The sequence below is a fragment of the Sphingobium sp. UBA5915 genome (assembly GCF_002431195.1).
GTDB lineage: Bacteria > Pseudomonadota > Alphaproteobacteria > Sphingomonadales > Sphingomonadaceae > Sphingobium > Sphingobium soli.
Genome location: NZ_DJDV01000069.1, coordinates 1 through 44,468, shown reverse-complemented (window position 1 = coordinate 44,468; position 44,468 = coordinate 1). Strand labels below are relative to the sequence as shown.

Annotated in this window: 45 protein-coding genes and 1 pseudogene; 17 read left to right on the top strand and 29 right to left on the bottom strand. The window is 61.8% G+C overall.

Features of this window, described 5'->3' with window-relative positions:
* The first annotated feature begins 91 nt into the window (after positions 1-91).
* A complete protein-coding gene (locus B2V90_RS11365; RefSeq protein ID WP_037516069.1) occupies positions 92-307 on the top strand; it encodes a hypothetical protein in 216 nt (71 codons plus the stop codon).
* Between the two features lie 60 nt (positions 308-367).
* Here the strand turns inward: B2V90_RS11365 and B2V90_RS11360 are convergent, their stop codons facing one another.
* The 9 genes and pseudogenes from B2V90_RS11360 to B2V90_RS11320 all read right to left on the bottom strand — a co-directional run bounded on the left by B2V90_RS11360 (position 368) and on the right by B2V90_RS11320 (position 11,451).
* Complete coding sequence (locus B2V90_RS11360) at positions 368-793, bottom strand: hypothetical protein (RefSeq protein ID WP_037516071.1); 426 nt, start codon at positions 791-793, stop codon at positions 368-370.
* Between the two features lie 214 nt (positions 794-1,007).
* Positions 1,008-1,622 carry a hypothetical protein gene (locus B2V90_RS11355; RefSeq protein ID WP_037516072.1) on the bottom strand — a complete coding sequence of 205 codons (615 nt, stop codon included), beginning with the start codon at positions 1,620-1,622 and terminating at the stop codon, positions 1,008-1,010.
* A complete protein-coding gene (locus tag B2V90_RS11350) occupies positions 1,619-3,664 on the bottom strand; it encodes a site-specific integrase (protein ID WP_037516073.1) in 2,046 nt (681 codons plus the stop codon). Before B2V90_RS11350 ends, B2V90_RS11355 begins: the two co-directional genes overlap by 4 nt.
* Positions 3,661-6,042: a hypothetical protein gene (locus B2V90_RS11345; RefSeq protein ID WP_293921325.1), complete on the bottom strand. Its 2,382-nt coding sequence runs from the start codon at positions 6,040-6,042 to the stop codon at positions 3,661-3,663. The genes B2V90_RS11350 and B2V90_RS11345 overlap by 4 nt, the downstream gene beginning before the upstream one ends.
* 12 nt (positions 6,043-6,054) lie before the next feature.
* Complete coding sequence (locus B2V90_RS11340; protein ID WP_146037303.1) at positions 6,055-7,350, bottom strand: tyrosine-type recombinase/integrase; 1,296 nt, start codon at positions 7,348-7,350, stop codon at positions 6,055-6,057.
* Positions 7,351-7,553: 203 nt separating this feature from the next.
* Positions 7,554-7,829 (bottom strand): annotated as a pseudogene (locus B2V90_RS11335) (dUTP diphosphatase); the annotation flags it as partial.
* Positions 7,804-9,060 (bottom strand): bifunctional phosphopantothenoylcysteine decarboxylase/phosphopantothenate--cysteine ligase CoaBC, encoded by a 1,257-nt coding sequence (gene coaBC / locus B2V90_RS11330; RefSeq protein ID WP_228221839.1) that lies wholly within the window; start codon positions 9,058-9,060, stop codon positions 7,804-7,806. The gene coaBC and the pseudogene B2V90_RS11335, both read right to left, overlap by 26 nt.
* Before the next feature lie 110 nt (positions 9,061-9,170).
* Entirely contained in the window at positions 9,171-10,712 is a 1,542-nt protein-coding gene (gene ubiB / locus B2V90_RS11325; RefSeq protein WP_228221838.1) for a 2-polyprenylphenol 6-hydroxylase, read from the bottom strand.
* Positions 10,713-10,719: 7 nt separating this feature from the next.
* Positions 10,720-11,451: a class I SAM-dependent methyltransferase gene (locus tag B2V90_RS11320; protein ID WP_009820777.1), complete on the bottom strand. Its 732-nt coding sequence runs from the start codon at positions 11,449-11,451 to the stop codon at positions 10,720-10,722.
* Positions 11,452-11,569: 118 nt separating this feature from the next.
* Between B2V90_RS11320 and treF the strand changes: the two genes are divergently transcribed.
* The 5 genes from treF (at position 11,570) to B2V90_RS11295 (ending at position 16,806) form a co-directional block, all read left to right on the top strand.
* The gene (gene treF, locus B2V90_RS11315; RefSeq protein ID WP_228221837.1) at positions 11,570-13,135 is read left to right on the top strand and encodes an alpha,alpha-trehalase TreF; all 1,566 of its coding nucleotides are present in this window, start codon (positions 11,570-11,572) and stop codon (positions 13,133-13,135) included.
* A gap of 17 nt (positions 13,136-13,152) precedes the next feature.
* Entirely contained in the window at positions 13,153-13,965 is an 813-nt protein-coding gene (gene mutM / locus B2V90_RS11310; RefSeq protein WP_009820780.1) for a bifunctional DNA-formamidopyrimidine glycosylase/DNA-(apurinic or apyrimidinic site) lyase, read from the top strand.
* Between the two features lie 117 nt (positions 13,966-14,082).
* Entirely contained in the window at positions 14,083-14,346 is a 264-nt protein-coding gene (gene rpsT, locus B2V90_RS11305; RefSeq protein WP_009820781.1) for a 30S ribosomal protein S20, read from the top strand.
* 408 nt (positions 14,347-14,754) lie between these two features.
* Positions 14,755-16,155 carry a chromosomal replication initiator protein DnaA gene (dnaA, locus tag B2V90_RS11300; RefSeq protein ID WP_228221836.1) on the top strand — a complete coding sequence of 467 codons (1,401 nt, stop codon included), beginning with the start codon at positions 14,755-14,757 and terminating at the stop codon, positions 16,153-16,155.
* Positions 16,156-16,197: 42 nt separating this feature from the next.
* Complete coding sequence (locus B2V90_RS11295; RefSeq protein WP_228221835.1) at positions 16,198-16,806, top strand: peptidylprolyl isomerase; 609 nt, start codon at positions 16,198-16,200, stop codon at positions 16,804-16,806.
* Positions 16,807-16,816: 10 nt separating this feature from the next.
* Here the strand turns inward: B2V90_RS11295 and B2V90_RS11290 are convergent, their stop codons facing one another.
* Positions 16,817-18,043, bottom strand: a complete 1,227-nt coding sequence (locus tag B2V90_RS11290; RefSeq protein WP_228221834.1) for a dicarboxylate/amino acid:cation symporter — start codon at positions 18,041-18,043, stop codon at positions 16,817-16,819.
* 75 nt (positions 18,044-18,118) lie between these two features.
* The gene (locus tag B2V90_RS11285; RefSeq protein ID WP_414711599.1) at positions 18,119-19,324 is read right to left on the bottom strand and encodes a penicillin-binding protein activator; all 1,206 of its coding nucleotides are present in this window, start codon (positions 19,322-19,324) and stop codon (positions 18,119-18,121) included.
* 11 nt (positions 19,325-19,335) lie between these two features.
* Between B2V90_RS11285 and rsmI the strand changes: the two genes are divergently transcribed.
* From rsmI to B2V90_RS11265, 4 genes are all read left to right on the top strand, one after another.
* A complete protein-coding gene (gene rsmI, locus B2V90_RS11280; protein WP_293921317.1) occupies positions 19,336-20,178 on the top strand; it encodes a 16S rRNA (cytidine(1402)-2'-O)-methyltransferase in 843 nt (280 codons plus the stop codon).
* Positions 20,175-20,528: a YraN family protein gene (locus B2V90_RS11275; RefSeq protein ID WP_009820787.1), complete on the top strand. Its 354-nt coding sequence runs from the start codon at positions 20,175-20,177 to the stop codon at positions 20,526-20,528. Before rsmI ends, B2V90_RS11275 begins: the two co-directional genes overlap by 4 nt.
* A gap of 46 nt (positions 20,529-20,574) precedes the next feature.
* Complete coding sequence (gene gshB / locus B2V90_RS11270; protein WP_228221832.1) at positions 20,575-21,549, top strand: glutathione synthase; 975 nt, start codon at positions 20,575-20,577, stop codon at positions 21,547-21,549.
* A 61-nt stretch (positions 21,550-21,610) separates the two neighbouring features.
* Entirely contained in the window at positions 21,611-22,210 is a 600-nt protein-coding gene (locus tag B2V90_RS11265; RefSeq protein WP_293921313.1) for a DedA family protein, read from the top strand.
* Positions 22,211-22,215: 5 nt separating this feature from the next.
* Here the strand turns inward: B2V90_RS11265 and B2V90_RS11260 are convergent, their stop codons facing one another.
* The 3 genes from B2V90_RS11260 to rplJ all read right to left on the bottom strand — a co-directional run bounded on the left by B2V90_RS11260 (position 22,216) and on the right by rplJ (position 24,245).
* The gene (locus B2V90_RS11260; RefSeq protein WP_228221777.1) at positions 22,216-23,112 is read right to left on the bottom strand and encodes a tyrosine recombinase XerC; all 897 of its coding nucleotides are present in this window, start codon (positions 23,110-23,112) and stop codon (positions 22,216-22,218) included.
* Between the two features lie 170 nt (positions 23,113-23,282).
* A complete protein-coding gene (gene rplL / locus B2V90_RS11255) occupies positions 23,283-23,660 on the bottom strand; it encodes a 50S ribosomal protein L7/L12 (protein ID WP_009820791.1) in 378 nt (125 codons plus the stop codon).
* Positions 23,661-23,729: 69 nt separating this feature from the next.
* Positions 23,730-24,245 (bottom strand): 50S ribosomal protein L10, encoded by a 516-nt coding sequence (rplJ, locus tag B2V90_RS11250; RefSeq protein WP_037542042.1) that lies wholly within the window; start codon positions 24,243-24,245, stop codon positions 23,730-23,732.
* A gap of 728 nt (positions 24,246-24,973) precedes the next feature.
* On the opposite strand from rplJ, the gene B2V90_RS11245 reads away from it, so the two are divergent.
* Together B2V90_RS11245 and B2V90_RS11240 are read left to right on the top strand one after the other, a co-directional pair.
* Complete coding sequence (locus B2V90_RS11245) at positions 24,974-26,146, top strand: hypothetical protein (RefSeq protein ID WP_228221776.1); 1,173 nt, start codon at positions 24,974-24,976, stop codon at positions 26,144-26,146.
* A gap of 40 nt (positions 26,147-26,186) precedes the next feature.
* The gene (locus tag B2V90_RS11240; RefSeq protein ID WP_293921309.1) at positions 26,187-26,987 is read left to right on the top strand and encodes a restriction endonuclease; all 801 of its coding nucleotides are present in this window, start codon (positions 26,187-26,189) and stop codon (positions 26,985-26,987) included.
* Positions 26,988-27,090: 103 nt separating this feature from the next.
* Here B2V90_RS11240 and B2V90_RS11235 read toward each other — a convergent pair whose 3' ends face one another.
* Positions 27,091-29,196 (bottom strand): RelA/SpoT family protein, encoded by a 2,106-nt coding sequence (locus B2V90_RS11235; protein ID WP_009820794.1) that lies wholly within the window; start codon positions 29,194-29,196, stop codon positions 27,091-27,093.
* 110 nt (positions 29,197-29,306) lie between these two features.
* Here B2V90_RS11235 and B2V90_RS11230 point away from each other — a divergent pair, with 110 nt between their 5' ends.
* The 3 genes from B2V90_RS11230 to B2V90_RS11220 are packed head-to-tail and all read left to right on the top strand — an operon-like array spanning position 29,307 to position 31,739.
* Complete coding sequence (locus B2V90_RS11230) at positions 29,307-29,789, top strand: winged helix-turn-helix transcriptional regulator (RefSeq protein ID WP_009820795.1); 483 nt, start codon at positions 29,307-29,309, stop codon at positions 29,787-29,789.
* 43 nt (positions 29,790-29,832) lie between these two features.
* The gene (locus B2V90_RS11225) at positions 29,833-30,939 is read left to right on the top strand and encodes a sensor histidine kinase (RefSeq protein WP_009820796.1); all 1,107 of its coding nucleotides are present in this window, start codon (positions 29,833-29,835) and stop codon (positions 30,937-30,939) included.
* A complete protein-coding gene (locus B2V90_RS11220; RefSeq protein WP_009820797.1) occupies positions 30,936-31,739 on the top strand; it encodes a LytR/AlgR family response regulator transcription factor in 804 nt (267 codons plus the stop codon). The genes B2V90_RS11225 and B2V90_RS11220 overlap by 4 nt, the downstream gene beginning before the upstream one ends.
* Positions 31,740-32,078: 339 nt before the next feature.
* Here the strand turns inward: B2V90_RS11220 and B2V90_RS11215 are convergent, their stop codons facing one another.
* From B2V90_RS11215 to flgB, 14 genes are all read right to left on the bottom strand, one after another.
* Positions 32,079-32,633 (bottom strand): hypothetical protein, encoded by a 555-nt coding sequence (locus tag B2V90_RS11215; protein ID WP_228221774.1) that lies wholly within the window; start codon positions 32,631-32,633, stop codon positions 32,079-32,081.
* A 267-nt stretch (positions 32,634-32,900) separates the two neighbouring features.
* A complete protein-coding gene (locus tag B2V90_RS11210; protein WP_293921305.1) occupies positions 32,901-33,953 on the bottom strand; it encodes a flagellar motor protein MotB in 1,053 nt (350 codons plus the stop codon).
* A 3-nt stretch (positions 33,954-33,956) separates the two neighbouring features.
* Positions 33,957-34,820: a flagellar motor stator protein MotA gene (gene motA / locus B2V90_RS11205; RefSeq protein WP_009820801.1), complete on the bottom strand. Its 864-nt coding sequence runs from the start codon at positions 34,818-34,820 to the stop codon at positions 33,957-33,959.
* Positions 34,821-34,945: 125 nt separating this feature from the next.
* Positions 34,946-35,791 (bottom strand): flagellin, encoded by an 846-nt coding sequence (locus tag B2V90_RS11200; protein ID WP_228221772.1) that lies wholly within the window; start codon positions 35,789-35,791, stop codon positions 34,946-34,948.
* An 18-nt stretch (positions 35,792-35,809) separates the two neighbouring features.
* The gene (flgK, locus tag B2V90_RS11195) at positions 35,810-37,147 is read right to left on the bottom strand and encodes a flagellar hook-associated protein FlgK (RefSeq protein ID WP_228221771.1); all 1,338 of its coding nucleotides are present in this window, start codon (positions 37,145-37,147) and stop codon (positions 35,810-35,812) included.
* Complete coding sequence (locus B2V90_RS11190) at positions 37,144-37,476, bottom strand: rod-binding protein (RefSeq protein ID WP_228221770.1); 333 nt, start codon at positions 37,474-37,476, stop codon at positions 37,144-37,146. Before B2V90_RS11190 ends, flgK begins: the two co-directional genes overlap by 4 nt.
* Entirely contained in the window at positions 37,476-38,558 is a 1,083-nt protein-coding gene (locus B2V90_RS11185) for a flagellar basal body P-ring protein FlgI (protein WP_414711600.1), read from the bottom strand. The genes B2V90_RS11190 and B2V90_RS11185 overlap by 1 nt, the downstream gene beginning before the upstream one ends.
* Positions 38,559-38,596: 38 nt before the next feature.
* A complete protein-coding gene (locus B2V90_RS11180; protein WP_228221870.1) occupies positions 38,597-39,277 on the bottom strand; it encodes a flagellar basal body L-ring protein FlgH in 681 nt (226 codons plus the stop codon).
* Positions 39,278-39,286: 9 nt separating this feature from the next.
* Positions 39,287-40,075: a flagellar basal-body rod protein FlgG gene (gene flgG / locus B2V90_RS11175; RefSeq protein WP_228221768.1), complete on the bottom strand. Its 789-nt coding sequence runs from the start codon at positions 40,073-40,075 to the stop codon at positions 39,287-39,289.
* 116 nt (positions 40,076-40,191) lie between these two features.
* Positions 40,192-40,935 (bottom strand): flagellar basal body rod protein FlgF, encoded by a 744-nt coding sequence (locus B2V90_RS11170; RefSeq protein ID WP_009820808.1) that lies wholly within the window; start codon positions 40,933-40,935, stop codon positions 40,192-40,194.
* Positions 40,936-40,968: 33 nt separating this feature from the next.
* Positions 40,969-41,814 carry a flagellar hook-basal body complex protein gene (locus B2V90_RS11165; protein ID WP_009820809.1) on the bottom strand — a complete coding sequence of 282 codons (846 nt, stop codon included), beginning with the start codon at positions 41,812-41,814 and terminating at the stop codon, positions 40,969-40,971.
* A 37-nt stretch (positions 41,815-41,851) separates the two neighbouring features.
* The gene (locus tag B2V90_RS11160; protein WP_228221767.1) at positions 41,852-42,511 is read right to left on the bottom strand and encodes a flagellar hook assembly protein FlgD; all 660 of its coding nucleotides are present in this window, start codon (positions 42,509-42,511) and stop codon (positions 41,852-41,854) included.
* Complete coding sequence (gene flgC, locus B2V90_RS11155; RefSeq protein WP_021228793.1) at positions 42,508-42,918, bottom strand: flagellar basal body rod protein FlgC; 411 nt, start codon at positions 42,916-42,918, stop codon at positions 42,508-42,510. The genes B2V90_RS11160 and flgC overlap by 4 nt, the downstream gene beginning before the upstream one ends.
* Positions 42,919-42,920: 2 nt before the next feature.
* Positions 42,921-43,292, bottom strand: a complete 372-nt coding sequence (flgB, locus tag B2V90_RS11150; RefSeq protein ID WP_009820812.1) for a flagellar basal body rod protein FlgB — start codon at positions 43,290-43,292, stop codon at positions 42,921-42,923.
* A gap of 244 nt (positions 43,293-43,536) precedes the next feature.
* Between flgB and B2V90_RS11145 the strand changes: the two genes are divergently transcribed.
* Complete coding sequence (locus B2V90_RS11145; protein WP_228221766.1) at positions 43,537-44,205, top strand: MotA/TolQ/ExbB proton channel family protein; 669 nt, start codon at positions 43,537-43,539, stop codon at positions 44,203-44,205.
* The coding region (locus tag B2V90_RS11140; protein WP_293921293.1) for a flagellar motor protein MotB at positions 44,202-44,468 on the top strand (267 nt) is incomplete at its 3' end. The genes B2V90_RS11145 and B2V90_RS11140, both read left to right, overlap by 4 nt.

Below are 44,468 nucleotides of genomic sequence, written 5' to 3'. Positions count from 1 at the left end.
GTGGGCTGAGAACATCGCTTACACTGAATCACCTGCCGTGAGCGAAATGCGGTAAGCTTCTCAATGATGTAAAGTCGAAGAAAGGAGCAGAATGATTATCACCCTCTCCGACCTTCTGGCCGGCATTCGAGCCCGGAAGACCACGCTCGGTATCATCGACACGCCCGAACGCGCAAAACAGATGCGTAACACGGGTTTACGACGCACGCCCCGCAAACGCGCTATGCTGGACCGGATAGATGAGCGGACGCGCGCAGTTGGCGTAGAGCGATCAGCAGAACACGACATTAAATTGGGCGGAAAATGAAAGGACGACGGCTCTCGTCCGTCGTTCTTTTTACCAGGTTAGATCGCTCTGGCGTCTGCTTTAATGAACGCTATCCTCGAAATGGAAGAGAACAGACAGCTGATCTGTGCTCAAATCGTTGAACTCGGAAATGGAGAATATATTCGGCCGTAAGGCCAAAGTTATCATCGGGCCGGTAACAATTATGACTGGCGGATATCCTCCATACTCACGCGGATCAGAAGCGTCTCGACCCAATGCTCCGAGTAAGCTATCCCTTATATGCATCCGGTCCACAATATTCGGCGGAAGGATGAACACTTGAGTGGGATTGATGAGGTTGTCGCGAATTTGATCAAGCATCTCAGCTCCAGCATCCGCCACCATTGCTCGATCCTGGGCTTGCACGATTGTGGTTCTGAAACCCGCAGAATGCAAAGTCATCTCGATACTTCTGTTGAGGGCAGGATCATCAACCGCCGTAACAACTTGAATTAGATCAGTCATAGATATAAATCCCATTGCCGAAGAAGGGCCTATAAATGCCGAATCTGGCATCGACTGTCATTTAATTGACTGTCCTATAATGAGAAAAATGGGTTTTTCGGTGTTTTGAACTGATCTCGCATTTGCAACCAAAGGCACGTGGACAATACGGTCACTCGACGATCTCCCGGAGAAAAGCGAGAATGCACGGCGGCATCGGAACCTCCGAAATTCATTACTTATTCGCGCCCGAAGGGAAATCCACCACGTTATCCTGCTCGACTGGGCGCAGGCTGATGATGACCCGCTTGAGATCAATTACTTCATCGATCAAGCGCTGGTTCTTATCCCTCTCAGATTGCAGTTCGATCTGACAGATTCGGAGATCACGTTCGGCCTGAATGAGCTTATATTCATTCGCGGCAAATTTCTCCGCAATATCATCGCGCTCGGCAAATGCCCTTTTGGCAAATGAAAGTGGCTTCTCCTGTGCGGCCGTGGCTTCTCCCGTATCATCGTGAGCAACCGGGGCTGGTCTTGCACGATCTGCACACCTTTCTGCTGCCCATGAGACCAAGCGATCGACGGCGCGAAGGGATTTCTTGTGATACGGCCTGTTGAGAGTGTTTTTGTCTACGTCGGCGCGACGAAGTACCTCACGCCTAGATAGTTTGAACTGCTTCGGCCCATCACCTCGATCGACAATGTAGCGGCAGCGCCCTGTCAATGCGTCCGCCGTCCCTCTAATTTCGCGCCGAATCTGGACGATCGTCGCGGAGAGCTTCCGCCTAATTTTCTCGCGTTGCGCCGCCGCATTGGCCTGCTGCAAAGACAGTTCTGGTTCGCTCATGCGGCTTTGCTGATCAGGGCAAGGAAGCGATCATCATTGCGATAGTGATCCTTGATTTCAGGAAAAATTTCAACTTGATCGAGGATCTGAGCAGCGAAGAATTTCCGCGGCAAATCGAGTTTGTCCACGATGGCCTCGTGGTAGTGGTCGAACAGGTCCTCAATAGTCTCGTAGACCTCGTCGATCCGGAGCGACAGGTCCAAGCGAAAGCGGCACTTGGATTGGCATGCTGCGGGATCGATCTGGCGACCGCCAACTGCGCAAAGACCCGTCTGCTCCAATGCTCGAATGCAAACAACGCCAGGATAGATAATCTTAATGTCCATTGCGCCATCCAGCAGCTTCGCGGTCACGAACTGCATGAGGGTAACGCGTTGGGCCCGTTCGTTGAAAGGGATGTTCAGCTCGTCAAAGAAGCGGTCTCGTTGGGACCGGAGGGTGGCCGATGCAGGTCCGGCACTCCGGTCGAGATCCTCGACAATGTTGAGGGCGACTTCGACTCGACGCTCGCCGAGCATTTCACGCAAGTCCGCGAGAATACCCGGGTCCGCCAACAGATAGCGCATGGTCGTCATAATGTCGGAGTGACCGAACATTTCCATGACCAGCATAGGAGCGCCGGTGAGAGCCAGCAAGGCGAGTCGGGCTATCGTTTTTCGGTACCGATGCGGATGTGCTGTACCATCGTTAAGGTGGGCTAGGCCGTGTCGCTCTGCGAACTGGGTACAACGATAGTGGGGGCTGATGCGGGCCACGCCAGCACTCGTTCCGCTCATGCTCCACCAGAAACCGTCGCTGTCACGCGGCCCTAGCACTTCCGCCAATTTTGCCTGAGTTTTGAGCCAGCCGACGACCTGCGCGGGTATAGGCCAATTCCGTTTATCGCCGAGGGAGGTCCGAGACGGTTTCATCGTCCGGCCTTCGACGATGCCAAACTCGTCCACCGTGCCAGCTTCCCTTAAAACGACCGAGCGCTTGAGCGAAAGGACTTCGCTCTTCCGTCCTCCGGACAGCAATAGAAGAATGTGTAAAATTGAGTCAACGTGCCGGCTGATCAGACGTTCAAGCTCGTCCCATTTTGTCGGCGGGAACACTAGACAATCGCAAGTAAATGGTATTTCAGTGAGCGGCGACCCATCAGATTTAGTCCATTTGAAGTCCGCGAGCTTCTGTTTCCACGCCTCGGTGCGCGCTAATCGTACAGTCTGGGGTTTCGGCGCACCTTTTCGTCCGCGAGGAAACCATTCTGCGCGATTTTCTTCCATATCTGGATGATTTTCGAAAATGGTGGCGAGATTGGGACCGATTTCATTCAGGTAGAAGTAGCACCGACGACCCATTTCCGTGACGTATCTGTCAGATAAAGGGAGGTATGTTACATCACTGGGAGGAGCTTCGATTTCATTGGAGTAATTCTCGTGATCATCGAAGGCATCAGAAATATCATCGGCGATAAAGGCGTCGCCTCCACTATTGCCTGCCGATGGAAGAGACTGTCCAGGGTAGTCAGCAATGAAGCCTCGGCGCCCATATTCAGCGAGCCCTTGCAGGTGCGTCAATAGTCTAGTGGTATGCTTTTTACGCCCCTTCGACGCTGCATCGAGCAATTCATCCCAATCAGTGGCGCTGAGTGACGCAAAAGAAAACTTTCCACGAGCAATCATATCGCCAGCAAACTCGTTCAGAACGCTCTGTCTCGCTTTCAGTCCAGGCAAGCGAATAGGGTTCTTGATCGGCGCCACCATCGATAGCACAAGAAAGCGCTTGATCGTGTTTAGCAGTCCATCGCCTCCCAGCGCTCTCAGGTCGCAGGGTAGGCGATGACAAATGCTGCGTTGGGATGGTTGAAGATGTGGCATCAATTCTTCTGGCCACAGCCAATCATCGTCGCTCATTTTGCTGCCGGGGTGTGTAGCAGTCGGTAGGGTGATGATTGCGTTTTCTGGGATAGCCAGATTTGCGTCCGATAGTCTATCGAGCGCTAATGCCTCCTCCTGAAGGAATACCTCATGGCAATAGTCCAGAAAGAGGTCGATCTTCATGCTACGATCCCTCGATTAGCTAGCCTTCGGGCGCCTACGGAGGCGGTGCCAAACATTGGCCGAGGCGGGCGCGCCTTTACTGCCTTGATGGCATCAGCTTGCACCTTGGGCGCGTACTGCCTGAAAATTTCTTCGGCTGCCTCGAGCCGCTCCCCATAGTCGCTTTCAGTCCATGCAATGATATCAATCGAGGATTTGAGCTGCTCAAGCCGGGATATTTCTCGCGCCACATAGATTGCTGTATCAAATGTGGGGTAAGCCCGACTGCACCCATCATAGCAATTCTGCACAGTGCACATCTCTCCGTGTCGGTGGGATGGGTCGATATGGGCATCCGGCTTTGTTGGATCCGAGCACTGCATGCCTTGGGCGAATATGGAGGTGCCTGACGCCAGTGTGCCACCCTCTTCCTCCGTTAGGCGGCCGCTGGAAACCAAGCTTCGGATGATATCGGGAGCAGTCGACTGACCAGTCTGGAATTGCCGCAATAGTGCTCCGCCCAGATCGAGCCAGTCACGACGATGCCTAGACCGTCGCTTTTGATTGGCGATATAGGTGATCAAGGAGGCGAAATCGCTGTGGCCTAGCGCGATCTTCGTCAGGATGAGATTGGCCCCGGACTTCTCGTACGCGAAGATTGCCCAAGCCCGGCGGGTCATACCCTGACTTAGCTTTACCGGATCCCCGTTTGAGCGCTTGACGCCGGATGTGGCGAGAGCTGCGTTGAGAGTGGGCCAGTCGATTGCCAGTTCGGCGATCGAGCCATCATCTTGGACCACGAGCCAGGCCCTGTTCTGAAGGTCACGAAGCCGAGGCAGAGTTTGGCGAAGGGCCATGCGCTCCTGGGCGCTAAGTCCGCTAGACTTGTCCCGAATGGTCGCTTCGATAACGTGAATGCGCTTTCCGAGCATGAGCCGCAGAGGCTCCGTCCATGCGATGACACGGCGCATGATATCAAAAGCCGTGAAATCCTTGTTCGTGCTGCTTTGAGCTGTTTGGATTTTTCCCGCAGCGCGGTTCTTTACGGCGTAGATATCAACGTAAGTTCCATTCTCACCGTGAATAGGGTGAGGTCTATGCCAGTTGCCTGGCACGATCTCTAAAGCAGTTGATGCATTGAAGCCGGTTCTTAACAGAAAGAGTGCGAATGCACACTGCAGCTCTTGCTTTGTGGCAAGCGCCAAATGAAGTAATTTATGCTGCTCAGTCATGCTAAGCCGACCGCTTTTAAGCCCATCTAGAAAAATGTGGCATCTTTCTAGAGCTTCTTTAGTTCGATCGTTCGCGCAGTAATACTGATTCTTCCGATGATGATATATGTGGTCTATCCATCCTGCTTTCACCAGTGCCTTACCGTCCCTCGTCAGCGCCTGATGCGGTACGCCCGAAGCGTCGACACCGTCGTTACCCACTGCCAAGGGGCCCTGAAGTACGGCCGAGATGATCTTAGCACGATACTCCACTACTATCGGAAGATCCGTCCGGCCGCCTGGGGCAGGAGACAGAAAGTCGTCCTGAATGACTCTATTTGGGTATCTGTCGAAGAAGGCTGGCGGAGACACTCGAAGAACGGCAGTCTTTGCAAAGCGATGGCTAGAATCTAGTTCCCGCCACAAGTGGCCATACTCGATAACGCGCCGTTCACGAGACTCGTCCGTATCGGCATTTACGCCCCCTCCGACATGCTCGACTGCGGTCGGCACACCGTCTTTAGGAGGAGATGAGGCCTCGTCCGGTAGGAGATAGCGGCCTTCTGCAATCCGCGTGGTTGCGCTCTTCAGTGACGCGATAAGGGCCTCGCCTATGATCCTGTAGTCGTCGTCTTCTCCATCGATGTCGTCTGTACGATCCCAGTTGTTGCTTCCCTTGCTTTGGGGAAAGCGATTCGGAGCAAGGATAAAATTTCCGGGCAGTTCACCGAATTTTTCCTGCGCGGCGGAACGAGCGACGCGCGCGCATTGCGAATATACGCGGGAGAGAACATCGCCTTCGATCTGCTTGGGGAGCCAAGCTTCGAACAAGCCCCAAATGGCACCAGGCAGGTCCTCGACAGCGCCGTCGAACGAAATGGAGCTAACCGGATCTTGACCACTTCCACTAGTTGCTTCGAGCCAGTCAAGGAAGAGGAAGAGGTGGGTAAGATCGGATGCCAAGTTTTTAAACGTATCGTGCGTTATCCGCCTTTCTCTCGTGATCCGGCGGAGGCCAAGAATGAGGTCTAATCCGAGAACAGGGCGCGGCAGTATTTGACGCCCTAATCGTCCGGTCCGGCCAAGAACGAAGTGGCCGCAATCTTCTTCCCAGGCCATTGGTGGCCGAGTACTGCTGCCTTTGGATCGGCCGCGGACGAAATAATCGTGTTGGTTTGTCGTGATCATTCCAGTCAGTCCTCAAAGCCTGTCTTCGAACAGCTTGCTGAGGGAAACAGGAAAGAGGCGTTGGCTGAGTGTGACCAAGTACATTTCGGTGGTCGCAAGATGGTTATGTCCAAGATTCTGCTGGAGGCGGATCAATTCAGTTTGCAGTTCAACATTGAGATCAGGTGGTAATTCACCAGATGCATTCCGCCGGCATTCTGCAGCTTGCAGCAGAAAATTCACGGCATACCAATGCCGCCCCATGTGAGGGGAGATCGATCCAGATTTCCTGAATGCGCGATAGAAGGCCTTCGGAGGAAATGGTGAGCCATCTTCACGCAGCAGTAGAATATGACCGAAGGTCGATTTCTGCTGCAGTCGCAGGCTCCGTGTAAAATCCTGATAAGCAATGATCTGCTTGATGAGAAAAGGTTCAATTTCGACGAGGCGGGTCTTGTTGCCCTTTCCGGTAACCCTAAGGTATTTCTGGTTCCCAGAGCCCTGCTGCACCAGCGCGTCATTGCGAAGATTGATTACCTCGCTCAGCCTCAAGCCGCAGCCGTAGATAAGCAAGGCCCCGACTTGGGCCGCAGGGTCCAAGATAGCCGCAATGTGCCCACGGAGTTCATCCCCATCAGGAAGTCGTACTCGTCTGGGGTCTGGGCGACGTACTACAGCGAACTGCGGGCGTGAGATTGTCAGCGGCGCGCCCGAGAAGGAGGCCACGCGAACCTTCCGCTCCGTAGCGGAGACGATGAACTCTGGTGCCAATCCCTCGAACTTTGTCCAAAGGAGAAAATTCAGCGCATTGATTTGGCGATGATTGATTGTCGTGTTGGAGACAGGGATCCCGCTATTCGACCATTCCCCGGTGCCCATGTCATCACCATACGCCTCGAGAAGATCCTCTTGCGCTCTGAGCAGCCGCTCGTGAACATCTTCATCGGTGTCGTCGAGACTCAGCGATGCCTCCCACCATTCAACAAAATCATCGACGTGGCGCGCTATGACATTAATGCTCTGAGGGAGCGCTCGGCGCCCTTTCTGCTTCAACGCAGCGGCTTGGAAGTTGTCCAATTGTGTTGGTCGGGTGCTCCCAACCTCAGCAAGTTGGGCCCGCCCGATCGATGGCGTCCACGCTTTTGCCCAACGGGCTTGAATGTAGGCGTTGACGAGGCGGCCCGCTTCACCTCCACGGGTAACGTAGGGGCAGCCAACGAATTTACGTGGGATGCCCAAATTCAGCGCGGTCGGCTGGAAATGGAATATCCGCTTTGTCAGGGCTTGTGGTTTTAGAAGGTCCCCCGCTCTGATCTCTGCAACTGGCAAACAACTGTTCCCGAACTGTTCCCTCGTCAGCTAGGAATCAGTCCGGTCGGTGTCAACATAAGTAAAAATAGCGATGGGCAAGTGATCTGTCTCTGTCGCGCCTCAAACAGCCCATTCGAAACATTCCCGGAATTCAACTGTCTCGACCGCAACGCTCAGCCAGCGTTCGCCGTGTTCACCCATGAGAGAGGGGTGTCATGAATATCGGCATCGATCGTGCCCGGCGTGTTCGGCAGGCTGATGCCATGTTTCAGCGCCAGACCCGATCGCGGGCGCGCCTGTATCTCATAGCCTTCGGGTATCGCCATGGCAAAGCCGGTCGCGACGGCGTGGCGTCCGCCCGGCGGCAGTACCAGTTCCTCGGCCGATACCACGTCCATGCCGGCGGCCTGCGCGGTCGCGTAGGCGGGCAGGGGCAGCCCTCCACCATGGGGCAGGCGCTTGATCCTTATTTCAATCGGCGGAAAGGGTGAGGGCATGAGCGACCTTTTCGATAAGTTTGTCGGCGACGACTTGCTTGGGCAGGCACGGCCAGCTTTCGATGCCCTGCGCGCTGACGATCTGCACCGCATTGTCGTCGCCGCCCATCACGCTGTCGCCCGGCGTGCCGGACACGTCATTGGCGACGATCCAGTCCGCGCCTTTCTTTGCCAGTTTGGCCTGCGCATGGTCTGCAACCTTTTGCGTCTCGGCGGCAAAACCTACCAGCAGCTTGGGGCGCAGAGCATGACGCCCCAATGTCGCAAGAATGTCGGGATTTTCCACAAGGGCCAGCGGGGCCGGCTGACCTGAGCCATCCTTCTTGATCTTCTGCCCGGCGGCGTCGGCCGTGCGCCAGTCGGCAACGGCCGCGACCATGATGGCGGCGTCTGCCGGCAGCGACGCGTCGACCGCGGACAGCATCTCGCGCGCCGTTTCCACATCGATCCGGGCCACGCCTGCCGGCGTCGGCAACTGCACTGGCCCGGCGACCAGCGTGACGCGGGCACCCGCGCGCGCCGCGGCGGCGGCGATGGCGAAACCCTGTTTCCCTGAGGACCGGTTGGCGATGTAACGCACCGGGTCGATCGGCTCATGCGTCGGCCCGGCGGTGACCAGGATATGCTTTCCCGCCAGCGATCCCCTATTGCCCGTAAAATCGCACTGTCCGGCCAGCGGATCGGCCCGCAAAGGCAAGGCAAGCAGCCGCTCGACCTCCACCGCTATGGCCTCGGGCTCGGGCAGCCGCCCCTTGCCATATTCGCCGCACGCCATTTCGCCGTCGTCCGGTTCCATGACGTGCACGCCATCGGCCCGCAATTGCGCCAGATTGCGCTGCGTCGCCTTATGGTGCCACATGCGCACATTCATGGCGGGGACAGCCAGCACCGGCTTGTCGGTAGCCAGCAGCAGCGTCGTCGCCAAGTCGTCCGCAATGCCGGTCGCCATCTTCGCCAGGATATTGGCGGTGGCCGGCGCGACCACCACCAGGTCGGCCTGACGGCTGAGCTGGATATGCCCGATCTCGCGCTCGGCCTTCAGGTCGAACAGGTCGTCATACACCTGATCCTCGGTCAGCACGCCCAGCGACAGCGGCGTCACGAACTGTTCGGCGCTCTTGGTAAGCACCGCCCGCACAGCGATACCGCGCTTGCGCAAGGCACGGACAAGCTCCAGCGACTTGTAGGCGGCGATCCCGCCGGAAATGATAAGGAGGACGCGCCGGGTCATTCGGAAAGGCTATCCGAGTCCGCGCGGCATAGCGCCAGCAACTCGCCGATCCCATGCGCCGCCGTGCCAATGTGGAGCAGGCGAAATCCGGGCGCTGGCTTCCTCGCGTGTCATACTGACGAAGATAATAGCAAAGTCGCTCCCACGCCAGCCGCTGCTGCGACTATCGCCACCAGCGCGTAGCGCCACCCGCCGCCCACGCGGATCAGCCTGACTTCGTTCAGCGGGGGAGGGGGCGGGGCGCCGCCCTTTTCGGGAAAGGCGTCTTCTATCCGTTTAATGAGACCCGGCAGACGCTGGAGCGTGCGCCAATTCTCGATCAGAGTGTCGGCCGCCTTGGCCTCCGGCCCAAGTTCGTCGCGCAGCCAGCCCTTCACATAGGGGCCGCTCGTTTCCCACATATTGATGTCGGGGTCGAGCGAATGGGCCACGCCCTCTACCATCACCATGGTCTTTTGCAACAGCAGCAAATGCGGCTGGGTCTGCATGTCGAAATCGCGGGTGATGGCGAACAGGCCGTCCAGCATACCGCCCACCGACAGTTCGCTCGCCGCCTTGCCGCGCATCGGCTCGCCCACTGCACGCAGCGCCGTCGCGAACTCGGCGACATTATGATGGGCGGGGACATATTGCGCCTCGAAATGGATTTCGGCGACGCGCTTGTAGTTGCCGGTGATGAGGCCGTAGAGAATTTCCGCAAGCCACATGCGCGCGCGCCGGTCGATCCGGCCCATGATGCCGAAGTCGATCGCGACGATCTCGCCGCTTGCCGTCACGAACAAATTGCCCTGATGCATGTCCGCGTGGAAAAACCCTTCGGCGATCGCCTGCCGCAGGAAGGCGTTGACCAGGCGGGCGGCCAGATCCTTCATGTTGTGGCCTGCCGCGACCAGCGCGGCGCGATCGGCGATCTTGATGCCGTCGATCCACTCCATCGTCATGACCTTGCCACTCGTGCGGTCCCAGTCGATGGCGGGGATGCGATAGCCTGGCATCGCCTCCATCGCCTCGGCCAGTTCCGACGCCGACGCCGCTTCGCGTCGCAGGTCCAATTCGCGTGCGGTCCAGCGCTTAAGGTTGGCGATCACCAGGCGCGGGCGCAGTCGAGCGACTTCCCCGCCCAGCTGCTCGATATGGGCTGCGGCCCATTCATAGGTTTGGATGTCGCGGTTGAACTGATCAATGACGCCGGGGCGGATCACCTTGACCGCAACGTCCCGCCCATCGGTGGTGAGCGCGTGATGGACCTGCGCGATCGACGCCGCCCCCACCGGGGCTTCGTCGAACCGGCTGTACAATGCTTCCAGCGGCCGCCCGAAACTTTGCTCGATCTGGGCGCGGATCGTGTCGAACGGCACGGGGGGCAGGGCGTCCTGCAACCGCAGCAGGTCGTTGGCCGCTTCCTCACCGACCAGATCGGGCCGGGTCGCCAGTGTCTGGCCCAGCTTGATCGCTGCCGGGCCGATCGCCTGAAACGCGTCGGCATAGTGGGGCTGCTTGGGCACACGTGCGCCCAGCCGGGCGATCCGCACCAGCCGGCGCACGGGCGCGGGCGTCAGCGGATCGCGCTCGATCCCACGCAGCGCGCCATGCCGCGCCAAGATGCGCCCCCATTTCAGGAGCCGCCAGATATGGGTGATGTGGGACGTCATGCGCGGGTCAGATCTTCCACCCGCTATGGATCGCCACCAGCCCGCCCATGATCGGCTCGACTTTGGTGTTCACGAAACCCGCGTCCCGGATCATCGCTTCAAATTTGGGCATGGGCGGGAAGCGTCGGATCGATTCGATCAGATAGCGGTAGCTGTCGGCGTCATTGGCGAACAGTTTGCCGAGGTGCGGCACCAGCTTGTGCGAATAGACGTCATAGACGTCCGAAAAACCCGGCCAGGTCGTCGTGGAAAATTCCAGGCAGAAGAACCGGCCACCGAACTTGAGTACCCGGTGCGCCTCCTTGAGCGCCTTGTCGATATGGGTGACGTTGCGGATGCCAAAGGCGATCGTGTAGGCATCGAACGCGCGATCGCCAAAGGTCAGGTCTTCGGCATTCTGCTCCGACCAGATCAGGCCCTCATATCCCTTCTTCTGCGCGCGCTCGACCCCGACGGCCAGCATTTCGGGATTGATGTCCGACACAGTCACCTGCGCGCCATGGCGGTGCATACGGAACGCGATGTCGCCCGTTCCGCCGGCCATGTCGAGAATCTCCTCACCGGCCTGCGGCTTCACGCGGCGGACGAACTGGTCCTTCCATAGCCGATGCGCGCCGCCCGACATGGCGTCATTCATCAAGTCATATTTGGCTGCGACATTGGAAAAGACCGCGCGGACCATGCCCGCTTTTTCGGCGGCATCGACGTCGCGATAGCCGAAGGATGCTGTTTCGCTCATGCCTTTCGCTCTAGCCGCTGTTGTCGTCCCATGCCAGCGCGAAGGCAGCCGTGGCCGGAACGTTTCGCCTGCGTCATCCATTCCTCCGCCTGACCGACCGATATGGGGGAATGTCGATATGCGCCGACCTGTCCACTTCGCCGTCGCGCTCGCCGCGCTGCTCTGCCTGGCGCAAGCTGCGCCGCCACCCAGCCCGCAGCAAATCTACGGTCCCTTGTTCGAAGCGGTGCAGAGCGAGCGGGTCTTCGAGGATGGGAAGACCTTCGTCGACGCCGTACCAAAAGGCGACCCTGCCGCCATTGTGGAGGCCTATCGGCGGGAACAGCCAAAGGGCGCGGCCCTGCGCCAGTTCGTCCTGCGCCATTTCAGCGTGCCGGGCGAGCAGGACGAGCGGCCGGCCCAAACGCTCCGCGACCATATCCGCGCTCTCTGGCCGCAGCTCACCCGGCCGGCGCTCAATCCGCCTGCCGGCTCATCGGCCCTCTCCTTGCCTGCGCCCTATGTCGTGCCGGGCGGGCGATTTCGCGAAATCTATTATTGGGACAGCTATTTCACCATGCTCGGCCTCAAGGCGGATGGGCAGCAACCCCTGATCGATTCGATGCTCGCCGATTTTGAAAGCCTCATTGCCCGCTACGGCTTCATCCCCAACGGCACCCGCACATATTATCTGGGGCGGTCGCAGCCTCCCTTTCTTTCGCTGATGGTCGATCTGGCCAGCAACCCAACCGATCCCCGTCACCTGGCCGCCTTGCGCGCCGAACATGACTTCTGGATGCGCGGTCGCGATCGCGCATCCAAATCAGGGGCCGCCCTCCGCGTGGTGCGCATGCCCGATGGCGCGCTGCTCAACCGCTATTGGGATGATCGGCCCGGACCGCGCGATGAAAGCTGGGCCGAAGATGTCGCGACCGCGCGTCAAAGCAACAGGGCCAGGGGCGACGTCTATCGCGACCTGCGCGCCGGCGCGGAAAGCGGCTGGGACTTTTCCTCCCGCTGGCTGGCCGATCCCAAACGCCTGTCTACGATCCGCACCACGCATATCGTGCCCGTCGACCTCAACAGCCTGCTCTGGCGGCTGGAGCGCGCCATTGCCGAACGATGCGCGACAGCGGGCGATGCCGGTTGCGCGCGTCAGTTCCATCAATTCGCCGCGGCGCGCAAAGCCGCCATCGACCGCTGGCTCTGGCTACCGGATGCGGGACGCTATGCCGATTGGGACATGGATAGCCGACAAGCCACGCCCATCGTGTCGGCGGCCACGCTCTTCCCCCTGTTCGTCGGCCTGACCCCCAAAGCCCAGGCCGATGCCGTTGCCCGGCTCACGCGCGATCAGCTCGTCGGGGAGGGCGGCCTGCGTACGACCCGGCTTGCGACAGGGCAGCAATGGGACAGCCCCAATGGCTGGGCGCCCCTGCAATGGGTGGCGATCGACGGACTGGCGCGCGCGGGCCATCCGTCGCTTGCCAGAGACATAGCCCGCCGTTGGATATCGACGGTGGACGCGGCCTTCCGTGAAACCGGCAAGATGCTGGAAAAATATGATGTCGAAGACCGCAAGCCGGGCGGCGGGGGCGAATATCCGCTGCAGGACGGCTTCGGGTGGACCAATGGCGTGACCGCGGCCCTGATCGCCCGCTGGCCGGATCTTGCTCCGGACGCCTCTGTTGCGGCGGGACGCTAGCGCCTACATAACGGCTCATGCCTGAACTTCCCGAAGTAGAAACCACCGTGGCGGGCCTGCGCTCAGTCTTGCAGGGAAGCCGGCTCACGCGCGTCGAGCCGCGCCGCGCCGACCTGCGCTTTCCCATTCCGGTCGATTTGCGCCAACGCATGACGGGCGCCATCGTGACCGGCCTGTCGCGGCGCGCCAAATATGGCCTTATCGAAACCGACCGGGGTGACATGATGATCTTTCACCTCGGCATGTCGGGGCGTTGGCGGATCGATCCGGCGGAGATTGGCGCCCATGATCATCTGCTGGTCGAAACCGATCAGGGCCGGATTCTCTCGCTCAACGATCCTCGTCGGTTCGGATCGCTTGATCTGGTGCGCGCTGACGCCTGGACCGGCTATGCGCCTTTCACCCGCATGGGACCCGAGCCCCTGGGTGATGATTTTTCGCCGGCAATGCTGGCCACAGCGTTGAAAGGCAGGGCAACCTCGATCAAGGCGGCGCTGCTGGACCAGCGCATCGTGGCGGGTCTCGGCAACATCTATGTTTGTGAAGCGCTCAACATGGCCGGCATCGCCCCCACTCGCGCTGCAGGGCGAATCGGCGCGGCCCGTCTGGCGCTTTTGGTGGAGGCGATTCGTACCGTGCTGACCGCCGCCATTACGGCTGGCGGATCGACCTTGCGCGATTATGCGCGGCCTGACGGAGAACTGGGCTATTTTTCCAAGCAATGGCGCGTCTACGGCAGGGAAGGGGAACCCTGTCCATGCGGCGGCACGGTCCGGCGGCGCGTCGATGGCGGTCGGTCGACCTTTTATTGCCCCACATGCCAGAAATAGCCGTGTCCGAATCCGTTGACGCCTGCCCCGATACTCTGTAAGGGGCGCACCTTCACGAGGCATGTCGGCATTTTCGGCGGGCCTCTTCCCGAGATTTGACGAGAACCGAGGAATAGAATGGCCAATACGCCGCAAGCCAAGAAGCGCATCCGTCGCAACGAGCGTCGCGCCGCAATTAATGGCGCCCGCATCAGCCGGATCCGCACCCTGGTGAAAAAGGTGGAAGCCGCCATCGTTGCTGGCGACAAGGACGCCGCCACCACCGCGTTGCAGACCGTTCAGCCTGAACTGGCGCGTGGCGTTGCACGTGGCGTGCTGCACAAGAACACCGCCGCTCGCAAGTTCGGCCGCCTGACCAAGGCCGTTAGCGCGATCGCCTGACACCCCCCGCAAGGGAATAACGAACATCAGAGCCCGCTCCGGATGGCCGGAGCGGGCCTTTCGTTTTTACGTCACATTGTTGTCATTGGCTAGACACGCGCAAATCCTGCGATTCGACCGGATTCGGCAGGATTGTGACTAAATAAATAACTGAAATATCGTGATAAAATGCCAAGTTGGCCTTTTCTGCGGCTTTGCCGAGTCAACGGCTTTATTTCATTTTTTTGAAGTGTTCCGGCCTTGATCCGGCGAAGCGCGCCTGTCTATTTTGCTCCTCCGGCCGCCGCTCGAATCGTTTTTGAGGCGGTCGTCATTAGGTCAGACGATGCATGATGATCGGAAAAGCAATGGCTTTTCCGAATAGCTATTCTTGCGCCGTTCTGACTGATCTCGGGGGTCGCTTAGGGTATGAAAGTCGGGGCAGCTTTGGTGGAACGTCAGGCAACGGACAGTGAGATTGGCACCGGCCTGGATTCTGCCTGGAGCGTGATCCGGACCGGTCTGCGCCGTGACGTCGGCGCGCGCCTGTTCGACCAGTGGCTAAAGCCGGCACGTCTTGGCGACTATTGCCCCGAATCGCAGACTCTCGACCTGCTGGTCGCCACTGACTTCAGCGCGAATTTCGTGTCGGGCCAGTTTGGCGATCGCTTGCGCATGGCCTGGCGCAGCGCCGGGGTCGGGGTGCGCGAAGTGCGTGTGCGCCGCGCGCCGGACGCTTGTGGGCCTCGCCTGCTGGAGGTCGCGCCGTCCATCCAAACCGAACCCGTGATGGAAGAGGCGATCGTGGCGTCGAACTTCCAGCCGCGTCACAGGCTCGACGATTTTGTCGTAGGCGACACCAACCGCCTGGCCTGGTCCGCGGCGCAGGCGATGGCGGGCGAAGCGCAGCCGCGCTTTACGCCGCTGTTCATCCATGGCGGCACGGGGCAGGGCAAGACCCACTTGCTGCACGGCATCGCAGCGGCCTTCTCCGCGCATTCGCCCACGGCCCCGGTCCTCTATATGTCGGCCGAACGCTTCATGATGGAATTTGTGAACGCGATGCGCGCCAATGAAACGATGGCGTTCAAGGCGCGGCTGCGGGCCGCGCGCCTGTTGCTGATCGACGATATCCAGTTCATCGCGGGCAAAGGATCGACGCAGGAGGAATTTCTCCACACGATCAATGACCTGATCGACAGCGGCGCGCGCATCGTCGTCACCGCTGATCGCGCGCCGCAAATGCTTGAAGCGATTGACGCGCGCATCCTCTCGCGCCTGGCCGGTGGGCTGGTCGCGGACATTCGCGCCGCCGGCCTCGACCTTCGCCTCGCCATCCTTCAGTCAAAGCGCGCTCTGGCTGGCGATACGACCGTCCCCGACATGGTGATCGATTTCCTCGCCCGCTCGATCCGGTCGAACGTGCGCGAACTGGAAGGCGCCTTCAACAAGCTGGTGGCTTATGGCCAGTTGACCGGGCGCGCTATCGATCTGGACTTCGCCCAGCAGATGCTGGCCGATGCTGTGCGCGCCAATGCCCGCCGCATCACCGTGGATGAAATCCAGAAGGCCTGCGCCGCGCATTTCAAGATCGATCCGGCGGAAATGCGCTCCAAGCGCCGCGCCCGGGCCGTCGCCCGTCCGCGTCAGGTGGCCATGTATCTTGCCAAGAAAATGACGCCGCGTTCGTTGCCGGAAATCGGCCGTATCTTCGGTGGGCGGGATCACAGCACCGTGATCCACGCGGTGCGGACGATTGAAGCGCTCCGCGAAACCAGCCCGGACATGGATGCCGATGTCCGTGCATTGCAGCGTTTGCTGGAGGGCTAAAGCCCCTCTGGCGCGTCGCGCCTGATCGGCTAGGCTATCGGTATGATTCGCCAGCTTGCCCTGATCCTCGCCGCCCTCCTGTCCATCGCGCCTGCGTCTGCGCAGACATCAGCACCCCCAGCCGATCCCGCCGACGTGCGGGTAACGATGCTGACGGAGCAGGGGCCCGTTGTCATTGCAGTGCACAGTGGAAAGGCGCCTGTCACCGCAGCCAACTTCCTGAAATATGTCGATCAGAAGCGGCTTGATGGCACCGCCTTCTACCGCGGCGTTGGGGCTGCCGATTATGGCTTCGTGCAGGGCGGCGCGCAGAATGACCCCAAGCGCATATTGCCGCCGATTGCGCATGAATCCACCAGCCAGACGGGTCTGGTCCATGATGAAGGGGCGCTCTCAATGGCGCGTTATGCGCCGGGCAGCGCGACCGGCGACTTTTTCGTCGTGTTGGGGCGGATGCCGTCGATGGACGCTCATCCAGACGCGTCCGGCGACAATCAGGGATTTGCGGTCTTCGCCCATGTGGTGGAGGGGCTGGACGTAATAAAGGCGATCCTCATCGCGCCTAAATCGCCGACCAAAGGCGAAGGCGTCATGAAAGGCCAGATGCTCGAAACACCCGTCAAGATCCTCAGCGTGCGTCGCACGCCCTGACAAGTGCCCGTCAGTCGGCAGCGCGCTGGTCCAGGATGCGTGCAACGCCCATGTCGGCGGTGACATTGCCGACAGTGCGGAAGATGTCGGGCACCGTCTCGACCGCCAGCAAGAGAGGCAGTGCCTCGACGGGCACGCCCATGGCAAGGCAGATGGGGCCGGTGGTCGTGAAGAAGGTGATCTGGCTCGGCAAGCCAACCGCCGCCAGGCTGACCACTGCCGCCACCAGAACACCCAAGATCAATTGTGTCGCACCCAGGTCGATGCCATTCATGGCGGCGACATAGAGAGCGACACCCAGATTTGCGGGCGGGCTGGTGATACGAAACAGGGAAATCGCCAGCGGCAGGACGATGGACCGGCTCGTTTCCCGCACCGCCAGCGCGCCGTCGCTTGCCTGAATCATCGCGGGCAGGGACGCGATCGAGCTTTGCGTGGAAAAGGCGATGGCCTGGGCCGGGAAGACAGCGCGGGCGAAACGGCCGACGCCGATTCGGCCAAGCAGGACCGCGAGTGGATAGACGAGCAGCGTCACCAGCAGGCACAAGGCCACGATGAACAGGATATAGTGCAACAATGCTCCGGCGGTGGCGAGGCCCGATCGCGCGCCCGCGACCAGTGCCAGCGCGAACACGCCCAGCGGGGCGAGCCACAAGACCCAGTTCACCACCACGAGCAGCGCGTCGGCCAGTGCCTGGAAAAAGCCAGTCAGCTGCGCGCGCCGTTCCGCCGCGATCCGGGTCACCGCAAAGCCGAATATCAACGCGAACAACACGATCGCCACCACTTGCCCATCGGCTGCCGACTTGAGCGGATTGACGGGAATGAAGCCCAGCAGCCACTCGGCCGACGGCCGCACGTCCGGGACCTCGCTCACTGGTCCCGCGCCAACCAGCGCGCCGACCGCGCCTTCCGGGACTGGCCAGAGCGTCAGAAGAAGCGGCCCGGTCAGTGCTGCGACGCTTGCCGCCCCGACCAGCAGAATTGCAAACAGGCCGATCGCCCGCCCAGCGAGGCCATTGTTGCGCGCTGTGGTCGCTGCCTGCGCAATGCCTGTCACCAACAGAGCGAAGATGAGCGGGATGAGCGGCATCTGCAATCCGCCAAGCCACGCCTTGCCAATCGGTTGCGCCACGCCGACGATCGCGGCGTCCCAGGCGCCGCCCCATTCGGCGATGGCGATGCCACAGACCAGCCCAGCGACCAGGGCAATGAGGATGCGGACGGTCAGCGACATGGGGTCAACTCTTTCCGGTCAGGGCTGGCATATAGCCGGAAACGTATCGGAAGCGCGCAAGCCGCCAGCTGCAATTCACTCGCCAAAACTGCGCGGGGCCGGATCGATGACAGTGAAATTGCCCGCGCCGACTTCCGACACTTCCAGCGCCCGTTCGGCGACCCCCGTGCGGGTGAAGCGGAATGCGCCGTCGATACCGGAAAATCCTCCCGCGTCGCGCAGCCGGGCGGCGGGGAAGGGCGCGCCGGCGTTCCACTGCTGCGCAATTCGCACTGTCAGCAACACCGCATCATAGCCCAGCGACGACAGGCGGAACGGAGCTGATCCATAACGGGCGCGATATTTGGCGACGAGTTGGCGATAGAGGCCATCCGACACGCTGGCGAACCATGCACCGCGCAGCGCCGGATTGCTGGCGAGCGATGGCTCCGCATTCCACAATTCCGTGCCCAGCAATCGCGCGCTGCCGCCGCCATTCTTGCGCAGGATCGGCGCAACCTGCAACGCGACGCGCCCGGAATCGGCGATCAGCAGCGCGTCATAGCTGGAGGACGCCTGCAAAGCCTTGACCGCCGCGGCGATCGATCCCGCAGACCGGTCGAAAGTCTGCATCGACACGACCGTGCCGCCCGCCTGTTCGACCGCGCGCAGCATCGCGTTGCCGGCTCGCTCGCCATAGGTGCCGCGCGGCACCAGCGCGCCGAACTGACTGAGGCCCTTTGACTTGGCGAAGTCGACCACTCGCTCGATCGACTGGTTGGGGTTGTAGCCCATGATATAGACGCCATTGCCGGCGACGCTGCTGTCATTGGAAAAGCTGATGACCGGCACGTTGGCCCGCGCCGCGATCGGCCCGACGACCCGCGCGTCTTCCGCCAGCAACGGCCCCAGGATCAGGCGGTTGCCATCGGCCAGCGCCTTGTTCACCGCGGCCGCCGCGCCCAGCGCGGTGTCATAGGTGGTGATGCGCACTTTGTCGGTCTTGGTATCGAGCAACGCCAGCGTTGTAGCGTTGGCGATCGATTGCCCTACGCCTGCATTGGCGCCACTCATCGGCACGAGCAGCGCCACGCGGTGGCGGGCGGTGTCGGTGGGCAGGCCCTGGACGACTTCGGGCGTGGTCGGCCGCGTGGGCGCGGTGGGTGTGGTGGGGGCCGGTCCCTTGGGCACGATCGACTGACAGGCGGCCAGGAACAGGGCCGCGCCCATGAAGGCGACGCGCGCACCGCGCTTCATCGAAGCGAAGATGTTCGCTTGCCGGGGGGCATCCGTCTCTGTCATCTGGCGTCCTTATGGAAACTGAACTTTCTGGGCTGAAGCCCGGGCTTTACATCGTCGCGGGGCCGATCGGCAACCTTGGAGACCTGACCCCGCGCGCGGCCGAGATATTGCGGCGGGCTGACGTGGTCGCGGTCGAAGATACGCGGGTCAGCGCCCGCCTGCTGCGTCATGCCGGGTCCGACCGGCCGATGCTGCCCTATCACGACCACAGCGCCGACCATGTGCGCCAGCGTCTGATCGACCGGATGGCGAGCGAATCGGTGGCGCTGCTGTCGGATGCGGGGACCCCGCTCATTTCCGATCCGGGGTATAAGCTGGTGCGGGACGCGCGGGCGGCGGGACGCAAGGTGACGACGCTGCCCGGCCCCAGCGCGGTGATCGCGGCCCTCACCTTGTCGGGACTGCCGACCGATCGCTTTCTTTTCATGGGCTTCCTCCCGTCCAAGGCCAAGGCGCGCGGCGACGCGCTGGACGAAGTGGCGGCGCTCCGCGCGACGCTGGTCTTCTATGAAAGCGGGCCACGCCTGTCCGACAGCCTGTCGGCCATGGCCGCGCATCTGGGTGATCGGGATGCTGCCGTCAGTAGGGAAATCAGCAAGACATTCGAAGAAACGGCGACGGGCACGCTTACCGCCCTGTCCATGCGCTACGCCGACGCGCCGCCCAAGGGCGAAATCGTGGTCATCGTAGGTCCACCCGCAGATGCGCCGCCTGCCAGTGCCGAGGATGCCGACGCCGCCCTGCTGGAGGCAATGACGCGCCTGCCCGTGTCGAAAGCCGCTGGCGAGGTCGCGAAGAAGTTCGGGCTGGACCGCCGGACCCTCTATGATCGGGCGATGGACCTCAAGGGATGAGCCGCGCCCAGGCCGAACAGCGCGGGCGACAGGGGGAGCGCATCGCCGCCTGGTGGCTGCGGCTCAAAGGGTGGCAGATCGTCGGCCGCCGTATGCGGACGCGCGCGGGCGAAGTGGATCTGGTGGCGCGGCGCGGTGCGATGCTCGCCTTTGTCGAGGTGAAGGCGAGGGCGACCGCTGCGGAACTGGACATGGCGATTGACGAACGCCGCCTGGCACGGGTCGCGGCGGCGGCCGAAATCCTCTGGCACGACTTGGCGAAGCCGGGTGACGACATGCGAATAGACGTGATCCTTCTTGCGCCGGGCCGACCGCCACGCCATCTGGCCAATGTCTGGCATGGGGGGTGACGGCCGCCCGGCGCGTCCTGTTCTCCTGAGTGGAAGGTGTTCGGAAATGATTGAGTTTAATCCCCTGACCGTCGCGGTGCAGATGGACCCGATGGAGGGCATCAACATCGCCGGCGATTCGACCTTTCACATCATGCTGTCGGGGCAGGCGCGCGGGCACAAACTCTATCACTATCTCGCGCCCGACCTGACCTATCGCGACGGCCGGGTGCTTGCGAAGGCGCGTCCGGTGAAGGTGCAGAAGGTTGCCGGGGATCATTTCGCTTTGGGCGACTGGGAAACGCTGGATCTGGGCCGCGACGTCGATGTCGTGCTGATGCGGCAGGACCCGCCCTTTGACCTGAGCTACATCACCGCGACCCATTTGCTGGAGCGGGTGCAGGCCGAAACTCTGGTGGTCAATGATCCGGCCAGCGTGCGCGATGCGCCCGAAAAGCTGTTCGTGCTCGATTATGCGCGCTTCATGCCACCCACCATGATCACCCGGGACTTGGCAGAAGTAAAAAGCTTCCTGGCCGAACATGGGGAGATCGTGGTGAAGCCGCTTTACGGCAATGGCGGCGTGGCCGTATTCCATGTCGGCGCGAATGGCGCAAACCTGTCCTCGCTGGTCGAACTGTTCAAGGAAAAGTGGGTTGAACCCTTCATGGTGCAGGCCTTCATCCCAGGCGTCGCGCAAGGGGACAAGCGCATCGTGCTGGTCGATGGCGAGGTGATGGGCGCGGTCAACCGCATACCGGGCAAGGGCGAAATCCGGTCGAACCTGGCGGTTGGGGGATCGGCGGCCAAGACCGAACTCACGAACAAGGAGCGGGAAATCTGCGCGGCTCTTGGGCCGGAGCTCAAGGCGCGCGGGCTGCTGTTTGTGGGCATCGACGTGATCGGGGGCGAGTGGCTGACCGAAATCAACGTCACCTCGCCCACCGGCATCGTATCGATCGAGGCGTTCGACGGCACCGACACCGGCGGCATGATCTGGGATGCGATCGACGCGCGGCTGGCGGCGCGAGCGGCAGACTGAACGGACCAGCGGTTGGCGCGTTAAGCCGCCGTGATCCTTTCCCAAACAATGAGCCGCTGACATGACCGACTGGGTTCTGCGCCTGATCGATGCGGGCGGTTATTGGGGCATCGGTTTGCTAATGGTGCTGGAAAATGTCTTCCCGCCCATTCCGTCCGAACTCATCATGGGCATTGGCGGCATCCGCGTCGGGCAGGGGCGGATGGCGATGGAGTGGCTGCTGCTGGCCGGGACGATTGGCACGACGATCGGCAATTATTTCTGGTATCTGGTCGGGCATATGTTGGGGTTCGAGCGGTTGAAGCCGCTGGTCGATCGTTATGGCCGCTGGGCGACGCTGGAATGGCGCGATGTCGAGGCGCTGGATCGCCTGTTCGGCAAATATGGCCAGATCGTCGTCTTCGTCTTCCGCTTCCTGCCGGCGTTCCGCACGATGATATCCCTGCCCGCCGGCCTGTTTCGCATGGGCCATATCCGCTTCCTGTTGTGGACGGCGGGTGGGGCGCTGATCTGGAACATCATCCTAGCCTATGCCGGCTTTGCGCTGGGGCGGCATTTCCAGGATATCGACCGCTATCTGGGGCCGGCGGCGACGGTATGCGTGATCGGTGCCGTGATCTTCTATCTTTGGCGTCTGGCGACCTGGCGGCCGCGCGGCTGACGGGGTCAGGCGCGGGGATGGGCGTTGCGGTAGATGTCGAGCAGATGGGCGGCGTCGACCTGCGTATAGATCTGCGTGGACGACAAGCTGGCGTGGCCGAGCAGTTCCTGCAGGCTGCGCAAATCCGCGCCGCGACCCAGCAGATGCGTGGCGAAGCTGTGGCGCAGGGCGTGGGGCGTGGTGCGCTCTGACAGGGCGAGGCGTCCGCGCGCGCCTTGTACGGCGCGGCGGATCAATGCTGGGGAGAGCGGGCCGCCGCGCGCGCCGCGAAACAGCGGGGCGTCGCGCTCCAGCGGATACGGGCAGGCAGCGACGTAGCTTTCGATGGCGGCGCGCAGTTGCGGCAGCAGGGGGACGAGCCGGGTCTTGCCGCGCTTGCCGGTGACGCGCAGCGTATCGCCCAGCGGCCAGACGGCGCCAGTGAGGCCCATCGCCTCGCCAATCCGCAGCCCCGCGCCGTAGAGCAGCAGCAGCACCGCCCAGTCACGGGCGCCGATCCAGCCTTCGCGGGCGGTTTCGGCGATGTCGGCAGCGAGCGCCAGGGCTTCGTCGGGGGAAATGGGGCGGGGGAGGCCGCGCTTCACCCTTGGTCCCTTGAGCCGGGGCGGCCTGGCATCCTCACCGCCGACGAACCGAAGGAAACCGCGGACCGCCGAAAGCTCGCGGGCGGCGGAGAGGTTGCCGATGCCATCCATGCGCCGGCTGGTGAGGAAGGCGCGCAGATCGGCCTGCTCAAGGGTCGCCAGCATCGCCTGCGTCACCGCCTCGCCCCGATGCTGTTCCAGGAAGGCGACCAGCCTTTCGGCGGTGGCCTGATAGGCGCGGACGGTGTGGACCGAGCGGCGGCGGTCGAGGGCGAGATGGGCGCGCCAGCGGTCGATGAGGGCGGAGGAGGCGGACATGGGCCGCGCCAGGATAAGGGAGGCGGGGCGGGAAGGGAACATGCGAATCGCGCGCCCCATGACAGCGAAAAGGGCAGCGCCGTGATGGCGCCGCCCCTTTTTGCCCCAGCCAAAAAGGCCGGATCGGCGCGTCCGCAAGGAGGAATGCCCCCTCGCGAACGCCTGGCCGATTACTTCAGCTCGACGGTCGCGCCGGCTTCTTCCAGCTGCTTCTTGAGCTTTTCGGCTTCTTCCTTGTTCACGCCTTCCTTGACGGCCTTGGGCGCGCCTTCGACCAGCGCCTTGGCTTCGGTCAGGCCCAGGCCCGTGATGGCGCGGACTTCCTTGATGACGTTGATCTTTTTGCCACCGTCGCCGGTCAGGACGACGTCGAATTCGTCCTTCACTTCTTCAGCGGCAGCGGCCGGGGCGCCAGCGGCGGGGCCGGCAACGGCAACAGCGGCGGCGGCCGAAACGCCCCACTTTTCTTCCAGAGCCTTGGACAGCTCGGCGGCTTCGAGGACGGTGAGGGCCGAAAGCTGGTCGACCAGAGCGTTGATGTCTGCCATGTGTTCAGTTCCTTATTTGGGGCGATGCGCCCCGTCAGATTTGGGTCAAAAAATCGGAGGGCGAACGGCTTATGCCGCTTCCTTCTCCGCATAGGCGTTGAAGACACGCGCGAGCTGCGCGGCCGGCGCCTGGGTGACGGTTGCGAGCTTGGTAGCGGGCGCGACCAGAAGGCCGACCAGCTTTGCACGCAGTTCATCCAGCGACGGCATCGATGCGAGCGCCTTGACGCCCTCCGCATCGAGCAGCACTTCGCCCATCGCGCCGCCAACGATCTCAAGCTTGTCGTTGGTCTTGGCGAAATCGATCGCAACCTTGGCGGCGGCGACCGGATCGACCGAGGTGGCGAGGCCGACCGGACCGGTGAGCATGTCGCTCAGCGCGGTATAGGCGGTGCCATCAAGGGCGATGCGGGCGAGGCGGTTCTTCGTAACCTTGTAGGACGCACCGGCGTCGCGCATCTTCTGGCGCAGGACGGTCGACTGGGCGACGGTCATGCCGAGGTTGCGGGTCACGACGACCACGCCAACTTCTGCCAGCTCTGCGTTCAGCGCGGAAACGACCTCAGCTTTCTGATTACGATCCATGCCATTACTCCACTTCATGTCCCGCGCAGCGCCGGTGAAGGCCCGCGCCAGGACGGCTCAAAACCCGCACGCCGGGTGGGCGCACGGGGCACAAAGTCCGAAGGGGAGAGATCAACCGGCCTGGACCCCCAAAAGGAACAGGCAGACCCGAATCGGGCAAGCGCCCGTCCGGTAAAGAGCTTTTCCCCGTCTAGGCCGGGCATTAAGAAGGGCATATTCCCTTCACCGACTGTCTCGGACGGAAGGCCGACGGCATCGCTGCCATGGCCTGCGGGTGCGCCCTTAGCGAAAGCGGCCGGCAATGTCACGCCAAATCTGGCGCGGGGGCGGGTAGTGGGACGCGTGCGCCGAAAGGGGGCGGCGAAATTTTTCCTACGAAGTTCACAGTGTCGTCGGGCTTTGTCGACGCAAAACAGGGAAACACCAGAAGTGACGCGACCATGAAGCGACCACAAGGCGACCACGAAGCGACACCTGTCTGCGGGGCATGCGGGCGCGCGCGGCGGGAGAAAAAGGGGCAAGGCGGCGGGCCGGTCCATCGACAAGGATAGACCAGAGAAACTCCTATTTTGGAAGGGGAATAGGAGGGTGTGGCCGGTTGCGGAATGTCAGGTTTCGAGGGGCGAACACAGCATAGCTGCCCTTGGGCCACTTGATTTACGACAACAGGGTTGCGTCGCATTTTCAACTGAGCCTAATGAAGCCCTGACATACAGATGAGGCTTATAATGGACGCTCTGGCACCGTTTCTCGAACCCATTGATATACCACTGGCCCATCTTTTCCTCGACCCGAACAACCCTCGTTTTGTAGGCAGCGACTGGACTTTCATCCCAGATGATATCGCAGTCTCTGCCGAAGCTCAGCAGGAAGCCGCAAATCGCCTAATGGCGCATCATGACGTAAAAAAATTGCAGCTGGTGATTGAAGCTAACGGCTTTCTACCAATAGATCGTGTCGTGGTGCGGCGGGTCGACTATAAAAAATATATTGTTTTAGAAGGCAATCGGCGGATCTGCGCTGCGAAGCAGATCAATGGTCATTCCGATGCGGGTGAAACGCTGGCGCCGGACATAATGGCCACTCTCACCAGCATTCCCTGCCTGGAATATACAGGAGCAGAAGATAAAAATGAGGTCGCCTGGATATTCCAGGGTCTCCGGCACATTTCCGGCATTTCAGAATGGCCGGCATTCAACAAGGCGAAGCTGCTTGTCGATGAAATGGACAGAGGCGGTCTCAGCTTTACAGATGTCGGCAAGCGATTTGGTTTGTCTCCTTTTGGTGCTGCCCAGTGGGTGCGCGGCTTCTATGCTTTTCGCCAAGCAAAAAACGAAACTGAATACGGCAACTACATTGATGAAAGAATGTATCCATACTTCCAAGAAATCTTCGGGCGCAGCAGTATTTCGCTAAAAGACTGGCTGAACTGGGATGATGCGAAAAAGGAATTTCTTGACCAAGCAAATCTCAATGAGTTTGTCTCATGGTTTTTTCCAGTCGAGCAAGAATCATCGGAGGAAGAATCCGGGCCGGAGAAAGAGCCGACCGCCGCTGAACTATCCGGGGCATGGAACCGTCGACGCGTTAGCAAACGCGACGATCTCAGGCACTTGTCATACCTAATCACTAAAGCGCCAAAAGAGTGGATGGAGTTTCGGTCAGGCGCAGACATCGAGAGCGTTTATAGTCGAGCAATCCTAATTGAACTCGAAAAAAGCTTCGAAGATGAAAAGGACATCGCCGAGAGACTTTTCAAATACGTTGATGAGACTCTAAAACTGATTCAAAACACGCCTTTTTCTGTTCTTTCAAGTGAAGAAAGACGCAGCAATCTTTTCGAGAAATTGGATGCTATACACGCGGTTCATGATGGATTGAAAAAGCTGACTAACGCTTAGTATGTCGACCCGAGCCGACATCGTAGAAGCAATCCTTCGGTTGAAGCCGCGCGACGGAATATTCTCCGTGGAGGCAATCTGTCGGCTGACGTATTCTGATTACGGGATCACGCCTACCCTGTCTGACGAAGAGTACATTTCGAAATTTAGAAGATCGCTGTTTACTGATATATTCTCAAAGCAGGACAAGCTGATTGCTGCTGGTGGGTTGAAGACCTTTGACGTCTCATCGATCAAGGATTTAAAGCTCAGTTGGGCTCGCTCTCACCAAATGGGGCGCAAGCACCGGCAAAGACTAAATTGCCGCGCCTCTGTTGCGCGCTGGCTGCATGGACTGGATGACAGATCATATGAGATTGCCAGCGCGTACGCAATGAAGTCCCTTGGGGCCTCTAAGGTCCATGTAACTCCCAAAGGTGACGAATTTGGCATGGACTTTCTGGCTTTGGTTCCCGCCTTCACAAAAAGTCCCCTTTTCGTGTCAGGAGCGCGCGGTGTTCGGATTGTGGGCCAATCTAAAAAATACAGTCACCCAGTCGCGCGAGAGAAAATTCAGTCTTTCAATGACTTGATAGGATCAATCAAAAATAACAAAGCTGAACTCATTCCGCTCCTTCCATCTTGGTTTCGAAGCTCTGGTTCTCCCATCATTTCCTGTTTTATCGCGCATTCGGGCTATCAAGCGGGGAGCATTCGCATGAGCAGTCAGGCGGGCCATATCCTTATAGATTCGATAGGCTTAGCGGAGATTATCGGGCGCCCGTCCCGCTTCGGTGACGACGGTGAGGACGGAGTTACGCACAAGGCCCTGTGGAGCGAAATCAATAGAATAGCGACGTAACGGCAATGCGCATAAGGATAGTACCCCAAGATTGCGTCTGCTTTACGGACATGCGAGAGCTTAACTGACTGGCAGAAAGTGGCGCACAGCGGCCACTCCCCCCTCAAACCCGATCCGCCTGCACCACCACATCGATCGCCCGTAGCGCCGACAAGATCCGCATCAGATGCTGGGCGTCGGCCACTTCCAGGTCGATGACGTCGGTGTGGAAGGGGCCTTCGCGGTTAACGAGCTGGAGGTTGAGGATGTTCGCCTTGGTCGCGCCGAACACGTTGGCGACGGCGGCGAGCGCGCCGGGCTGGTTCTTGACGATGACGGAGAGGCGGGCGGTGCCACCCTTGGACTTGCTGTCCCAGCTCAAATCGACCCAGTCGTCATCCTGCTCCACCTCCAGCGACCGGCAGTCGATGGTGTGGACCTCGATCGGTTCGCCGGTGCGGCGCACGCCCACGATGCGGTCGCCGGGCACCGGGTGGCAGCAATCGCCCAGATTATAGGCGATGCCGGGGGTGAGGCCCCGGATCGACACGGGCTCATGCTGGCGCGGATGGGCTTCCTCCATCCCCTGCGCGCTGGTGGAGCCGGGGACCAGCGCCTCCATCACTTCATGGTCGAGCACGCGGTGGGTGGCGATGGCGACCATCAGCGCCGCGCGATCCTCCAGCTTCAACCGCTTGAGCGCGGCATTGAGCGCCTTGTCGCCCAGTTCGCTGGCAAGGTCGGCAGGGAAGCGGCCGATGATTTCCTCATAAAGTTTCTCACCCAGCTTGATTTCTTCCCCGCGCTGTTTCTGGCGGATGAAGCGGCGGATGGCGGCGCGCGCCTTGCCCGTGATGGCGAAGGAGAGCCAGCCGGGCTGCGGCTCCTGCCCCTCCGACTTCAATATTTCGACCTGGTCGCCATTGTCGAGGGAGGTGCGCAGCGGCACGACGCGGCCGTTGACCTTGGCTCCCACGGTCTGGTTGCCCAGGCTGGTGTGGACGGCATAGGCGAAGTCGACCGGGGTCGAGCCCTTGGGCAGTTGGTGCAGTTCGCCCTTGGGGGTGAAGGCGAAGATGCGGTCCTGATACATCGCCATGCGGGTATGTTCGAGCAGCTCGTCCGCGTCCTGGCTTTGTTCGAGGATTTCGACCAGGTCGCGCAGCCAGGCGGCGTGATGATCGGTCGCGTCGCCCTTCTGCTTGTAGGCCCAATGGGCGGCAAGGCCGAGTTCGGCGTCGCTGTGCATCGCGCGGCTGCGAATCTGCACCTCTATGCGGGCATTGTCCTGATGGATGACGGTGGTGTGGAGCGAGCGATAGCCGTTGCGCTTGGGCGTGGAGATATAATCCTTGAAGCGACCGGGCACCATCTTGAAGGTCTGGTGGATGATGCCGAGCGCGCGGTAGCAATCGGCCGGGCTGTCGGTGATGACGCGGAACGCCATGACATCGGTCAGCTGTTCAAAGCTGATGTGGCGCTCCTGCATCTTGCGCCAGATGGAATAGGGGTGCTTCTCGCGGCCCGACACGGTGACGGACAGGTCGTTGCCGCCCAGCAGCAATTGCAGCTCCGCGCCGATGCGATCGACCTTGTCATGGCCGCCTTCCTTCAGATGCTCCAGGCGGCGGGTGATGCTGTCATAGGCCTCCGGCTCCAGCTCGCGAAAGGCGAGCAGCTGCATTTCGCGCATGAAGTCGTACATGCCGATCCGCTCGGCCAGCGGGGCGTAGATATCCATGGTTTCGCGCGCGATGCGGCGGCGCTTGGCCTCATTCTTGATGAAGTGCAGCGTGCGCATATTGTGCAGGCGATCGGCAAGCTTGACCAGCAGCACGCGAATATCGTCGGACATGGCGAGCAGGAACTTGCGCAGATTTTCGGCCGCCCGCTCATTTTCGGACATGGCCTCGATCTTGGAAAGCTTGGTCACGCCATCGACCATGCGGGCGACGTCGGGGCCAAAGGCGCTCTCGATCTCGTCATAGGTGACGAGCGTATCCTCGATCGTGTCGTGGAGGAGGGCGGTGACGATGGTCTGATCGTCCAGGTTGAAATCGGTGAGGATGCCCGCGACCTCGATCGGGTGGCTGAAATAGGGGTCGCCGCTGGCGCGCTTCTGGGAGCCGTGCTTCTGGACCGAAAAGACATAGGCGCGGTTGATCATCGCCTCGTCCGCTTCCGGATCGTAGCGCTTTACCCGTTCGACAAGTTCATATTGACGCAGCATCGCCGCCGATTGTGTTGGAACCCTCTTGTCGTGCAACAAAAAAACGCCATGTTGCGATAATAAGGTGGCGATTTTGCAACGGGTGTTGCTTTGCGCTATATGTGGGACAGATGAAACATAATCTGGCACAGGATCTGGAACAATGCGCGCTGCCCAGCGCGCTGGAGATGATGGGAGAGCGCTGGTCCTTCCTCATCCTGCGCGGCGCGCTGTCGGGCATCCGCCATTTCGAGGAATTCCAGTCGACTCTGGGCATCGCCCGCAACATCCTGGCCAACCGGCTCGCCCGGCTGGTGGAAAACGGCATATTGGTGCGCCAGCCGATGCAATGTGACCGGCGCAAGGTGGAATATCGCCTGACGCCAAAGGGGCAGGATCTGGCCCCCGCCATGGTGGCGCTGCGCCAGTGGGGCGAACGCTGGGGCTGCGGGACGCAGGCGTGCCAGGTGCTGGCCGACAAGCGCGACGGGCAGCCGATCCGCCCCATCGCGATTCAGGCGCAGGATGGACGCACGCTGGAACTGGCCGACCTGGTGTGGCTGTGTCCCGACGAAGTGACGCCCATGGCTGAGGAACCGGCTGCCGCTGCGTGAGCCGGCTTCCCGACCGGGCGATAATGGCATAGGCATGGGTCCCATGTCCGTGACCCGCATCCAGCCCCAGCCCTTTTTCGCTGACAAGAACCGCGCCTTCTGGAACCTGCAATCGCTGGGATGGGCCGGCGCGTTCCTGCTGCGGGGTTCGTCGACCATCGCGAACGGGCAATCCTTTTCCAGCCTGATCCCGGTGCTGATCTCCACGGTCACAGGCTATTCGGTGACGCTGCTGATAGCGGTGGCGTTCCGTTATCTGCTCAAGCAACGGCCGATCGTCACCTGGGGCGTGTCGATCCTGACCGTGGTGCTGGCCGCGGCGCTGGTGGCGTTCATCGACGCCTGGGTCTTTTCCACCCAGAACCGTAGCGGCGACACGGCGGGCGTGCAGCTGTTCCTGGGCGCCTTCTATCTGTCGGTGACGCTGATCGGCGCATGGTCCGCGCTCTATTATGCGATCAATTTCTATCTGACGGTGGAGGAGCAGGCGGACCAGCTTACGCGCCTGGAAACCCAGGCGTCGAGCGCACAGCTGGCGATGCTGCGCTATCAGCTCAATCCCCATTTCCTGTTCAATACGCTCAACAGCATATCGACGCTGGTGCTTTTGAAGCAAACCGACAGGGCCAATGCGATGCTGTCGCGCCTGTCGTCCTTCCTGCGCTACACGCTGATCAACGAACCGACCGCGCAGGTGACGATCGCGCAGGAGGTGGAGACGCTCAAGCTGTATCTGGAGATCGAGAAGATGCGCTTCGAGGAGCGGCTGCGCCCGGCCTTCGTGATCGATCCCGCCGTGTCGCATGCGCGCCTGCCATCGCTGCTGTTGCAGCCGCTGGTCGAAAACGCGATCAAATATGCGGTCACGCCCAAGGAAGAGGGGGCCGATATCACGGTCACGGCGCAACCTGCCGGGGATAATGTCCGGATCATCGTATCGGACACCGGGCCGGGATTGAACGATGGCGCCATCAAGCCGCACATTCCCATGAGCGAGGGAACAGGTGTTGGCCTGCCGAACATCCGGGACCGGTTAATTCAGGCCTTCGGGGAACGACAGCGCTTTGAAACGCGTTCCACGCCGGGCGGATTTTCGGTCATCATCGAAATTCCGCTTAACATGGATGAAAGATCGAAAGTCGCCGCATGACCATCAGAACAATCCTCGTCGACGACGAAAGCCTGGCCATTCAGGGCCTGGCCCTGCGTCTGCAAGCGCATGAGGATGTCGAAATCGTCGAAACCTGCACCAACGGCCGCGAAGCCATCCGCGCCATCAAGACGCACAAACCCGACCTTGTGTTCCTCGATATCCAGATGCCCGGCTTTGACGGCTTTTCCGTCGTCCAGGGCATGATGGAGGTCGAACCGCCGCTGTTCATCTTCGTCACCGCCTATAGCGACCATGCGATCCGCGCGTTCGAGGCGCAGGCGGTCGATTATCTGATGAAGCCGGTGGAGGAAGGGCGCCTGGCTGACGCGCTCGACCGCGTGCGCCAGCGCCTGACCGAAAAGCGGCAGGGGCAGGAAGTCGAAAAGCTGCGTGAGGTGCTGGCTGAGGTCGCGCCCCAGGCGATGACCGATTTCGCCGCGAGCGAGGATGGCGCGCCTGCGTCCAATCGCTTTGAAAAGCTCATCAACATCAAGGATCGCGGCCAGATTTTCCGCGTCGATGTGGATTCGATCGAGCGCATCGACGCGGCCGGCGACTATATGTGCATCTACACCGCCGACAATTCGCTGATTCTGCGCGAAACGATGAAGGACTTGGAAAAGCGGCTCGACCCGCGCAATTTCCAGCGTGTCCACCGCTCCACGATCGTTAACTTAAGCCAGGTGCGGCAGGTCAAGCCCCACACCAATGGCGAATGTTTCCTGGTGCTGGAAAGCGGCGCGCAGGTGAAGGTCAGCCGCTCCTATCGCGACGTGGTGGCGCGCTTCGTGCATTGAGCGAGGGCGCGCTGGGCGGCGCACTTTGTCCGTGACCGCGTGGGTCCTTTTGTTTGCGGGCATCTGTGCGAGGAAGAGCGGGATACCGGGTCAAGCCCGGCATGGCGGGCTGGGTGGCGCATTGGGTGGGTAGGGTTTCTACCCCCTTATGTGCGGAGGCTGCCGGACTAGCGGATGCATTATCAACCATTGTCGGTTGGTCGCATTTCATGTCGCTCTTACGCCCGCGCATGATTGCCCCTCTTCGGATAAATTTGAAGGTCGTATGTCGCCCCGTTGCGGACATAGCCGTCGTCGGAGCGCACTTATGAGCCAAACCGGCGGACGGTAACTGTTCGATTAAAATTCCCGTACGTTTCGCTGCCGAGCCTCGTGTTTACCCAACGGGATGGGCAGCAGTTGTGTAGACGAAATCATCTCATCAATCAGGTCCGAAAGTGCTTCAGCGGCGGAACCAGTTTCTTGCGCGATGTAGCGCACCTCCGACAAGCGATATCGATTTTCGTTGAGACAACTGTTTTGAGCATCATAGCATTCGAAATGCGCGACCGGCTCATGACTAGCCTCGTGCATTCTCATCAGACCATGAACGAATAGATGCCTATCTTTTTCAATAAGACCGATTTGTCCGATCAGGTTTCGGCACTGGACGGAATAGGCTGACAGTGGTCCCGGAGCATCAAGTATGTGGCCAAGCTGTTTTAATCGCTTGCTCCATGGGTAGCTCATCTTCTTTGGAAGATGCTGATAGTCTGCGCTAAAAAACGTGCGAATTATCAGGTCCGATATCTTGAACTCGACGATCGCATAATGATGCACGAGCACCCCGCGCCAGAACACAGCTTCCTGATGCGGGTCGTCGAACGAGGGCGGGTCAAAACGTTGGTTCACCATCCCTTCTAATTCCAAACATATCTTCTCACAATAAGCGAACGGCAGCTAACCACTAATCCCCGTCATTCCCGCGACGGCGGGAGCCCATCTCCCGATGTCATGCCGTGTGCAGTGCCGGGAGATGGATCCCCGCGTTCGCGGGGATGACGATGGATGCGGGGGTGACGATGGCGAGAGACTGTTCGCAACCCATGCGATGATCACGCGCCGCCCGGTTCAAACTGACCTGACCGGTGCGTCACGCGCGCAAATTCCGTTTCCCGTGCCTCAATGCTTGCCCGGCTTGCTCGATGTGCCGGGCGCGGCGGGGTTGAGCAGGTCGACGCCGACGGGGAGGGCGGTGCCGCCCATGTCGAGCTTGCGCGCCTCTTCCTGCGCGACGCGGCGGGGATCGTCGCGTTCCTTGATCGCCGCGCGGGTTTGCGCGTCTGTGTCCTCGTCGGCGCTATCCCCGCCACCGCCGCGGCTCCAGCCCAGGATGATCGACATGCGCCGGTTGCGCGGGTCGTAGCGATTGTCCTTCACGAAGGGTTCGCGGTCGGCGACGCCTTCGATCCGGGCGAAGCGCGGGTTGCCGATGCCGCTGTCGGCCAGCGCCTGGCGCGTCGATTCCGCGCGGGCCGAAGACAGGCGCCAATTGTTCATCGCCTTGCCCGACGCATAGGGCAGGGCATCGGTATGGCCGCGCACGATGAGGTCATTGGGCATGGTCTTGAGCACGCTCGCCACTTCGCCCACCAGCGCGCGCGCTTCGGGGACGAGCCGGTCGGTGCCCATGGCGAACATCGCGAAATCGGCTTCGTCGATGAGGTCAATGCGCAGCCCCTCGCGGGTTTCGGTGAAGCGGACATTCTTGCGCAGGCGCGACAGGCCCTTGCGGTTCATCCGCGCTTCCAGATCCTTCTTGATCGATTCGAACTTCTGCCGGTCGGCGGCGCGCATCGCCTTGCCGCCCTGGTCCTTGGTGCCGGTGGCGTCGCGCGGGATGGTGATGGACAGGTTGCCGACGCCCCCGGTGGTCGGATAATTATCCTTCCCCGTCAGGCTGTCGCCGCCCATCAGCCCGGTCGACCCGGCCGATGCCATCTTGAGTTCCACCAGCGTGGGCGTGAAATAGTCGGCCAGCGCCTTGCGCTGCTTTTCGGTGGTCGCGCCCAGCAACCACATCAGCAGGAAGAAGGCCATCATCGCCGTCACGAAGTCGGCATAGGCGACCTTCCACGCGCCGCCATGATGACCGCCATGTCCTTCGACGATGATTTTCTTGACGATGACCGGCCTTGGTTCAGGCTCGTTCGCGCCGCGCTTTTTCTCGGCCATGGCTTATTTGTTCCGCATGCCGTCGAACACCTCGGCAAAGCCGGGCTGGTTGGCGTGGATGAGGCTGGAGCGCGCGGCTTCGATCACCAGCGGTTGCGGGTGGCCGTGCAGCGAGGCGATGATGATCTGCTTCACCACATGATAGATCGCCCCGTCCTGCTCGATCACCGTGCGGCAGCGATTGGCGAAGGGGTTGACCATGCCATAGGCGAGCAGCACGCCCAGGAAAGTGCCGACCAGCGCCGAGCCGATCATCGCGCCCAGCACCGAAGGCGGCTGGTCGATCGAGCCCATGGTCTTGACCACGCCCAGCACCGCCGCGACGATGCCCAGCGCCGGCAGCGCGTCGGCCAGGCCCTGAAGATTGTCGGCGGGCTTGAGGGCTTCATGGTGATGGGTCTTGAGGCTGTTGTCCATCACCTCCTCCACCGCATGGGGATCAAGCGTGCCCGACGAGACGACCACCAGCCGCAGCGTGTCGCTGATGAGGTGGATGAGCGTCTTGTCCTTCATCAACTTGGGATATTCGGCGAAAATCGGGGAGGTGCCCGGATCCTCGATATGGGGTTCGAGTGCGACCGGCCCTTCGACCCGCAGCGTCTTCATCAGCTTGCTGACGAGGAAGATGCAGTCGAGGAAATCCTGCTTCTTGTAGGCGGGGCCCTTGAACACCTTGGCAAGGCCGCCGCCCAGCGCTTTCAAGTCCGCCCCCGAATTGCCGATGATGAGCGCGCCGACCGCCGCGCCGCCGATGATCAGCATTTCGTGCGGAAGCGCGTGGAGCACCGGGCCGATATCGCCGCCGGTGAAGATGAAGCCGCCGAACACCATGCCCAGAAGCACGACAAGGCCGATGATTGCGAACATGATTATCCCCGAAAGTAGCGCCTGTGCGGCGGTGGCTGCGTCAGCGCCAGTGCGCCGGTCCCTTTCTGGTTAATACGGACTGGTTAGCATCCGCTTTAGGACAAGGGCGGCTTTTTACCCGGCCGTCAGCCAATGATGTCGAACAGCGTCTTCTGGTTGATCCGCGCATAGGCGGACTGCGCCGCTTCCAGTTGCAGAAGCTGGGATTGAAGGCGCGAGATGACTTGCTGAAGATCGGTGGATTCCAGGTCCGCCCGCCGTTCGGTGAGGTCGATGTCGACATCGGTCAGCCGGTCGCCGATGACTTCCAGCCGGTCGCTGCGCACGCCCTGCTTCGCTTGCTCGACGGTGATGTGCGCCTGCGCCGCCTTGACCCCGTCGAGCGAGGTGGCGATGTCGGCGTCGACGCCGCTTTGGATCGCGCTGATGCTGGCGGAGAGGACATCGTTGATCGACATGGGCGCGCCGTTGACGTCGATGCCTTCGGACACTTCCTGCCTCGTGCCGACGACGGCGAGGTTGAGGCCCCGGCTGACCGGGACAAGCGTGCTTTGCCCATCATCGAACACCGGCGTGCCCTGATAGTCGGTCTGGTTGAGCATTTCGTCGATCGTGGTGCGGATCGTGCCCAGTTCCTCGACGATGGCGGCGCGGCTGGTGTCGTTGAGCGAGCCGTTACGGGCCGACGTCACCAGTTCCTGCGCGCGGGTGAGGAGACTGTTGATTTCCGACAGGTTGGATTCGGCGGTGGCGGCGCGGGTCGTGCCATAGCTGACATTGGCCTGCCAGGCGGCCTGCTGCGCCTGCGCGCGGCCGATGTCGGACACCTGGACCCAGGCGAGCGCATTGTCGGACGGCTTGTTGAGCGTGATGCCGGTCGAAATGGCGGTCTGCCCGTCGACGATGCTTTGCGACAATTTCTGCTGCCGGCGCATTTCGGCGAGCATGATCTTGTTGGTGATGCCTACCATGAGTCAGCCCTTTGCCGGTCAGATGATGTTGAGGATGGAATCGATGGTTTCCTTGGCGATCTGCAGGATTTTGGCGCAGCCCGAATAGGCCTGTTGCAGGCGCAGCAGGTCGGCCGCTTCCATGTCGAGATCGACGCCGCTTACCGCTTCGCGCGCGGCGACGGCCTGGTCGCTGCGGTTGGTGGTGGTGTCAAATTCCGCCTGGGTCGCGCCCAGCAGGTTGGCGTGGGTGGCGACCAGCGAGGTCCAGGCCTGTTCGACGCTGCCATTGCCGCGCAGGGTGGAGGTGACGGTCAGCAAATTGCCGTTGAGCGTGCCGTCGGCGGATTTGAGCGCCAGCAGCGCGGGATCGGTGACGAGTGCCGCGACATTGGCCGCGCCGCCGCCATAGGATAGCAGCGGAACGCCCGCGTCGCCCGCATCGGTCAGGCCCTGCGCATGCCAGGCATTGACGTCGGTCACAAACTGTTCTGCCAGCGTGTCGAGGCTGGCGCGGCGTTCGGTGACGGTCTGCGCGGCGGAAAACAGGCCGCCCAGCGTGCCGTTGGCGGGCGCGCTGAGCGCGGTGCCGTCGCTCAGGCTGAGCGCCAGCGAGCCATCGCCATTGGCCGCGACCGACAGGCTGGCGGCGCTGTTGCCGCTGACCAACGTCTGCCCGGCGAAGCTGATTTCGGCGCTGTCATGCGCGCCGAAGCTGATCGTGACGTTCAGATTTTCCGACAGGTCCTGCAAGGCGGCGTCGCGGCTGTCGAGCAACTGCGCATAAGCGGATGTGCCCGGCTGCGCGCGCAGCAGGCTGTTGTTGATATTGGCGAGCGCGGACAGCGAACGGTTGATCGTCTGGACCGAGGCGGTGGCTTCTGTCGCGATGCCGTCCGACACATTTTTGAGGTCGGCCGCAGTCTGGTTGAACGATTGCGCCACGCGACTGATGCTGTCGAGCGTGGTGACGCGCAGTGACGTGTCGCCAGGGCTAGCGGCCAGCTTTTCCATATTCTGGAACATGCTGGTCATCAGCTGGCCTACGCCGGTGCTGCTGTCGTTCATCGCGGTTTCTGCGTCAGTCAGCCAGCGCAGCCGCGCCGTCGCGCTGCCCAGGTTCATGCCGGTCGTGCGTACAGTCGCGTCGAGATAGGGATCGCTCGCGCGATCGACGCCCATCACCTGCGTGCCGCCGAAATTGGCCTTGGCGATGTAGAGCGACATGGTGGAGGTCGATGCGCCCGATTCCGCCGTCGTCACCGTGCGCCGGGCATAGCCGTCGGTGCCGGCATTGGCGATATTTTCGGAAATGGCGGCCATCGCGGTGCGATAGGCCTTGGTCCCCGACGACCCGATGATGAAAAGGTCGCTCATGCGCCCGGCGTCCCGGCCGCGCCGTCAGTCGCAGCGGCAGGTGTGGCGGTGACGCGCGCGCCGAACTGCTTGATCAGCAGGTCGGCGATACCCATCGCGCCCTTGCTCGCCATGGCGTCGGCGGTGCGCGCGTCGGCCATGTCCTGAAATTGCTGGGTGGCGCTGGAATCGGTGATGCCCTCGGCCAGGCTGGCCGAGCGCATCGCGCCGATCATCTGGCGCAGGAACACCGCTTCGAACTGCTGTGCGACCTTGTCCAGCGCGGCGCGGTTTGCGCCGCCTGCGCCGGACCCGGCCTCTGCCGTCGGGGAAGTTGTCGTTACCTGCATCACAGCACCACCAGATCGGCTTTCATCGCGCCCGCCTGTTTCAAGGCTTCGAGGATCGCGACCATGTCCGCCGGGGATGCCCCGATGGCGTTGACCGCCTTCACTATATCGGCCAGCGACGCCCCACCTTTAAAATTGACCATCGGTTTTTTCTGTTCGTCGATGCTGATGTTGCTCGACGGTTCGACCGCGGTGCGCCCCTGGCTGAAGGGCGCGGGCTGGACGACGCGCGGCGATTCATTGACGCTGACCGTCAGTTTTCCGTGGGCGACGGCGGCCGGATGGATCTTGACCGCGCCGTTGATGACGACCGTGCCGGTGCGCGCGTTAACGATGACGCGGGCCGGGGCGTCGGCGGGCGCGACCTCGATATTTTCGATCATGCCCATCATCATGATGCGCTGCTCCGCGCCCGGCGCGGCGGCGATCGTCACTGATACGGCGTCGACCGCGCTCGCCCGATTGTCGCCAAAGGCACGGTTGATGCCATCGGCCACGCGCAGAGCGGTGGTCAGGTCCGCTTCGGCGAGGTTGAAGGTCAGGGTGGGGGCGGTATCGAAACCGGTCGCAACCGCGCGCTCGACTGTCGCCCCGCTGGGGATGCGCCCGGCCGAGGGGATGTTGACCGACACCTGGCTGCCATCGGCGCCCGATACGCCAAGGCCGCCGACGGCGAGGTTGCCCTGCGCCATGGCGTAGATTTCATTGTCCGCGCCGCGCAGCGGGGTCATGATCAGCGTGCCGCCGCGCAGCGACTTGGCCTTGCCCAGCGCCGACACGGTAACGTCCAGCCGCTGGCCGGGCTTGGAAAAGGCGGGCAGGTCGGCCGTCACCAGCACGGCGGCGGCGTTCTTAAGCGCCGGGTTGACGCCCTGCGGCAGCGTCAGGCCAAAGCGCGACACGACGCCTTTCATGCCCTGCGTTGCATATTCGATGCTGTCGTCGCCCGTGCCAGCCAGGCCCACGACGATGCCGTAGCCGGTCAGCTGGTTGGGGCGCACGCCCTGGAACGTGCCCAGATCCTTGATCCGCTCGGCATGGGCGGGCGTGACGAGGGCGAAGGCGGCGAACAGCGCGACCATCGGAAAGAGGCGGTGGAAAACGCTCACTTGGCTCTCCATCAGAAGGGGCTGATCGCGGAGAAGAAACGCTGGAGCCAGCCCTGGCGGCTGGCATTGGCGATCTCGCCCTTGCCCTTGTAGATGATCTTGGCGTCGGCGACGCGGGTGGAGGCGATGCGGTTGTCCGGGCTGATGTCGGCCTGGCGGACGAGGCCGCTGATCTGGATGAATTCGTCGCCGCGATTGAGCGTCAACGCCTTCTCACCCTTCACCAGCATGGTGCCATTGGGATAGACCTGCGCGATGGTGACGGTGATTTCGCCCGACAGCGCGTTCGACTGGGTCGCCGCGCCCTTGCCGGTGAAGCCGTTATTGCCGCCCATGGCGACATCGCTGGGCGAAAAGAGCTTGGAAAGCACGCCGGTGCTTGGCGGCGTCAGCCCGAAGGAGCCGCTGCGGCTGGTGTCGGCGCTGTTGCTCTTGGACGCCTGGGTGCGTTCGACCAGCACGATGGTGATGATGTCGCCGACGGTGGTGGCGCGCGCGCCGCTGGTCAGCGGCGTATAGCCGACCGACGTCTGGAAGATGGAGCCGTTGGCCGCAGGCGCGGCCGGCTGGGCGATGACGGTCGGCGCGAAATATTCGCGCTCCACCTCGCGCTTCTTCTTGCGCGCATCGGCGGGCGATGCGGCAAGGGCAAGCACGGAAACGGCGGCGACAAGGGCGAAGGAGATGCGCATCGTCACAGCTCAGATATTCTGGTTGACGTACTGGAGCATTTCGTCGGTCGCCTTGATCATCTTGCTGTTCACCTCATAGGCGCGCTGCGTCTCGATCATGTCGACCAGTTCCTCGACGATGTTGACGTTGGAGGTTTCCAGATAGCCCGACCGGATGACCCCGCGCCCTTCCAGCCCAGCGACGCCGACCTGCGGCGTGCCGCTGGCGGCGGTTTCGACCAGCAGATTGCCGCCGATCGATTGCAGGCCCGACGGATTCATGAAGCTGGCCAGTTCGATCTGGCCAAGCTGGCTGGGTTCGCTTTCGCCCTGCAAGGTCGCGGACACGGTGCCGTCATTGCCGATCGACACCGATGTCGCGCCCTGCGGCACGGTGATCTGGGGGATCAGCGGCAGGCCGTCGCCGGTGACGATCGTGCCTTCGGCGGTGACGCTGAAATTGCCCGCGCGCGAATAGGCGATGGAGCCGTCGGGCTGCTGCACCTGGAAATAGCCCGACCCTTCGATCGCCATGTCCAGCGCATTGCTGGTCTGGGTCAGCGTGCCCTGCGTATTGATCTTGCTGGTGCCTTGGAGCGCCACGCCCGATCCCAGGTTCAGCCCGGTGGCGAACTTGTTTTCCGCGTCGGAATTGGCGCCGGCCTGCACGATCTGCTGATAGGCCAGCGTCTCGAAATCGGCGCGGTCCTTCTTGAACCCGGTCGTGTTGACGTTCGCCAGGTTGTTGGCGATGACGCGCATCTTCGTGTTCTGCGCGTCAAGGCCGGTGCGGGCGACATGAAGGGCGGCGTTGCTCATCGTGCATTCTCCGTGGCGCGATCCTCGCGCGGACCGCTCAGTCGGTTATGCGATCCTCACTCGGACCGCTCATGCACGCATCAAAGCAAGAGGCGTGCCAATATTAACCATAGGGTTTAGCCGTCGAGGCGCATCAGCGACGCGCCGCCATCGTCCAGCTGTTTGGCGGTGTCGATCATCTTGACCTGCGTTTCCCAGGCGCGGCTGGCCTCGATCATGTCGATCAGCGCCTGGGTCGAATTGACGTTCGATCCTTCCAGCGATCCCGATGTCACGGTGGCGAGCGGATCGGAGGGCAGGGCGCCGCCATTGACTTCGCGGAACAGGCCGTCATTGCCCTTGGCGATGCTGGAGCCGGCCGCATTGACCAGCTTGAGCTTGTCTACCTGCTGCGGGTTGGCCGGATCGCCGCCCTGCGGCACGCCCCAGATGCTGCCATCCTTGGCGATGGAGACGCTGTCCATCTGTGGCAGGATCACCGGGCCGCCTTCGCCCAGCACGGGCAGGCCGTCGCCGGTGGTCAGCAGGCCGCTGTCGGAAACCTTGAGGTCGCCGCGGCGCGTATAGGCTTCGCTGCCGTCGGTGGCCTGGACGGTGAGCAGTGCGTCCCCGTCCAGCGCCACGTCGAGCGGATTGCCCGTTTCGGTGACCGCGCCTTGCGCCATGTCGGCGGCGATCACCTGTTCGGAGGCCTGGGCGCGGGTGTCGAAGCTTTCGCCCTGGATCCAGCGCGTTTCGGCATTGGCGATTTCCGCGCGAAAGCCAACGGTGTTGGCATTGGCGAGGTTGTTCGCGATCGACGCCTGCCGCGCCATCGCGCCGCGCATCGCCGTCAGTGCCGTGTTGACGAGCCGGTCCATGGGCTGTTCCTCCTGATCCCGCGCCTAAACCGCTTAGGTGCGGATGTTGACGATGGTGGTGGTCAGCGTATTGGCCGCCTCGATCGCCTTGCTGTTCGCCTGGAAATTGCGCTGGGCAGCGATCAGCTGGACCAGTTCGTCGGTGATGTCGACGTTGGAGCGTTCCAGCGATCCGGAATTGACCGAACCGAACATGCCCTGATTGGCGGTGCCCAGGATCGGGTTGCCGCTCTCCACGGTGGAGGTCCAGTGCGCGTCGCCCTGCTGGCGCAGCCCTTCCAGGCTGTTGAAGGACGCCATCGCGACCTGGCCCAGGTAAACGGTGCTGCCATCGGCGTAAATGGCCGAGACAAGCCCTTCCTTCGACACGCCGACGCTGGTCAGCTGCGCGCCGTCGGCTTCGTTATTATAGGTGGTCGGGATTTGCAGGTCGGTGAGGTCGCCCGGACCCGTGGCGCTCGTCGGCGGGGTGGTGAGGTCGCCGGTTTCAGGATCGACGGCGAACACCTGAATGCGCGAACCGGTGGTGTCGACGGCGAAGCGGTCATTATCGACCGAAAAGGCGCCGTTGCGGGTGTAGCTGATCGTGCCATCCTCGCCCTTCACGGTGAAGAAGCCTTCGCCAGTGATGGCAAGGTCCAGCGTCTTGTCAGTGGTTTCGATCGTGCCCTGCGTGAACTGCTGGGTGATGCCCTGCACGCGCACGCCCTGACCCGCGACCTGATGCGTCGTCTGCATCGGCGAGGCGGCGAAGATATCGCCGAACTGCGCCTTGCTCTTCTTGAAGGCAGTCGAGTTCACGTTGGCGACATTGTTGGAAATGGCGGACAGGTCGGCCTGCGCGCCCTTGAGACCGGAAAGCGAAACATAGAAGGACATGGCGTTGCTCCTTGGGTGAAAAGGATGGGGTTAAGAATTACATCAGGCTCAGCGCGTCGGACGGGCTGTAGCTGCCGAGCGCGGTGATCAGTTTGGAAGAGGAACCGTCCGCGGGTGACTGGACGGCGGCGATGGTGGCCCAGGTCGCGACCTTGCTGGGGGTGGCGCCGTTGACCTTCACTTGCAGGGCGTCGGTGGACACGGTTTCGCCCATGTCGTCCTTGCCATCCCAGTAGAAGGTGACGTCGCCTGCCTGCTGCGACCCTAAGTCAATGGTCTTAACGACATTGCCGCTGCCATCGACCAGGTCGACGGTCGCGCCGTTGGTGGCGTCGGCGAAGCTGACCTGCCCGGCATAATAGCCGCTGGCGTCGGGCACGGCGACATTGCTCTGGACCAGCATCGATTTGCCGATCCAGCTTGCCGCATCGCCCAGGCGCGTGCCGGTCAGCTCCTGCTTGATCGATGCCAGATTGGCGTTCATCTCGGCGATGCCGCTGGAATTGGTGATGGTCGCCATCTGCGACACCATCTCGGCATTATCGACCGGTTCGAACGGGTCCTGATATTGCATCTGCGCGGTCAACAGCTTCAGGAAGCTCGCCTGATCCATCGTCGCGTTGCCGGTGCCGACTTTCGCGTTGGGATTATAGACCGAAAGCCCCGCGCTGTCGGTGACGGTGGAAACGCTCGTCATTTGCCGATCCTTATGGTTTCGAGCATCAGGGATTTGGCGGTGTTGAGCACCTGGACGTTGTTCTGGTACATGCGGGCGGTCTCGATCATGTCGACCAGCTCGGCATTGCTGTCGACCGCCGCTTCCCACACATCGCCATTGGCGTCGGCCAGCGGATGATTGGGGTCGTGGCGCTTGGTCGGCTCGGCCTTGGTGGTAACGACGTCCGAAACCTTGACCGTCGACACGCCCGGGCTGTCCGTGACGGACGTGAAGACTGGCTTGATCGCGCGATAGGCGTCCTGCGCGCTGCCGGTGACATTGCCGGCATTCGCCATGTTGGACGCGGTCGTGTTGAGACGCACCAGCTGCGCGCTCATGGCGCGGCCGGCGATGTCGAAGATGTTCATGGCGCCATTGCCGCTCATGCTCATTCTCCCTTCAGCGCACGGTTGATGGTGTTGATCCGGCCCTCGAGGAAGGAGAGGGTCGTGCGATATTTGACGGCGTTTTCGGCAAACAGCGTCTGTTCGGTGCTGAGTTCGACCGTATTGCCGTCAAGGCTGGGCTGAAGCGGCACGCGATAGCCCATGGCGTCTTCGACCGCCTTGCCCATGTCGGTGGAGGTCGCGCCCGACGATTGCGCCGTCGCTTCCTTGAGCGCGGCTTCAAAGTCGATGTCGCGCGCCTTGTAACCAGGCGTGGAGGCATTGGCGATGTTGGACGCGAGCAGGGACAGGCGCTGCGAGCGAAGCGCCAGCGCCTTTCCATGGATCCCGAACAGATTGTCTTCGACCGACATGCTCAAAAATTCGCTCTAAAGTTTATCCTTCACCCGCCGTTCTGAAGCCTGATGGCATCGCCTGCGGGTGATCCAGCCTGTGATCAGCAAGAGCCGTGCCAATTTGCGTGGGTGACGCATCGGCAAGGCGGCAAAGCTGGGGAATACGGGCTTTTCGCAGGCGAGACGGCAAGGGCGGCAAGTATTTGCCGGTCGGCGGCAGGGCGTTGCCGGCCGCCGATGAACGATGGGGACGACACGGCGCATGCTCGCGATTTTCAGCCATTTGTTCGATCCGGCAACGCTGCTGGCGATGCTGGGCGGGATTGCGCTGGTGGCGCTGTTCCAGAACGGCCTTGCCGCTTGCGGGCGCGCGATCGGAGCACTGGCGCCGTTGCTGCGCGCCAATCCTCTGCGCGATCAGGACGCCGCGCGCGCCGCCCTGCTTCAGATCGACCATGTCGCGCAGCTGCGCGGACTGTCCTGCACCGACCGGGTGAAGACCGCTCATCCCTTCCTGACGCAGGCCGCGCACAAGCTGGCCAATTGCGACCGCACCGAACAATTCGCGCTGTGGGCGACGCAGGCGCTCGCTGACCGGGCGCAGCGTCATGGCGCGGCGCATCGCGTCTGGCTGTCGGTGGCGGATGCCGCGCCAGCGCTGGGCATGGCGGGCACGATATTGGGCCTGATCGGCATGTTCGCGGCGATGGATGATCCCGCCGCGCTGGGGCCGTCAATGGCGCTGGCGCTGCTCACCACTTTCTATGGCGTCGTCATCGCCAACATCATCGCAGCGCCCATCGCCGCGCGCCTTGCCGACCTGTCGGAGCGGGAACTGGCCTGGCAGCGGGAGGCGGCGGACCGGATGCTGGTGATCGCGCGGCGCGAAAATGCGCCGTTGCGCCGCGCGGCCATGCGCGAAGTGGCATGAGCGCGCCCCCACTCCCCCTTGTGCGGCGCAATCGCTGGGCAATCAGCTTTGCCGATCTGCTGCTGTTGCTGCTTGCCTTCTTCGTGCTGTTGCAGGCGAGCGGATCGCGGCGCGATGCGATGCTGGCGCAGGTCAGCCGGCAATTTGGCGGCCGGCCGATGGCCGATGGCGTGGAGATCCGCGCCGCCGACCTGTTCCTGCCGGGCGAAGCGCTGCTGAGCGCGCGAGGGGAGGCGCAGATTGCCGCCCTTGCGCGCCGCTTC

Excerpts from the sequence above, each read along its gene's own strand:
- B2V90_RS11365 (WP_037516069.1), top strand. The coding sequence starts at position 92 with ATGATTATCACCCTCTCCGACCTTCTGGCCGGCATTCGAGCCCGGAAG.
- B2V90_RS11360 (WP_037516071.1), bottom strand. The coding sequence starts at position 793 with ATGACTGATCTAATTCAAGTTGTTACGGCGGTTGATGATCCTGCCCTC.
- B2V90_RS11355 (WP_037516072.1), bottom strand. The coding sequence starts at position 1,622 with ATGAGCGAACCAGAACTGTCTTTGCAGCAGGCCAATGCGGCGGCGCAA.
- B2V90_RS11350 (WP_037516073.1), bottom strand. The coding sequence starts at position 3,664 with ATGAAGATCGACCTCTTTCTGGACTATTGCCATGAGGTATTCCTTCAG.
- B2V90_RS11345 (WP_293921325.1), bottom strand. The coding sequence starts at position 6,042 with ATGATCACGACAAACCAACACGATTATTTCGTCCGCGGCCGATCCAAA.
- coaBC (WP_228221839.1), bottom strand. The coding sequence starts at position 9,060 with ATGACCCGGCGCGTCCTCCTTATCATTTCCGGCGGGATCGCCGCCTAC.
- ubiB (WP_228221838.1), bottom strand. The coding sequence starts at position 10,712 with ATGACGTCCCACATCACCCATATCTGGCGGCTCCTGAAATGGGGGCGC.
- B2V90_RS11320 (WP_009820777.1), bottom strand. The coding sequence starts at position 11,451 with ATGAGCGAAACAGCATCCTTCGGCTATCGCGACGTCGATGCCGCCGAA.
- treF (WP_228221837.1), top strand. The coding sequence starts at position 11,570 with ATGCGCCGACCTGTCCACTTCGCCGTCGCGCTCGCCGCGCTGCTCTGC.
- mutM (WP_009820780.1), top strand. The coding sequence starts at position 13,153 with ATGCCTGAACTTCCCGAAGTAGAAACCACCGTGGCGGGCCTGCGCTCA.
- rpsT (WP_009820781.1), top strand. The coding sequence starts at position 14,083 with ATGGCCAATACGCCGCAAGCCAAGAAGCGCATCCGTCGCAACGAGCGT.
- dnaA (WP_228221836.1), top strand. The coding sequence starts at position 14,755 with ATGAAAGTCGGGGCAGCTTTGGTGGAACGTCAGGCAACGGACAGTGAG.
- B2V90_RS11295 (WP_228221835.1), top strand. The coding sequence starts at position 16,198 with ATGATTCGCCAGCTTGCCCTGATCCTCGCCGCCCTCCTGTCCATCGCG.
- B2V90_RS11290 (WP_228221834.1), bottom strand. The coding sequence starts at position 18,043 with ATGTCGCTGACCGTCCGCATCCTCATTGCCCTGGTCGCTGGGCTGGTC.
- B2V90_RS11285 (WP_414711599.1), bottom strand. The coding sequence starts at position 19,324 with ATGACAGAGACGGATGCCCCCCGGCAAGCGAACATCTTCGCTTCGATG.
- rsmI (WP_293921317.1), top strand. The coding sequence starts at position 19,336 with ATGGAAACTGAACTTTCTGGGCTGAAGCCCGGGCTTTACATCGTCGCG.
- B2V90_RS11275 (WP_009820787.1), top strand. The coding sequence starts at position 20,175 with ATGAGCCGCGCCCAGGCCGAACAGCGCGGGCGACAGGGGGAGCGCATC.
- gshB (WP_228221832.1), top strand. The coding sequence starts at position 20,575 with ATGATTGAGTTTAATCCCCTGACCGTCGCGGTGCAGATGGACCCGATG.
- B2V90_RS11265 (WP_293921313.1), top strand. The coding sequence starts at position 21,611 with ATGACCGACTGGGTTCTGCGCCTGATCGATGCGGGCGGTTATTGGGGC.
- B2V90_RS11260 (WP_228221777.1), bottom strand. The coding sequence starts at position 23,112 with ATGTCCGCCTCCTCCGCCCTCATCGACCGCTGGCGCGCCCATCTCGCC.
- rplL (WP_009820791.1), bottom strand. The coding sequence starts at position 23,660 with ATGGCAGACATCAACGCTCTGGTCGACCAGCTTTCGGCCCTCACCGTC.
- rplJ (WP_037542042.1), bottom strand. The coding sequence starts at position 24,245 with ATGGATCGTAATCAGAAAGCTGAGGTCGTTTCCGCGCTGAACGCAGAG.
- B2V90_RS11245 (WP_228221776.1), top strand. The coding sequence starts at position 24,974 with ATGGACGCTCTGGCACCGTTTCTCGAACCCATTGATATACCACTGGCC.
- B2V90_RS11235 (WP_009820794.1), bottom strand. The coding sequence starts at position 29,196 with ATGCTGCGTCAATATGAACTTGTCGAACGGGTAAAGCGCTACGATCCG.
- B2V90_RS11230 (WP_009820795.1), top strand. The coding sequence starts at position 29,307 with ATGAAACATAATCTGGCACAGGATCTGGAACAATGCGCGCTGCCCAGC.
- B2V90_RS11225 (WP_009820796.1), top strand. The coding sequence starts at position 29,833 with ATGTCCGTGACCCGCATCCAGCCCCAGCCCTTTTTCGCTGACAAGAAC.
- B2V90_RS11220 (WP_009820797.1), top strand. The coding sequence starts at position 30,936 with ATGACCATCAGAACAATCCTCGTCGACGACGAAAGCCTGGCCATTCAG.
- B2V90_RS11215 (WP_228221774.1), bottom strand. The coding sequence starts at position 32,633 with ATGGTGAACCAACGTTTTGACCCGCCCTCGTTCGACGACCCGCATCAG.
- B2V90_RS11210 (WP_293921305.1), bottom strand. The coding sequence starts at position 33,953 with ATGGCCGAGAAAAAGCGCGGCGCGAACGAGCCTGAACCAAGGCCGGTC.
- motA (WP_009820801.1), bottom strand. The coding sequence starts at position 34,820 with ATGTTCGCAATCATCGGCCTTGTCGTGCTTCTGGGCATGGTGTTCGGC.
- B2V90_RS11200 (WP_228221772.1), bottom strand. The coding sequence starts at position 35,791 with ATGGTAGGCATCACCAACAAGATCATGCTCGCCGAAATGCGCCGGCAG.
- flgK (WP_228221771.1), bottom strand. The coding sequence starts at position 37,147 with ATGAGCGACCTTTTCATCATCGGGTCGTCGGGGACCAAGGCCTATCGC.
- B2V90_RS11190 (WP_228221770.1), bottom strand. The coding sequence starts at position 37,476 with ATGCAGGTAACGACAACTTCCCCGACGGCAGAGGCCGGGTCCGGCGCA.
- B2V90_RS11185 (WP_414711600.1), bottom strand. The coding sequence starts at position 38,558 with ATGGTCGCGCTGTTCGCCGCCTTCGCCCTCGTCACGCCCGCCCATGCC.
- B2V90_RS11180 (WP_228221870.1), bottom strand. The coding sequence starts at position 39,277 with ATGCGCATCTCCTTCGCCCTTGTCGCCGCCGTTTCCGTGCTTGCCCTT.
- flgG (WP_228221768.1), bottom strand. The coding sequence starts at position 40,075 with ATGAGCAACGCCGCCCTTCATGTCGCCCGCACCGGCCTTGACGCGCAG.
- B2V90_RS11170 (WP_009820808.1), bottom strand. The coding sequence starts at position 40,935 with ATGGACCGGCTCGTCAACACGGCACTGACGGCGATGCGCGGCGCGATG.
- B2V90_RS11165 (WP_009820809.1), bottom strand. The coding sequence starts at position 41,814 with ATGTCCTTCTATGTTTCGCTTTCCGGTCTCAAGGGCGCGCAGGCCGAC.
- B2V90_RS11160 (WP_228221767.1), bottom strand. The coding sequence starts at position 42,511 with ATGACGAGCGTTTCCACCGTCACCGACAGCGCGGGGCTTTCGGTCTAT.
- flgC (WP_021228793.1), bottom strand. The coding sequence starts at position 42,918 with ATGAGCGGCAATGGCGCCATGAACATCTTCGACATCGCCGGCCGCGCC.
- flgB (WP_009820812.1), bottom strand. The coding sequence starts at position 43,292 with ATGTCGGTCGAAGACAATCTGTTCGGGATCCATGGAAAGGCGCTGGCG.
- B2V90_RS11145 (WP_228221766.1), top strand. The coding sequence starts at position 43,537 with ATGCTCGCGATTTTCAGCCATTTGTTCGATCCGGCAACGCTGCTGGCG.